Genomic DNA, 57,671 nt, shown 5'->3' on the forward strand with positions numbered 1-57,671 from the left:
CTCATATAATACATTTTTTGTAGAACTAACTGCAAGTGCAAATTTAATAAAATAATAAAGTATTTTTAATAAATTTGAGTATTTATTGTCTATTTTCAAGTTTTAATTAAAAGAAAAATCTAAACCCTTTATTTTTTCTAATTCTTTTAAAAAATTTGAGTTTATATCAATTCCATACTTTTTAGATTCAAAATTTAAAGAGATTTGATTCTCCTTATCATAAAGAAGAATATGAAGTTTTTTATTTCCTTTTTGTTGAGAAAAGAGTTTTTCTATTTCATGAACAACTATGCTATCTAAGTCATTTATATGAATCTTTACTGTCAGTTTCTGAGTCAATTTTTTTAAAACATTTTGTAAACTTTCTATATGTAAAATATTAATTTTATGTTCTTTTTCTTTTTTATCTATAGATAAATACAAGTATAACAAACTATTATTAAATAAAAGATGCTCATACTTTAAATACTCTTTTCCATAAATTCTAAATTCCTTAGAAGAATGATAATCTTCTAATAAAAATATCCCATATTCTTTCCTACTTTTTAGATAGATTTTTTTTTCTATTTTTGACAAAATTCCACATATTTTGATATTTTTTCCTGTGAGTTTGTATTCATTTTTATTTAATTGATCTAAGGAAAGATTAGTAAAATATTTTCTTTCATAATAAAAGGCATCCAAAGGATGTGAAGTGGCATAAATTCCTAATACTTCTTTTTCTTTGGATAATTTATATATATTACTCCATGGTTTTCTCTCTTTTTCTTCTATTATAAAAGTTGGTTTTTCTATTTCAATTTTTTTTTTAAGAGAAATGTCATCTTCATCTTCTTTTTTCATTTTTTTATATTTTGATCCAAATCGAATTATTTTTTCTATAAAATGAAAATATTGTTCTCTTTTGACATGAAATCTATCCAAGGATCCAGACAAAATTAAACTTTCCAAAGTTTTTTTATTGACTATACGTAAGTCAATTCTTTTTACTAGATCAAATATGGAAGTATATGGTCCATTTTTTTCTCTTTCACTAAGAATTGTTTTTACAGCATTTTTTCCAACTCCCTTGATCCCTCTCATTCCAAATCTAATGCTTCTATTATCTTTTACTTTAAAAAAAGAATCACTTTCGTTTATATCTGGCCCTATTACAGATATTTTCATTCTTTTACATTCTTTAATAAAAGAGGTTAGTTGTTTTATATCTTGCATGTTATTACTTAATACAGAAGACATATATTCATGCGGAAAATGAGTTTTAAGATAAGCAGTTTGAAATGCTATATAAGCATAACATGTCGCATGAGATTTATTAAAAGCATAGCAAGAAAAAAATTCCCAGTCTTTCCATATTTTTTCCAATATTTTTTTTGGATATCCTTTTTTAATAGCTTTATAAATAAATTGGCTTTTCATTTTATTTAACACATTTTTTTGTTTTTTTCCCATAGCCTTTCTAAGAAAATCTGCATCCCCTTTGCTAAATCCAGCTATTTTTTGTGAAATCAACATAACCTGTTCTTGATATATTGTTATTCCATAAGTTTCCTTCAAAAATTCTTCCATTTCTGGCAAATCATAGGTAATAGCTTCTTTTCCATGTTTCCTTAAGATAAAATTGGGAATATATTGTAATGGACCAGGTCTATATAATGCCATCATTGCAATTAAATCATCAAACTTATCAGGTTTAAGAAGACGTAAGTATTTTTGCATTCCTGGAGATTCATATTGAAAAACGGCGATGGTTTCTCCTTTCTGAAAAAGAGAATAAGTTTTTTTATCCTCTAGAGGAAATGATAATTCTGTGATATTTTTACGTCTTTTTATAATGTTTAAAGTATCTTTGATGATAGTGAGAGTTTTTAATCCTAAAAAATCCATTTTTAATAATCCAGCATCTTCTACTACATCATTGTCAAATTGTGTTAATAATAAATCAGATTCTTTAGAAATAGAAATAGGAACATATTCTTTAATATCATATGGGCTTATGATAATTCCACAAGCATGAATTCCCGTACTTCTTATGGATCCCTCTAAAATTTTTGCTTGTTGCAGAATTTTTCCTTCTAAAGTTTCTTTTTTTTCTGAAATTTTTCTAATTCTCTTCACATTCTCCATTTTATCTTTACTTATTCTTCCTAGAACTAGAACAGGATTTTCTGATAAAATTTCTTTCAAAGAAAAAAAATTAGGAATCATTTTTGCGATACGATCTGTTTCCGTTAAAGATAAATTTAACACACGAGCCGTATCTCTAATGGCAGATTTTGCTCCCATAGTTGCATATGTTATGATTTGTGCTACTTGATTTTTTCCATATTTTTCTACAACCCATTTAATAATTTTTTCTCGTCCACGATCATCAAAATCTATATCAATATCTGGAAGAGATATTCTATCTGGATTTAAAAATCTTTCAAAAAGAAGACGATATTTTATTGGGTCTATATCCGTTATTCCTATACAATAAGCCACAACAGATCCTGCAACAGAACCTCTTCCAGGTCCTACTGAAATATTCATTTTTTTAGCTTGAGAAATAAAATTATGAACGATAAGGAAATAACCAGGATACCCAATTTTTTCAATTGTTTTCAATTCAAAAGAAATTCTTTCTTTTATTGCTTTTGTTAAATTTTTATAACGCTTTTTAGCCCCTTCATAAGTAATATTCTTTAGAAAATAATTTTCTCCTCTATTTCCTCCATCTATTTTATCCATAGGATCTTGAAAAGATTCTGGAATTTTAAATTTTGGAAGTAATATTTTCTGTGAAATATGATAAGATTCAATCTTATTAATTAATTCATCTAAAAAATCAAAAGCTTCTGGAAGATCAGAAAATATTTTTTTCATATCTTCTTGGCTTTTAAAATAAAATTCTTGATTCGGGAATCCGAACCTATATCCTTTTCCTTTTCCTATGGGAGTCGATTGTTTTTCTCCATTTTTTACGCAAAGTAAAATGTCATGTGCATCTGCCTCTTTTTTATTTAAGTAAAAAGTATTATTCTGTACAATATATTTAACATGATATTTTTCTGAAAATTGAAGAAGAACTTCATTCACATAATCTTCTTCTTCTAATCCATGACGTAATAATTCTATATAAAAATCTTCATTAAAAAGTTCTTTCCACCACAAGAATATATTTTCTGCTTTTCTTTTTCCATGATTGAGAATAGTTTGAGGAATTTCTCCATTGAGATCTCCAGTGAGTGCTATTAGATTTTCTTTGTATTTTTCAATCAAATTTTTTCCTACTCTAGGAATTCCAGAATAAATCCCTTCTGTAAAGCCAAGAGAACAAAGTTTGGATAAATTATGATAACCATTTTTGTTCTTGGATAAAAGAACTTGTTGATATTTTTTATCCGGTTTTTCTTTAGTGAACTTTTTTTGTAAATAATATTCAGAAATAAAAACTTCACATCCAATAATTCCTTTAATGGATTTTTTTAAAGAAGAATATTTTTTATTCGCTGAATGAATTGCATTCAAAAAGTGAAAAGCCCCCATCATATTTCCATAATCCGTTATTCCTACAGCAGGCATATTTAAGGATATAGATTTTTCTATTAAAGATTGAATATTTATAGTAGAACAAAGGATGGAAAAAGAAGTGTGATTATGAATATGAGAATACCTTTTTTTTTTTAATAAAGAAGGAGTTTCTTCTTCTTTTTCTTTTTCTGATGAAAAAGACGTTTTTTTTTCTTCTTTATAAGAAGGATAAGGAGATTCAAAAAAGACCATGGAAGAAGAAATAGGATGACGGAATAATTCTCTGAATTTTACCAAAATATTTTTTTCTATTCCAAGATCATGGAATGATATAACTCCAATACGCATAAGTTCTAAGAAACAACGAGCTGTAGCTTTTACATCATTTGCAGCATTATGAATATTAGAAAAATTAACTCCAAATAGTTTATGATATAGTTCGTTTAATGTAGGCCATTTAAATCTTTTTTTACTAATGCCAACAGGTAATTTGCAATAAGAAACAGAAACTTCTTTAGTATCTAGAAATTTTTTTTTATTTAAATTTATTTCTTTTTTTTTTCTAAAAAACTCACATGAAATAACTTTTATGTCAAATTCTAAGTTATGTCCAATTAAACATTGAGATTTTTCTAAGGATTTTTTAAATTCTTCTAGAACAAAACTTAGATCTTTTCCATATTTTTCTGCTTTATCATTAGTTATTCCATGAATTTTGAAAGAATTAAAAGGAATATCATAATGATCCGGTTTGATGATGAAATTTTTAAATTCTATAAATTTTCCTAAAGAATCATGACATTGCCATGCTATTTGAACAACTCTTGGCCAATGATCTATATTAGTGACTGGAACATTGTAAGATGTGGGCAATCCTGTAGTTTCTGTATCAACAATAAGGTACATGTTATTCTTATTTTTTTTTACAATTTACATTATCAAAAATATTTATCACAGTAATAATTTTTTATCTTTACTTTATTTGTCTGCATATGGATACAACAGTATTTTATGAAATAAAAAATAGTTTTTTGTATCAAGAGGAAAAGTTTATGAAAAATTATTAGTTTTGTATTCTCTAGTTTTTTTCTTGTTTTCATTAAACAAGAGCAAGAGTCTTAGTTGTTAATATCTTAAAAAATTAAGGAAGAAAAAATGAAAATGAATAAGAATATCTATTCCTTTTTGGAGTTGGAGGATAAATTCTTTAATGGAGGTGTGTTGTATGTATGTGTATGTTCTATTTACTAAGAAATATGTGTATGTTCTATTTACTAAGAAATATGTGTATGTTCTATTTACTAAGAAATATGTGTATGTTCTATTTACTAAGAAATATGTGTATGTTCTATTTACTAAGAAATATGTGTATGTTCTATTTACTAAGAAATATGTGTATGTTCTATTTACTAAGAAATATGTGTATGTTCTATTTACTAAGAAATATGTGTATGTTCTATTTACTAAGAAATATGTGTATGTTCTATTTACTAAGAAATATGTGTATGTTCTATTTACTAAGAAATATGTGTATGTTCTATTTACTAAGAAATATGTGTATGTTCTATTTACTAAGAAATATGTGTATGTTCTATTTACTAAGAAATATGTGTATGTTCTATTTACTAAGAAATATGTGTATGTTCTATTTACTAAGAAATATGTGTATGTTCTATTTACTAAGAAATATGTGTATGTTCTATTTACTAAGAAATATGTGTATGTTCTATTTACTAAGAAATATGTGTATGTTCTATTTACTAAGAAATATGTGTATGTTCTATTTACTAAGAAATATGTGTATGTTCTATTTACTAAGAAATATGTGTATGTTCTATTTACTAAGAAATATGTGTATGTTCTATTTACTAAGAAATATGTGTATGTTCTATTTACTAAGAAATATGTGTATGTTCTATTTACTAAGAAATATGTGTATGTTCTATTTACTAAGAATATGTGTATGTTCTATTTACTAAGAAAAAAAAGAAAAAAAAAGAAAAAATAAAATAATATGTCTAATCAAACCGAAGAAACCGAAGAAATTAAAAAGGATGTGACCCATTCATCTTCTGATGGAAGAAAGAGTGAAAATTTCAAATTGAATGATACGGAGACGGAGACGGATGATCAGGAAAAAATGAAAAGTTTCGATTGGACGAAATATGAAACTCATCTAAATAATGAGATCCAAAGAAAAAGAAAAGAGTTTGAAAAAATATATACGAAAACTTTACCATATATACAAGAATTAGAAATTTATAAAGGTGTTGTTACACATATTACAGAAAAAAATGTCATTGTAGATATTGGATTTAAAGCAGAAGGAGTTATTCCTATGAGTGAATTCCATAAAGATAATTTTAATTTAGAAGTAGGAAATCATATGGAAGTCATGGTTGTGAAAATAGATTATAAAGGACAATGCATTCTTTCGTATCAAAAAGCAAAAACATTAAGAAATTGGCAACGTATTAATGAAGCATATGAAAAAGGAGAAATCATTTTAGGTTATGTTGTTGCTCGAACAAAAGGAGGACTCATAGTGGAAATTTTTGAGATTGAATGTTTTCTTCCAGGTTCTCATATCAATGTCAAGCCTGTTAGAGATTATGATGTCTATGTGGGAAAAACTATGGAAGTAAAAGTCGTTAAAATCAATCAAAAAACAAAAAATGTTGTTGTTTCTCATAAAGTTTTAATAGAAAGAGATATTGAAGAACAAAGAAAAGAAATGATTTCCAAACTAGATAAAGGCCAAGTTTTAGAAGGAAAAATAAAAAATATTCTTCCTTATGGAGCTTTTGTAGATCTAGGAGGAGTAGATGCTTTGTTACATATTACAGATATGAGTTGGCCTCATATTAGTCACCCTACAGAAGTTGTTCAATTAGAACAAGAGTTAAAATTTGTAGTTTTAGGGGTAGATAAAGATAAAAATCGTGTGCAATTGGGATTAAAACAATTGCAACCTCATCCTTGGAGTTCTCTGGATAAAAATTTAAAAGTAGGGAGCAAAGTTAAGGGGAAAGTAAGTGTAATAGCTGATTATGGAGCTTTTGTAGAAATCATTCCGGGTGTAGAAGCTTTATTACATATAAGCGAAATGTCTTGGTCTTCTGATTTGTCTTCTCCACAAGATTTTGTACAAATAGGAGATGAGTTAGAAGCAATAATTCTGACTATAGATCGTCAGGAAAGAAAAATGTCATTAAGTGTCAAACAACTAACTACAGATCCTTGGATAGATATCCAAAAAAAGTATCCTGTAGGATCAAAACATGTTGGTGTAGTACGAAAATTTACTAATTTTGGTGTTTTTTTGGAATTGGAAAAAGGAATATCTGGAATTATTTATACAAATGATCTTTCATGGTTGAAAAAGATAAAACATTCTTCTGAATTTTGCAATTTAAACGATAAATTAGAAGTAATTGTTTTATCTTCAGATCCTAAGACAAGAAGATTAAATTTAGGACATAAACAATTGACAGAGAATCCATGGGATAAATATGGAAAAATTTTCCATGTGGGAAGCATTCATAATGGAGTAATAACTAATATTTTTGATAAGGGTGCTACAATTAGACTTTATAATAAAGAAAAAGAACAGGAATTGGAAGCATTTTCTCCATTACGTTTTTTGGAAAAAAAAGATGGAAACATTGTTGAAAAAGGAGAAAAAACTAATTTTAAAATTTTAGAGTTTAATAAAGAAACCAAAAAAATTGTAGTTTCTCATACTTCAGTTTATCGTGATAAAGATCAAAAAAAAGAGCAGCGTATTAGTAGAAACAGAAAATTAGAAAAATCTACTTTGGGAGATATTGCTGGATTAGCTAAGTTAAAAGAACAAATAGAGAAAGAAAAAAAATAAAAGAATTCTCAGTATCAGTTTTAGTTTTAATATGGAAACACACCCTATTGCAGAAAAAGAAGGATGGAAAGTTGGAAAAGATATTCCAATATGGGCCAACAACGAATTGTATTTAACTACTATTAAAGGGGGATATTTATTAGATGGAGAAACTCCTTTTGAAGCGTATAAAAGATTATCTAAAAATGCTTCTAAAATTCTAAAAAAACCAAAAATAGAAAGAGAATTTTTTAATATTTTATGGAAAGGATGGCTTATTCCTTCTACTCCAGTTATGGTGAATTTAGGAACAGAAAAAGGATTGCCTATCAGTTGTTTTTCAGGTAAAATTGGAGATAGTATGTATGAAATATATAGGAAAAATTTAGAAATGGCTATGTTGAGTAAACACGGAGGAGGAACTTCTTATGATTTTAGTCTCGTAAGACCTGTAGGAAGTTTTATAAAAAATGGGGCGTTGGGAACTTCTGATGGAATAATTCCTTTTATTAAATCATATGATAGTGCTATTGTCGCTAGCAAACAAGGAAGAACAAGAAGAGGTGCAGTTGCTATTTATTTAAATATAGAACACGAGGAATATCCAGAGTTTTTAAAAATAAGAGAACCTAAAGGAGATATTAATCGTCAATGTCATAATATTCATCAAGGTGTAATAATTTCTAATTCTTTTATGGAAAAAGTATTGAAAAATAATGGAAAAGAAAGAAAATTGTGGATCAATACCTTGAAAGAACGTGTAAAAACTGGAGAACCTTATCTTTTTTTTAAAGATAATGCCAATAAAAATCTTCCAGAAAACTGGAAAAAACATGGATTAAAAATCTATCATAGTAATCTTTGTTCAGAAATTATGTTGCCAACAGATGAAAATCACACTCTCGTATGTTGTCTTTCCTCATTAAACTTATTCAAATATATGGAATGGAAAAATACAAATACTGTGTTTTATGCTATTTTATTTTTAGATGCTGTTTTACAAGAATTTATAGACAAAGGAAAAAATATACAAGGAATAGAGGATGCTGTTCGTTTTGCGGAAAAAAGTAGAGCATTAGGATTAGGTGCTTTAGGTTGGCATTCCTATTTACAAGAAAAAATGATTCCATTCATATCTGTAGAATCTGAAATATTAACTCACAATATATTTAGATATATACAATTAGAGTCTCAAAAAGCAACTAAATATTTGGCTAAAGAATATGGAGAACCAGAATGGAATAGAGGAACAGGAAGAAGGAATTTGACTTTAATGGCTATGGCTCCGAATAGAAGTTCGGCCAAATTAGCAGGAGGACTTTCACAAGGGATAGAACCTTTAGCTGCAAATATTTATGTAGATGATGATGCAAAAGGAATGCATATTCGAAAAAATCCTCATTTAGAAAAAATTCTTATCCAAAATGGATATAACTTACCAGAAGTTTGGGAACAAATAGCTAATGAAAAAGGGTCTTGTTTGAATTTGACGACTCTTAATGAAAAAGAGAAAAATGTATTTAAATGTTTTAAGGAAATAAATCAATTAGGATTAATAAAACAAGCGAGCATACGACAAAAATATATTGATCAGGGTCAAAGTATCAATTTATCTTTTCATCAAAAGACTCCTGCAAAATTTATAAACAAAGTTCATGTTGAAGCTTGGAAAATAGGATTAAAAAGTCTTTATTATTATAGAAGTGAGAGTATTCTTCGTGCAGATAGTGGTGGTGCAAAAAATAGAGACTTATATTCAGAGTGTTTGTTATAATTCTCTACATTACAAGAAAAAAGGGCGGTGACTTACTCTCCCGGAATAACCAGTACCATCAGCGCTAATGTGTTTAACTTCTCTGTTCGGAATGGAAAGAGGTGGAGCCACATTGCTATAACCACCCATTTATATTTATTTTATATATTTATTTTCTATAGTCTATAAAAAATAGACATAACATACAATTATACACAATTCTTTTCGTTAAAAACGAAATAAAAGCTTATGGGTAATTAGTACTACTTAGCTATTCTCAGTATCAGTTTTAGTTTTAATATGGAAACACACCCTATTGCAGAAAAAGAAGGATGGAAAGTTGGAAAAGATATTCCAATATGGGCCAACAACGAATTGTATTTAACTACTATTAAAGGGGGATATTTATTAGATGGAGAAACTCCTTTTGAAGCGTATAAAAGATTATCTAAAAATGCTTCTAAAATTCTAAAAAAACCAAAAATAGAAAGAGAATTTTTTAATATTTTATGGAAAGGATGGCTTATTCCTTCTACTCCAGTTATGGTGAATTTAGGAACAGAAAAAGGATTGCCTATCAGTTGTTTTTCAGGTAAAATTGGAGATAGTATGTATGAAATATATAGGAAAAATTTAGAAATGGCTATGTTGAGTAAACACGGAGGAGGAACTTCTTATGATTTTAGTCTCGTAAGACCTGTAGGAAGTTTTATAAAAAATGGGGCGTTGGGAACTTCTGATGGAATAATTCCTTTTATTAAATCATATGATAGTGCTATTGTCGCTAGCAAACAAGGAAGAACAAGAAGAGGTGCAGTTGCTATTTATTTAAATATAGAACACGAGGAATATCCAGAGTTTTTAAAAATAAGAGAACCTAAAGGAGATATTAATCGTCAATGTCATAATATTCATCAAGGTGTAATAATTTCTAATTCTTTTATGGAAAAAGTATTGAAAAATAATGGAAAAGAAAGAAAATTGTGGATCAATACCTTGAAAGAACGTGTAAAAACTGGAGAACCTTATCTTTTTTTTAAAGATAATGCCAATAAAAATCTTCCAGAAAACTGGAAAAAACATGGATTAAAAATCTATCATAGTAATCTTTGTTCAGAAATTATGTTGCCAACAGATGAAAATCACACTCTCGTATGTTGTCTTTCCTCATTAAACTTATTCAAATATATGGAATGGAAAAATACAAATACTGTGTTTTATGCTATTTTATTTTTAGATGCTGTTTTACAAGAATTTATAGACAAAGGAAAAAATATACAAGGAATAGAGGATGCTGTTCGTTTTGCGGAAAAAAGTAGAGCATTAGGATTAGGTGCTTTAGGTTGGCATTCCTATTTACAAGAAAAAATGATTCCATTCATATCTGTAGAATCTGAAATATTAACTCACAATATATTTAGATATATACAATTAGAGTCTCAAAAAGCAACTAAATATTTGGCTAAAGAATATGGAGAACCAGAATGGAATAGAGGAACAGGAAGAAGGAATTTGACTTTAATGGCTATGGCTCCGAATAGAAGTTCGGCCAAATTAGCAGGAGGACTTTCACAAGGGATAGAACCTTTAGCTGCAAATATTTATGTAGATGATGATGCAAAAGGAATGCATATTCGAAAAAATCCTCATTTAGAAAAAATTCTTATCCAAAATGGATATAACTTACCAGAAGTTTGGGAACAAATAGCTAATGAAAAAGGGTCTTGTTTGAATTTGACGACTCTTAATGAAAAAGAGAAAAATGTATTTAAATGTTTTAAGGAAATAAATCAATTAGGATTAATAAAACAAGCGAGCATACGACAAAAATATATTGATCAGGGTCAAAGTATCAATTTATCTTTTCATCAAAAGACTCCTGCAAAATTTATAAACAAAGTTCATGTTGAAGCTTGGAAAATAGGATTAAAAAGTCTTTATTATTATAGAAGTGAGAGTATTCTTCGTGCAGATAGTGGTGGTGCAAAAAATAGAGACTTATATTCAGAGTGTTTGTTATAATTCTCTACATTACAAGAAAAAAGGGCGGTGACTTACTCTCCCGGAATAACCAGTACCATCAGCGCTAATGTGTTTAACTTCTCTGTTCGGAATGGAAAGAGGTGGAGCCACATTGCTATAACCACCCATTTATATTTATTTTATATATTTATTTTCTATAGTCTATAAAAAATAGACATAACATACAATTATACACAATTCTTTTCGTTAAAAACGAAATAAAAGCTTATGGGTAATTAGTACTACTTAGCTATGACATTACTGTCTTTACACTTATAGCCTATCAACGTTGTCATCTTCAACGACCCTTAAAAGAAGCCTAATCTTGTGGTGAGTTTCGCACTTATATGCTTTCAGTGCTTATCTCTTCCGAACGTAGCTACTCAGCAATGCACCTGGCGATACAACTGATACACCATAGGTTCGTCCAATTCGGTCCTCTCGTACTAGAATCAGGTCCACTCAAGCTTCTAACGCTCGCAATAGATAGAGACCGAACTGTCTCACGACGTTCTGAACCCAGCTCGCGTGCCACTTTAATGGGCGAACAGCCCAACCCTTGGGACCTTCTCCAGCCCCAGGATGTGACGAGCCGACATCGAGGTGCCGAACCTCCCCGTCGATGTGAGCTCTTGGGGGAGACTAGCCTGTTATCCCCGGAGTACCTTTTATCCTTTGAGCGATGGCCCTTCCATGCGGAACCACCGGATCACTATGCCCTACTTTCGTACCTGATTGACTTGTAAGTCTCACAGTCAAGCACCCTTATGCCATTACACTCTACACACGATTACCAAACGTGTTGAGGGTACCTTTGGGAGCCTCCGTTACCTTTTTGGAGGCGACCACCCCAGTCAAACTACCCACCACGCAATGTCCTTAATAGTTAATTATCAAGTTAGATTTCAACTAAAAAAAGGGTGGTATTTCAAGGATGACTCCATACTACCTGACGATAATACTTCAAGGTCTCCCACCTATCCTACACATTTCTCAATCAAAACCAATACGAAGCTATAGTAAAGGTTCACAGGGTCTTTTCGTCCCATTGCGAGTAATCGGCATCTTCACCGATATTACAATTTCACCGAGCTCACGGCTGAGACAGTTTCCAGATCGTTACACCATTCGTGCAGGTCGGAACTTACCCGACAAGGAATTTCGCTACCTTAGGACCGTTATAGTTACGGCCGCCGTTTACTGGGGCTTCAGTCAAAAGCTTTGCTTAAAAGCTAACCTTTTCCTTTAACCTTCCAGTACTGGGCAGGTGTCAGACCCTATACATCATTTTTCAATTTAGCAGAGTCCTATGTTTTTGATAAACAGTCGCCTGGATATTTTCACTGCGGCCTTCCTATAGGAAGGCAACCTTTCTCCCGAAGTTACAGGTTTATTTTGCCTAGTTCCTTAGCCGTGAATCACTCGAGCACCTTAGGATACTCTCCTCAACTACCTGTGTCGGTTTTGGTACGGATCACTTTTATCTGAAGCTTAGAGGCTTTTCTTGGAAGCTCTTACCTGTGCTATCCACTCCCCCGAAGGTTTGTGGTACTATCATAGATCAGTAAAAACATACGGATTTTCCTATATATTTTATGCCTAACTATTTCAACGTACACTTCCGTCCGTACGCGACAGTTTCATAACTTCGTCCCCCCATCGCAATAAAAGCAAGTACCGGAATATTAACCGGTTTCCCATCGACTACACCTTTCGATTACATCTTAGGCCCCGACTAACCCTCAGTTGATTAACATAGCTGAGGAATCCTTAGTTTTTCGGTGTGCGGATTTCTCATCCGCATTATCGTTACTTATACCTACATTTTCTTTTGCAAAAACTCCACTATATTTCACAATATAGCTTCAACGTTATTGCAATGCTCCCCTACCGATTTTTCAATCCCATAGTTTCGGCGATATATTTATGCCCGATTATTATCCACGCTCAATCACTCGACTAGTGAGCTGTTACGCACTCTTTAAATGAATAGCTGCTTCCAAGCTAACATCCTAGCTGTCTGTGCAATTAAACCTCGTTTTTTCTACAACTTAATATATACTTAGGGGCCTTAACTGATGATCTGGGTTGTTTCCCTCTTGGACATGGACCTTAGCACCCATGCCCTCACTACCGTGAAACATAATAACAGCATTCGGAGTTTGTCAGGAATTAGTAGGCGATGAAACCCCTTCATCCAATCAGTAGCTCTACCTCTGTATTATTTAACACGATGCTGCACCTAAATGCATTTCGGGGAGTACGAGCTATCTCCGAGTTTGATTGGCCTTTCACCCCTACCCACAAGTCATCCGAAGACTTTTCAACGTCAACCGGTTCGGTCCTCCACTATGTGTTACCACAGCTTCAACCTGCTCATGGGTAGATCACTCGGTTTCGCGTCTAATTCTTCCGACTAAACGCCCTATTCAGACTCGCTTTCGCTACGGCTCCATAGCTGAACTACTTAACCTTGCCGAAAAAATTAACTCGTAGGTTCATTATGCAAAAGGCACGTCGTCACCTCACTAAAAGGCTCCGACAGATTGTAAGCATATGGTTTCAGGATCTATTTCACTCTTCTATTCGAAGTACTTTTCACCTTTCCCTCACGGTACTAGTTCACTATCGGTCTCTGAGTAGTATTTAGCCTTACCGGATGGTCCCGGTAGATTCAGACAAGATTTCCCGTGTCCCGTCCTAATCAGGTTCCTACTAGATGATTTCTTACATTTCGCATACAGGATTATCACCTTCTATGATTGGATTTTCCAAACCATTCTGCTATATAAAATATCTATCTTATTGTAGACCTACAACCCCATTGAAGATAAAACGACAATGGTTTAGGCTTTTCCGATTTCGCTCGCCACTACTAACGGAATCACTTTTGTTTTCTTTTCCTCTAGATACTTAGATGTTTCAGTTCTCTAGGTTTGCATTACTTTATTAAAAGTAACATCATACTATTAATATGATAGGTTCCCCCATTCGGACATCTGCGGATCAATTCGTATGTGCCAATTCCCGCAGCTTATCGCAGCTTATCACGTCCTTCTTCGCCTCTCAGAGCCAAGGCATCCACCATACGCCCTTATTTAGCTTTTTTCTTATTTCGTAAATAACGACCTCAATTGTTTCATTGTATGTTATGTCAAAGAACAAATCAAAAATGGAGAATATCGGAGTTGAACCGATGACCTCCTGCGTGCAAAGCAGGCGCTCTAGCCAGCTGAGCTAATTCCCCTAATAACACAAAAATAGTCTCGCGCGGAATTGAACCGCGGACCTCTACATTATCAGTGTAGCGCTCTAACCGTCTGAGCTACGAGACTGATACTGAAAAAAAATAGATATCAATCTCATCTCTACTTCTACTTTATCTTACATCTTCTTATACTTAAAGAAAATATTTATACTTAAATTAAAATTAGAAAAACTTCTAGCCTAATTCCTTGAAATCTTTAATAAGAAGAAAAATCCTCTAAAAAAAGAGATGTTCCAGCCGCACCTTCCGGTACGGCTACCTTGTTACGACTTAGCCCCAGTTATCGATTCTACCTTAAGCAGTTCCTTTTACGGTCACCGATTTCAGGTCTCCCCGACTTCCATGGCTTGACGGGCGGTGTGTACAAGGCCCGGGAACGTATTCACCGCATCATGGCTGATATGCGATTACTAGCGATTCCAACTTCATGGAGTCGAGTTGCAGACTCCAATCCGAACTGAGATCGGCTTTTAGAGATTGGCTTCTGATTACCCAGTAGCAACCCTTTGTACCGACCATTGTAGCACGTGTGTAGCCCAAGGTATAAGAGCCGTGATGATTTGACGTCATCCCCACCTTCCTCTCGACTTACGTCGGCAGTCTTGTTAGAGTCCCCGACTTAACTCGCTGGCAACTAACAATGAGGGTTGCGCTCGTTGAGGGACTTAACCCAACACCTCACGGCACGAGCTGACGACAACCATGCAGCATCTTGTACTCCGTCCGAAGACTAAACTATTTCTAGCTTATTCGTAGTCCATTTAAACCTTGGTAAGGTTCCTCGCGTATCATCGAATTAAACCACATGCTCCACCGCTTGTGCGGGCCCCCGTCAATTCCTTTGAGTTTCAGCCTTGCGGCCGTACTCCCCAGGTGGATCACTTATCACTTTCGCTTGGCCACTGAATATTAAAATCCAACAACTAGTGATCATCGTTTACGGCGTGGACTACCAGGGTATCTAATCCTGTTTGCTCCCCACGCTTTCGTGCCTCAGCGTCAGTATAGACTTAGTAACCTGCTTTCGCGATCGGTGTTCTGTGTGATATCTATGCATTTCACCGCTACACCACACATTCCAGCTACTCCAATCTCACTCAAAGTCTACCAGTATCAATAGCCATTTTAACAGTTAAGCTGCAATATTTCACTACTGACTTAATAAACCGCCTACGCACCCTTTAAACCCAATAAATCCGGATAACGCTTGTGTCCTCCGTATTACCGCGGCTGCTGGCACGGAGTTTGCCGACACTTATTCGTACAGTACATTCACAATCTCTATCTCGTAGAAATCTTTATTCCTATACAAAAGCAGTTTACAACCCATAAGGCATTCTTCCTGCACGCGACGTGGCTGGTTCAGAGTTTCCTCCATTGACCAATATTCCTCACTGCTGCCTCCCGTAGGAGTCTGGTCCGTGTCTCAGTACCAGTGTGGGGGATCACCCTCTCAGGCCCCCTACCGATCATCGTCTTGGTAGGCCTTTACCCTAACCAACTAACTAATCGGACGCACGCCCATCTTTTGCCACATTTCTGTTTTAATAATTTCATCATGCGATAAAATTATATTATAGAATATTAATCCAAGTTTCCTCAGGCTATTTTCTAGCAAAAGGTAGGTTGCATACGTGTTACGCACCCGTTCGCCGGTCGCCATCAAAATCTACATAACATAGATTTCATGTTGCCCCTCGACTTGCATGTGTTAAGCCCGCCGCTAGCGTTCATCCTGAGCCAGGATCAAACTCTTCGTTGTAAAAAAATAATAATATCAAAATACGCAAAAACCTTATTAAAAACCCTTAGAATCAGGTCTAGAAGCGATTTCCATTATACTAAAGAACAATAAATACAAGTATACACTTTTTTAAAAAAAAAAAAAAATTTCACACAAGTAAAAGAACAAATATATATATTTTTTATAAAAAAAAACGGACCTTATATTTGATAATTCAATATTAATAATATTATTTATAACATGAGAACTTCAGATTTTGACTTTATATTTCCATCAAATCTTTTAGCCTACCAACCAACTAGAGAAAGAGATGAATCCAAATTAATGGTTATTCATAGAATAAATAATAAAATTGAACACAAATTATTTAAAGATTTACATCAGTACTTTGAAGAAGGAGATACTTTAATACTTAACAATACAAAAGTTTTTCCAGCAAGATTATTTGGAAATAAAGAAAAAACAGAAGCAAAAATAGAAGTTTTTTTGCTCAGAGAATTAGATTCTCAAGATAGAACTTGGGATGTTTTAGTAGATCCTGCAAGAAAAGTCAGAGTGGGAAACAAATTAAATTTTGGAAATGGATTAACTGGAGAAGTTATAGATAATACAACTTCTAGAGGAAGAATTATACAACTTCATTTTAATGGAAATCATGAAGAACTTATAAAAAAAATAAAAGAATTAGGAAAAACTCCTTTACCTAAATATATTAACAGACCACCAGACAAAAACGATAAAGAAAGATATCAAACTGTTTATGCAAAAAAAGAAGGATCCGTAGCAGCTCCTACGGCAGGACTTCATTTTTCAAAACATTTATTGAAAATATTAGAAATAAAAGGAGTAAACTTAGTTGAAGTGACTTTGCATCTCGGATTGGGAAGCTTCTTACCAGTAGAAGTAGAAGATATATCTAAACACAAAATGGATTCTGAAAAATGTTTTATAAACAAAAACATATGCGATATAGTGAATCAAGCAATATGTAAAAAAAAACGGATATGTGCAGTAGGAACTTCATCTATGCGTGCTATTGAAAGTTCAGTGTCTTCCAGTAAATTTTTAAATCCTTTTTCTGGATGGACCAATAAATTTATATTTCCTCCCTATAATTTTAGTATAGCGAATTCTATGATTACAAATTTTCATATGCCTAAATCAACATTACTTATGATGACAGTAGCTTTTGCAGAATATGATTTAATTATGAAAGCATATCAAACAGCTATACAAGAAAAATATAGATTTTATTCTTATGGAGATGTAATGTTAATTCTGTAATTAAAATTAATCAACTAACATAACTATAAAGTTAAGAATAATAATATTTTAATTCATAAAAATGACAAAAAAAATACTTGAAAAAATAAAAATCTCTATAAAAGAAGAAATGGAAATTTTTGAAAAACAATTCATTTCTATTTTGATAGAAAGTAAAGTTTCTCTTATAAATCAAATGTCTCATTATATTCTTCACAGAAAAGGAAAACAAATTCGTCCTATGTTTGTTTTTTTAATTGCTAAAATGTTAGGAGGAAAAACACAAAAAAAAACATATCATACTGCATCTTTGATAGAACTAATTCACACAGCAACTTTAGTACATGATGATGTTATAGATAATAGTAAACTTAGACGTGGTTTTTTTTCTATCAATGCAATATGGAAAAATAAAATAGCTGTATTATTCGGAGATTATTTACTCTCTCAAAGTCTTTTGATAGCTACAAATAATAATTACCATGACCTTCTTAAAATTATTTGTAAAACCATAAAACACATGAGCGAAGGGGAATTACTACAAATGGAAAAATCTAAAAAATTAGATATAACTGAAAACAGTTACAACAAAATCATTTATCATAAAACTGCTAGTTTAATTGCAGCTTCCTGTGAAGGAGGAGCACGTTCAATTAATGCAGATGAAAATACAGCATTAAAAATGAGGAAATTTGGAGTATTAATTGGAATTGCTTTCCAAATAAAAGATGATTTATTTGATTATACAGAAGATATATCTCAAAAAAATATAATAGGAAAACCTATAGGAATTGATTTAAAAGAAAAAAAAATAACACTTCCACTTATTTATGCCATTAAAAATGCTTCTCAAGAAGAAAAAAAATGGATACTAAATTCCATAAAAAATTATGATGAAAAAAAAAAAATAAAATTATTGCTTATGTTAAAAAATCTGGAGGATTGGAATATGCTTATAAAAAAATGATAAAATTTCGGAACAATGCATTAAAAATATTAGAACTTTATCCAGAAAGCAAAATTAAAAATGCTTTAAAAACAATGGTTAATTTTATTGTTGAAAGAAATAAATAATTTCAAATTCGTTTTGAAAAATGAAAGAAAATTTAGTAATTGTAGAATCCCCTACAAAAGCAAATACTATACAAATATTCTTAGGAAAAAATTTTCACGTAGTTCCTAGTTATGGACATCTTATTGATTTACCAGAAAAAGAAATAGGAATTAACATACTTGAAAATTTTCATCCTAATTATGTTGTACTTCCTAAAAAAAAGAAAATAGTTAGAAATCTTAAATCTTTAATTAAAGATTATAAATTAGTTTGGTTAGCTTCTGATGAAGATCGCGAAGGAGAAGCGATTGCATATCAAATATACAAAATATTAAATATTCCTAATGAAAAATTTAGAAGGATAGTTTTTCACGAAATTACAAAAAAAGCTATTCTTCATGCTATAGAAAATCCTAGATTAATAAATTACAATTTGGTTTATGCTCAACAAGCAAGACGTATTTTAGATAGATTAGTAGGATTCCAATTATCTCCTATTTTATGGAAAAAAATTAATACGGGACTTTCCGCAGGAAGAGTTCAATCTGCAGCAGTCAGACTCATAGTAGAACGTGAACAAAAGATTCAAAATTTTATCCCTACTCCAGTTTACCAAATCCACGGAATTTTTACAGATCTAAAAAAGAAAACAATTTTAAATGCAAAATTAGAAAAAAAGATAGAAAGTAAAGAGGAAATGAAAAATATTCTAATGTCATGTAAAAATGCTTTCTTTTTAGTAAAAAATATTATTACTAAATATGAAAAAAAAACTCCTTCTCCTCCATTTACTACATCTTCTTTACAGCAAGAGGCTAGTCAAAAACTAAACTTTTCTATATCAAAAACCATGTTTCTTGCACAAAAATTGTATGAAAAAGGATATATCACATATATTCGCACTGATAGTACAAATCTATCAAAAGATATTCTATCCAATATTAAAGATTATATCCTTTTATTATATGGAAAACAATATTTAAATTCAAAAGAATTTCCATCTAAAAACAAATTTTCTCAAGAAGCTCACGAAGCTATTCATCCTACAGATATCAAAAGAAATTTTTTAGATACTTTGGATGTTTTTCAAAAACATCTTTATCAACTTATATGGGAAAGAACTATAATAGGACAAATGTCAGATGCACATATAGAAATTAAAAATTTCTATATTCAATCTTCCAATTTCAACTTGAAATATCCTTTTGTGTATTCAGAAAAGAATATAATATTTGATGGGTTTATGAAAATAAAAAAAAAAGATATCAAAAATAAACTCTTTTTATCCTTATCAGAAGGAACTCCATTGCAAAAAAATGAAATCATAGCAAAACAAATTTTTACAAAACATTTGCCTAGATATAATGAAGCTACTTTAGTAAAAAATTTAGAAAAATTAGGAATAGGAAGACCATCCACTTATGTTCCTATTATTTCCACTATTCAAAAAAGAAACTATGTTAGTAAACAAAAAATTCTAAAAAAAACAGAAGTTCGTGAAACTTTTTTACTTAAAAAAAATATTCTAACAGAAAAAAAAGATCAAATTACTGAAATAGAAAAAAATAAGTTTGTTCCTACAGACATGGGAATTTTAACCACTAATTTTTTAAAAGAAAATTTTCAAGTAATTGTAGATTACAGCTTCACAGCAAACTTAGAAAAAGATTTTGATGATATAGCCAGAGGAGAAAAATCTTGGAATAAAATCATTCAAAAATTTTATGATGAATTCCATAAAAAAATAGAATATGTAAAAAAAAATGTAGAAAAAATTCATAAAAAACGTTTTCTTGGAATAGATCCAATATCAAATAAAAAAATTTTTGCAAAAATTGGAAGATTTGGTCCCATTATTCAAATGGGAGAATTTACAGATAAGAAAAAACCAAAATTTTCTCCTTTGTTAAGGAATCAAAAAATTGATACTATTTCTTTGAAAACCGCATTAAAACTTCTTGAATTACCTAAATCACTAGGAACTTTTGAAAATAAAGAAATTTTTTTGAAAATTAACAAATATAATATTTTTATAAAACATAAAAATAAATCAGTTTCAATTGATGAAAATATATTTTTCAATTCTGTTTCTTTTAATAGAGAACAAGCGATTAACATTCTGTTAAAAAATAGAGAAAAAGAAAACAAAAGTGAATAAAGTTTTTTTTGAAATTAACTATCAAAATATCTTTGATTTAAATAAGTTGTAGGATATGCTTGATCATGTCCTGTTCTTCGGATATGATCTAAATATTTAGGAATATATGACAAAGCTTTGACTCTATCAGACAAAGACATTCTATTCCATATATTTTCTGCCATTTTTTTTTTACCTACCTTGTAACTATAATCTGTCCAAAAACGATTAAAAGATAAATCTGCAGGAATTTCTTCTATAGAGAATGAAGATTTTGTATTTTTCATTCTATTGATAATAGACTCACTATAAGGCAAATACTTTCCAATCCATATGTAATGTGATAAAGAAAGACTTTCAGGAAATATTACCTCTCTTAAAAAACCATTCAAATCATATTTAAATATGATATCTCCAGATACTGAACGACTTTTAAATATATATTGTTTACCTTTCATATTTAAATATGATATCTCCAGATACTAAACGACTTCTAAATATATATTGTTTACCTTTCATTCTTTTTTTATTTCATCAGCATTAATTTATTTTCTTTAATACATTTTATAAATCATTTACTTTAAGTATATTTTTTTTCAATTAATAACGCATAATTGAATGATAAAAATCATCTTATTTGAATCTCATTTCGTTTTTTTTTCTTAATATATTAAGACATGAAAGTTATGGAATTTTCTTCTATAAAAAAGACGAGATTTACAATCTATTTTCTTTAGAAAAAAAAAAAAAAAATGTCATTATATATTGTTCCTACTCCTATAGGAAATCTTGAAGATTTCACATTTAGAAGTCTACGAATATTGAAAGAAGTAGATCTTATTTTAGTAGAAAATAACAAATTTTCAAAAAAATTATTAAACTTTTATAATATTAAAACTAATACAAAAACTTATCACATTTACAATGAGCATAGAATAATTCCTTCTATTTTAGAAAAAATAAAAAGAGGAAAAAAAATAGCATTAATTTCCAATGCAGGAACTCCAAATATATCAGATCCAGGGTTTTTACTCATTAAATCCTGTATCAATGCTTCTATAGATATAGAATGTTTACCAGGACCAACTGCTTTTGTTCCAGCATTAGTTTGCTCTGGATTTCCTATTCATGAATTTACATTTATTGGTTTTTTACCCAAAAAAAAAAGAAGGAAAAAATTAGAAAATTTATCCAAAGAAAATAGAACTTTCATATTCTACGAATCTCCTCATAGATTAATCAGAACATTAAATGATTTCAAATTTTTTTTTGGATTGAAAAGAGATATTGTCATATGTAAAGAAATATCAAAAGTTTTTCAAAAAACGCTAAGAGGAAATATTGAAGATATGATTTTGTATTATACAAATAAAAATAATAAAAAAATATTAGGAGAATATACTTTAATTATTAACAAACAAAAAAAATAACTAAACATATTTCTTTTCTATCAATAGTTCCGCAATTTGTATTGTATTGGTTGCTGCTCCTTTTCTTAAATTATCTGCAACGATCCAAAGATTCAATGAATTGATACAAGAATAATCTTTTCGAATGCGTCCAACAAATACTTCATCTTTTCCATGAGAAAAAAATGGCATAGGATAAATATTTTCTTTTGGAGAATCTTGAACAATAACTCCTTTTGTTTTCGAAAGAATTTCATAAATTCTATTGATATCTGGTTCTTTTTTAAATGTTATATTAACACTTTCTGAATGTCCTCCTATCACAGGAACTCTTGCAGAAGTTGCTGTGATAGATATCTTTTTATCATTCATTATTTTTTTTGTTTCTTTCATTAATTTAATTTCTTCTATTGTATAACCATTGTCTAAAAAGGAATCACAATGCGGTAACACATTTTGAAAAATAGGATATGGATATATTTTTTCATATTCATCTTCATAATAAGAAAAACCTTCCTTTTCTTTATTAAATTGATTTAAAGCTTTTTGTCCAGTACCTGTAATCGATTGGTATGTAGATACTACTACACGATCTATACAATATTCTAAATGTAAAGGATACAAAATCATAACTAATTGTATTGTGGAACAATTTGGATTAGCAATAATTTTATCTGTTTTTTTTAAACAAAAACCATTTATTTCAGGAACAATTAATTTTTTATTAGGATCCATTCTCCATGCAGAAGAATTATCAATAACAGTTACTCCCATTTCTGCAAATTTAGGCGCCCATTGTTTTGAAACATCTGATCCAGCTGAAAATAAGACAATATGAAGAGATTTAGACAACAATTCATTTATACTAAGAATAGTATATTTTTTTTTTCTGAAAAAAAACTCTTTCCCTATTGATTTTTCAGATGCAGATAAATACAATTCATCTGATGGAAAGTTTAGATTTTCCAGTTGATCTATCATCACACGTCCAACCATTCCTGTGGCTCCTACTATTCCTAATTTCATAATTATAATTGAATAAAATAAAAAGAGAATTTTAAAAAACATTAAAAAACATATAAATATATATAAAGAAAATAATATTTAATATCTGAGTTTTGAGTTTTATTTATCATCTTTTATTTTATTATGATATGATTTTAAATATATTATTAAACAATAATAATGGAAATAGGAAAAATGATTATTTTATCGGGACCTTCTGGATCCGGAAAAACGACAATTTCTCGTTATCTTCTTTCAAAAATTCCAAAATTAAAATTTTCTGTTTCTTGCACAACACGAACAATACGTAATTATGAAAAATACGGAAAAGACTATTATTTTATTTCTGAAGATAAATTCATTTCAAAAATAAAAAAATATCAATTCGCAGAGTGGGAAGAAGTTTATCCTAAACTATTTTATGGAACTTTAAAAAGTGAAATTTCCAATCTTTGGAAAAAAAATAAACATGTTTTGTTTGATGTAGATGTCAAAGGAGGATTATGTTTAAAAAAACAATATCCAAACAATTCTTTATCTATATTTATAATGGTTCATTTAGAAATTTTAAAGAAAAGACTTTTTGTAAGAAATTATGAAGAATTATCAAAAATAAAAATACGTTTAAACAAAGCAAAAATAGAATATAATTATGCAAAATCATTCGATATTATCTTACCGAATATTAATTTAATTCAAACAAAAAAAAAAGCAATGAAATTAGTCTCTGATTTCATTAAAAATTAATCCGGGGGGACTGGATTTGAACCAGAGACCACACGCCCCCCAGACGTGTACTCTTAACCAATCTGAGCTACCCCCCCGAAAAAAAAACAAGCTCCTCAGGCTGGATTCGAACCAGCGACACCCTGATTAACAGTCAAGTGCTCTAACCAACTGAGCTACTGAGGATTATCATTATTTTTCAATGGAATTTTTTCTATTCTTATTTTATGTCTTCCTCCTTCAAAACCTGTTTTCAAAAACATTTCTACTATTTCTATAACTTTATCTTTATCTATAAAACGTGCTGGAATACTAATTATATTAGCATTATTATGTCTTCTTGCTAAAAAAGCAATCTCTTTTTTCCATACTAATGCAGCACGAATTTTTTGATACTTATTAGCAGTCATAGCAGCACCATTTCCACTTCCACAAATAATAATTCCAAAATCGGCTTTCCCTATTTCTACAAATTTAGCTGTAGGATGAACAAAATCAGGATAATCTACTTGATCTTCATAACGTGAAAATCCAAAATCTTTTATTTGATGTCCTTTACTAATTAAAAAATCAATAATTAAACATTTATAATCTATTCCTGTATGATCAGATCCTATTGCTATTTTAAATTTCATCAAAAAAAAACTAAATCCGACAAAATTACATTAAAAATCTGTATTTTTTTTTAACTTATAAAAAAAAAATTATGTGCTATTATGCCATTATTTGTATTTGTAATGATTTTTTTATAAAAAAATATGATAGAAATCAATAAAAATAAAATAAAAACTGTAAACGATTTTAATTTTAAAAATAAAATAGCTATAGTTAGAGTTGATTTTAATGTCCCCGTTGATCATTCCTCTCTTCAAATCACAGATGACACCAGAATTCAATATAGTCTTCCTACTATTCAAAAAATTATTTCTGATCATGGAAGAGTTGTTCTCCTTTCTCATTTTGGAAGACCAAAAGGAAGACGTTGTAAATATGATTCTCTAAAAATTATAGTTCCTTTATTATCCAATAAATTACAAATTCCTATAAAATTTTATGAAGATTGTATAGGAGAAAATACAAAAAAAAATATTCGTGAACTAAAAAATAAAGAAGTTTTATTATTGGAAAATCTTCGTTTTTACAAAGAAGAAGAAGAAGGAAATGAAAACTTTGCTTCTAAATTAGCGAGTTTAGGAGATATTTATGTTAATGAAGCTTTTAGTGTTTCACATCGTTCACATGCTTCTATAAGTGTTCTTCCAAAATTTTTCAAAGAAAAAAAATGCATTGGATTTTTAATGAAAAAAGAAATCCAATCTTTGGAAAAGATATTGGGGAAAAAAGGAAAAAAACCTATTACTATTTTATTAGGAGGAGCAAAAATATCTTCTAAAATTGACATTATAGAATCAATCATTCGTTTTTCAGATTTTATATTGATAGGTGGAGGAATGGTGTATCCTTTTATCAAAATACAAGGAGGAAAAATAGGGGATTCCCTAATAGAAAATATCAGTGATAATACTAAAAAAATAATCAAAAATATTCTTTGTAAAAATGAAAATAAAAAAAAATTACATTTTCCAAAAAATGTTACTATAGCAAATTCATTTGATAATGATGCTAAAAAGAAAATCGTCCCTATTCACTCTATCCCAGATGGATGGAAAGGTCTAGATATAGCTTCAGAATCTATAAAATATTTTTGTGATATAATTAATAAATCAAATACCATTTTTTGGAATGGACCTGTAGGTGTTTTTGAATTTTATAATTTTTCGTTAGGAACTAGATCCATAGCAAGAGCAATTGTTAATGCAACTGAAAAAGGAGCTTTCTCTTTAGTAGGTGGCGGAGATACTATTGCTTCATTAAAAATGGAAAAATTAGAAAAAAAAATCAGTTATTTATCTACTGGAGGAGGAGCTATGTTAGAAAGTTTAAAAAATGAAATTCTTCCAGGAATAAAAGCTCTAATATTGTAAGATTTGTTTCTTAATCTTTTGTTATATTTATTATATTTGTTTTCAAAATAAAAAACTATGTTATTTAAACTTCCAAAATTATCTTATTCTTATAAGGATTTTGAACCTTATATAGATCGAAAAACTATGGAAATTCATTATACTAAACATCATGCTGGATATACCAACAATTTAAATAAAGCTATTGAAGGAACAGATATGATCAATCTTTCTATTAAAGAAATACTAAGAAGGGCAAATATTGAAACTCCTATCATAAGAAATAATAGCGGTGGATTTTATAATCATAATTTATTTTGGGAAATATTAATTCCTCATTCAGAAAACATTTCTCCAAGTATAGAGCTAAATGAAATTATTGAAAAATATTTCAAATCTTTTGATTCTTTTAAAGAAAAATTCTCTGAAATTGCGGCAAACCATTTTGGTTCTGGATGGGCTTGGCTATGTGTAAAAAATAAAAAAGAATTAACTATTTGTTCTACAAGAAATCAGGATAACCCATTAATGTTAGGAATAGGTTGTAAAGGAATACCAATTTTAGGATTAGATGTTTGGGAACACGCTTACTACCTTCAATATCAAAATCGTAGAATTGATTATATTTCTTCTTTTTGGAAAATTATAAATTGGAAAAAAGTTGAAGAAAATTATAAAATAGCCATAAATATGAATTTATAATTGACTATGCTTCTTCATTCCTTATTCCTTAATTAAGATTAAAAGATAAAAGTGGGAAAAATTATCTTAGAAAACATAAAACTATTTGGTTTTCACGGATGTATGCCTGAGGAAGCATATGTAGGTTCTTACTATACAATAAATCTAGAAATAGAATTAGATTTTTATAAAGCATCTATAAATGATGATTTATCAAAAACCATAAATTATGTAGATTTATATCGTATTATAAAAGAAGAAATGGCTATTAATTCCAAGTTATTAGAACATTTAGCTCAAAGAATAATTCAAAGAATAAAAAAATATAGAACAGACTTGATAAAACACACCAAAATAAAAATTTGTAAAGAAAATCCTCCATTGCAAAGTAGTGTAGACAGAGTCTGTATTTTTTTAGAAGACAAAAATATCATTAATTAATTACTGTAGTATGGCACTGTGGCCGAGTGGAAAGGCAGAGGTCTGCAAAACCTTTTATAGCGGTTCGATTCCGCTCTGTGCCTTTATTTTTTTTCCTTCTTAAATTTGTTTTTATCACAATTTTTTTTATATATTTTCTGTAAATTTGCAAATTTAATAATTATTAATTTTTTTGTTAAAAAAAATCAAAAGATGAAATAAATGATAAAGATAAATAATATTCTCATTTCACATCCTTTAACGGGTTTAGATTCTCCATACTTAAAATTAAGTAAAAATAAAAATGTAAAAATAGATTTTAGATCTTTCATAGAAGTAAAAGGAGCATCATCTAGTGATGTTAGAAAACAAAAAATTAATTTTTCTGATTTTACAGTGGTTCTTTTCATAAGCAAAAATTCCGTAGACCACTATTTCAGACTTGCAAAATCTATGCGTTTCAAGGTTCCTCCTTCTATGAAATACGTATGTCAAACAGAAGCAATAGCTTACTATCTTCAAAAATATATCATCTATAGAAAAAGAAAAATCCATATTGGAAAAAAATCTTTTAAAGACTTGCTTCCCTATATAAAAAAACATTCAAAAGAAAAATTCCTTTTGCCTTCTTCAGACATATTGAAACCAGAAATACCAAATATGTTATTGAAATTAAATATTTCATGGAAAAGAGCTATTTTATACAAAACTTCTTCTAGTGATCTTTCTGATTTGAAACATATTATATATTACGATATATTAGTTTTTTTTAGTCCAGCATGTATCAAATCTTTATTTGAAAATTTTCCAAATTTTGATCAAAATAATATAAAAATTGCAACTTTTGGAAAAAATACTTTGGACGCTGCTGCTAAAGCAGGATTGAAAATTGCTATCAAAGTCCCCACTCCAGAATTCCCTTCTATGTCTATGGCTCTAGAAAAATATATAAAAGAATATAATTAACCTGAATATGATTGATTGATTACTCTACTGTTACGGATTTAGCTAAATTTCTTGGTTGATCTATATTTTCTCCTCTTATAAAAGCTATTTGATATGCCAACAATTGAAGAGGAATTACAGTTACTAATGGACTAAGTTCTTCTGAAATATTTGGAACCTTTATCACATGATCCGCTAACATACTTGCTTGAATATCTCCCTCATTGACTATGGCTATAATTTTCCCCTTTCTTGCTTTAATTTCCTGAATATTTCCTATTATTTTTTCATAACATCCTTTTTTTGTTGCAATAATAACTACTGGCATATTTTCATCTATTAAAGCAATAGGACCATGTTTCATTTCAGCGGCAGGATATCCTTCTGCATGAATATATGAAATTTCTTTTAATTTTAAGGCTCCTTCCAAAGCTACTGGAAAATTGATTCCTCTTCCTAAATAAAGAAAATTATTTACATTGGAATATATTTTAGATATTTCTTTTATAGAATCTTCATCTATTTTCAACGTTTTATTAACTTTTTCTGGAATAGATCTAAGTTCTTGACACAAAGAATTATAACGACTTTCTGTAATAGACAATCTTTCTTTTCCTATTTTCAAGGCTAATAAAACAAGAACTGTTATTTGCGCAGTAAAAGCTTTTGTAGAAGCAACTCCAATCTCTGGTCCTGCATGTGTATAGGCTCCTGCATCTACATTTCTTGCAATAGATGATCCCACAACATTACAAATTCCAAAAACAAAAGCTCCTTTTTTTTTTGCTAAATTCAAAGCGGCCAAAGTATCTGCAGTCTCCCCAGACTGAGAAATAACAATAACAATGTCTTCTTTTTCTAAAATAGGATTTCTATATCTAAATTCAGAAGCATATTCTACTTCCACAGGAATACGTGTAAGTTCTTCCAATAAATATTCCCCAATTAAACTGGCATGCCATGAAGTTCCACATGCAACTATAGTAATACATTTTGCATTAACAAAAATATCTTTGTTAAACTCAATTCCATTAATGCAAATAAATCCATCTGTTATGGATAATCTTCCACGTAAAGTATCCAAAATAGTTCTTGGTTGTTCATAAATTTCTTTTAACATAAAATATTTATATTCTCCTTTTTCAATTTCTTTTAAATTGATTTGAAGTTCTTTAATAATTGGACTAAGTTTATGATTATCCAAAATCTTACGAAGATCTAATTCTTTATTCTTACTAAGAATTGCCATTTCTCCATCTTTTAAATAAAGAACATTTTTTGTGTAATCCAAAAAAGGAATAGGATCAGATGCAATAAAAAATTCTCTTTCATTAATCCCTAATGCAAGAGGACTTCCTAATTTTGCAATAACAATTCTTTCTGGATGAGATTTTTCTACTACAGCAATAGAATATGCTCCAACTATTTCAGTTAAAGAAATTCGAACTGCTTCTTCTAAAGATAACTTATTTTTTTTCTGAATATATTCAATTAAATTGACAAGAACTTCTGTATCTGTTTTACTTTTAAAAGTAAAACCATTTTTTAGTAAAATAATTTTGATTGCATGATAATTTTCTATAATTCCATTGTGAATTAAAATAAGTTCATTAGAATTAGAAACATGAGGATGTGCATTAACATCATCTGGAATTCCATGTGTCGCCCATCTAGTATGTCCTATTCCTGTTGTTCCTTTAATTTTGTGAGGAGAAAAAATTTTTTTCTTCAATTCATTAACTTTTCCCTTCGATTTATATAATCGATATCCATTTTTACAAAAAATGGCTATTCCAGAACTATCATATCCACGATACTCCAATTTTTTTAATCCATTGATCAGAATAGGATATGCTTCTCTATATCCCAAATAACCAATTATACCACACATTCTTCTAACTGATAATTATTAAAAAAAAAAGAAAAAATAAATTTAGAATTGAATATTAATCAATTTTCTCTAAAACAGTTTCTTTATAAAATTGTTGATAAACAGTTTCTATTTTTTCTACAGGATAATATTTTAACACTAACAACTTGTTATTTTTTATATAATCTTCTATTTCTTTTGGAAAAAAAAGATCTCCTTTTATTATAGCATCGGAAAAATCCATACATAATTTAATCAAATTGAAATAATTTGGATTCTCTAATAATTTTATTTTTTTAGATTTAATTCCATCAAATTTAATCTTTTTAATAAGATCTTCATTCAAAGATCCTTTAAAAGGTTTATTGTATATAGATACAACTATTTTTGCATTATGATAAATAGGATCATTTTTGTAAAATTTTTTAATATATAGTGGAATCAAAGAACTAATCCATCCATATATATGAATAATGTCAGGAATCCAATTTAATTTTTTTACAGCTTCTAAAACTCCTTTAGTAAAAAATAAAGCTCTTTCATCATTATCATGAAAAAAAATTCCATTTTCATCTTCATATATTGCCTTTCTTTTAAAATATTCTTCGTTATCTATAAAATAAACTTGCAATTTAGCATCAGGAATAGATGCCACTTTAATCAATAAAGGTTGATCTATATCATTAATAATTAAATTCATTCCTGATAAACGAATCACTTCATGTAGTTGATGTCTTCGTTCGTTTATTACTCCAAATCTTGGCATAAAAATACGTACATCATTTCCAATAGTTTGCATAAACTTGGTTACCTTAAAAACGGATAAAGAAATTGCATTTTCTGAAGAAAAAGGAAATAAATCTGAAGAAACATATAATATACGTTTACCTGTCATCTTAGGGTTATTTTTTTTATATTTTGATATATATATAGCAAAAAAACGGATCGTTGCAAATATAATAAATAATATCCAATACTGTATTGAATAATATATGAGTAAAATGTCTTTATCATTTCTTTTATTTATTATATATAAATTCTTGTATACTAAATATTTTTTTGATATTTGATAATACAAAAAAAAAACGAATCGTTTACTACATTTACTAATTATTGATATGCATTTTTATTAAAAACATGAAATATAAAAAGAAAAAAATTCATAATAATTTCACTACTGGATTTATAAATATAACTAGCTATGGATATGCTTTTGTAAATGTCAATGAATTCCAAAAAGATATTTTTATTCCTAAAAAAAAAACAAATAGAGCTTTAGAAGGAGATTTAGTGAAAATAAAATTCAAAAATCATTTTGGTTATTTTAAAAATAAAAAGAAAAAAAGAATAGAAGGAGAAGTCTTAAAAGTTATCAAAAGAAAAAGAAAAAATTTTATTGGAATATTGAAAATTAAACCATATTCTAAATATGGATCAGTCATAATTTATAATAAAACTATTCACGTCAACATTCATATTCCAAATAATAAATTAAAAGGACATTTTCATAATGAAAAAGTATTAGTGAGAATAGTCTCATGGCCAAAAGATTACAATAATCCTTTGGGAGAAATAATAAAAGTTTTTGGATTCTCAGGAGAACATAAAACAGAACTTGATTCTTTACTAGAAGAACATGAAATTCCAGATAAATTCCCTAAAAAAATAGAAAAAGAAGCAAAAAAAATTCTTTCAACAAAAGATTCAGATTTCAATACAAGAAAAGATATGCGTAATGTCAATACTTTTACTATAGATCCTATTGATGCAAAAGATTTCGATGATGCACTTTCCATTAAAAAATTAGAACCCAATATTTGGGAAATAGGAATCCATATTGCGGATGTATCACATTATGTAAAAGAAGGCAGTTTGTTAGATAAAGAAGCATATACACGTGCTACATCTATTTATTTTGTAGGTGGAGTCATTCCCATGCTTCCAAAAATATTATCCAATGATATTTGTTCTTTACATCCAGAAAAAGAAAAACTCAGTTTTTCATTCATTTTTAACATAAATAGAAAAGGGAAAATATTAAAAAGCTGGATTGGAAAAACAATTATACGATCTAATAGAAGATTTACATATGAAGAAGTACAAAAAATTATAGATAATAAAAAAGGAGATTTTTATGAGGAAATTTCTACTTTATTATTTTTCTCTAAAATTTTTACTAAAAAAAGATTAAATAATGGAGCTATTTTTTTAGATAAAATAGAAATAAAATTCCATCTAGATGAAAAAAAAAATCCAACTAAATTATGTTTAGAAAAAAACAATGAAGCTCATTCTTTAATAGAAGAATTCATGTTGCTAGCTAATAAAAAAATTTCAGAATTCGTCAGTTTAAATTCTGATGGAACCCCTTCTCAAAAAACATATATTTATAGAGTCCACGATAAACCAGACTCTAAAAAAATTTTTCTTCTAAAAAAAATAATAGAGCCTTTAGGCTACATATTAGATGTAAAAAACCTAAAAACGTCTATTAATCATATTTTGAAAAAAATTAAAGAAAAACCAGAAAAAAATATAATTGAAAATTTGATTTTACGTTCCATGAGTAAAGCAAAATACTCCACAAAAAACATAGGACATTATGGTTTATCTTTCCTTTATTACACTCATTTTACTTCGCCTATAAGAAGGTATTCAGATATAATAGCACATCGTCTATTACATTATTATTTAAATAAAAAAAAATGCAAATCAAAATCTGTAGATTTTTATGAAGAGCAATCTAAACATTGTAGTTATAAAGAACGTATAGCAATCGATATTGAAAGAGAATTTTCTAAATTTTTACAAGTAAAATACTTAAAAAAATATCACATAGGTAAAGAATTTTACGGGATTATTACAGGATTTACAGATTGGAGTGTTTATATTGATTTATTATTATTTCAAACTGAAGGGATGGTACGATTGCGTGATATTAAAGAGGATACATATATTCTTAATCAAAAGAATTGTACCATAATAGGTAAAAAAAAAAGGAAAATTTACTCTTTAGGAGATAAAGTGAAAGTCAAACTAATTGATGCAAATATAGAAAAAAAACAAATAACTCTTGATTGGATATAAAAGAAATTTAAATTCTTACGGAAGGAGGAACAAAAACAGTATAATCACCACCATTTCTTATGATATCTCTTACAATACAAGAACTAATATGAGATTTGCTATAAGAAGAAAGAATAAACACTGTTTCAATACAATTCTTTCTCTCTTTCTCTAATTCCCTATTAGCATAATACATATTTTTTTCAAATTCAAAATCTAATTGATTTCTAATTCCTCTTAACAAAAATTTAGCCTGTTTTTTTTTACAAAAAGAAATCATAAGACCTTGACATGTATCTATTTCTATTTTAGAAACTCCTATAAAAGTTTTTTGAATCCATTCTTTTCTTTTTTTAAAAGAAAACATATTTTTTTTTTCATAATTCTTTCCAATAACTATAATTATTTTATCAAATAAATTTAAAGATCTAATAATAATATCATAATGCCCTAAAGTTATAGGATCAAAAGAACCAGGAAAAACAGCAATTTTTTTCTCCATAAAATGAAAATGATCGATTAGACATAATATAAATTATTCTCATAAAATAAGAAGCAGAAGAAAAGTTTTATTTTTGTTTTTGTAAACTCAATAATAATGGAAAAATTATGTTATAGTTGTTTAAAAAAAAATGGATGTAGTGACAAAAAAAATAAAAGGAAACAATGTTTTATAAAATTTGACGTAATGGATTGGTTATCTAATATACAAAGTCCTTTTGGTTTTTTAGATCATAATCATAATCTAGTGGAAGTTCAATTTAAAAATGATAGAAAAGAATTCTTTTATAAGAAACAAAATCTCCTCCTTAGAAAAGGAGATTTTGTTACTGTAGAATCTAAATTTGGTGGATATGATGTTGGAGTGGTAACCATAACTGGAGAATTGGTAAAATTACAAATACGTAATAAAAATATTTCTTTAAATTCCTTAAAAAAAAAAATATATAGAAAATCAACAGATAAAGAAATAGATATATGGAATTTTTACAAAAAAAAAGAGTTAAAAAGTCTTTTTCAGGCTAGAAAAATTGCAAAAAATTTAAATCTTTCTATGAAAATTTGTGATGTCGAGTATCAAGGGGATGGAAAAAAAGTTACATTTTATTATACAGCAGAAAACAGAATTGATTTCAGAAAATTGATTAAAAAATTCGCTTCAACATTTCGTATACGTATAGAAATGCGTCAGATAGGATATAGACAAGAAGCAGCGAAAATTGGAGAAATAGGATCTTGCGGTCGTGAACTTTGCTGTTCTACTTGGTTGAAAACTTTTAAAAGTGTCAATACTAATTCAGCAAGATATCAACAACTTTCAATCAATATGGAAAAATTAACTGGACAATGTAACAAATTAAAATGTTGTCTTAACTATGAATTGGATGTCTATTTATCCGAAATAAAAGATTTTCCAGATATTAACGAAAAAATATACACAGAAAAAGGGATAGCACAATGTATGAAAATTGATGTTTTCAAAAAAAAAATGTGGTACTCTTACATTAAAAATCCAAATACCTGGTTTAAAATAGAAAAAAAAAAAATAAAGGATATTTTAAAAAAAAATAAAAACAATCAAATAGCTCCTTCATTGGAGAAATTATCAACAATTAATGATTCTATTCATCAAACAGAATTAACATATTATAACAACATATAAATATAACTTTATTATTTGATAAATAAATATGCAAAATAAAATATAAATAATTTTTATACGTGTATAAAAAAAATCCAAAAATCAGTTTTTATTTTCGTATGCTTCTTTTTTATTTTTGGTTATTCTTCTTTTTAGGGATTAGTATCCTTTTTACAATTTTTTATGCTGCATCTAAAGGATACTTAGGTTCTTTGCCCAGTACTAAAGATATAGAAAAACCTACAATGGCAGTGGGATCAGAAGTCTATGATACCAATGGGCTCTTACTTGGAAAATTTTTCTCGGAAAATAGAACATTAATTACTTATAAACAACTTCCAAAAGATCTTGTTAATGCTCTTATAGCAAAAGAAGATATTCGTTTCAAATCTCATTCTGGAATAGATGTAAAGTCAATTCTTAGAGCTATTATTTCTTTTGGAAAAAGAGGAGGAGGAAGTACCATATCTCAACAATTAGCAAAACTTCTTTTTACAAGAACATCTGCAAAAAATAAATTGCAAAGAATCCATCAAAAACTTTTAGAATGGGTCATGGCAGTTGAATTAGAAAAACGTTATACAAAAGAAGAGATTATTACTATGTATTGTAATAAATTTGATTTTTTATATAATGCCAAAGGGATTGAAACCGCAGCTCATACTTATTTTAATAAAACTACTTCTGAATTAAACTTAGGAGAATGCGCCACATTAGTTGGAATGTTAGAAAATCCTTCTTTGTATAATCCGAAAATGTATCCTAATAGAGCTAAAAAACAAAGAAACTTGGTTTTGCATCAAATGAATAAATATGATTTTTTAAACATGTATAGATACAAAAAAGAGTTAAAAAAACCTATAAAAATAAATTTTAAAATACAAAAAAAAGATTTTGAGTTATTGACTTATTATGGAGATTTTTTGAAAAAGGAAATTCAAGATGCATTAGATGACTATGAAAAAAAAACTGGAAAAAAACTAGATCTTTATTCTAGTGGATTAAAAATATATACATCTATTGATGCAAAAATGCAAGATTATGCAGAAAAAGCTGTTAAAAAACATCTTAGTCAACTACAAATTTTATTTAATAGTTTTCAAAAAAAAAATAAAAATGCTCCATTTTTAAATATTTCTCCAGAAAAAACAAAAAGAATTCTTACATCTGCTATGCATAGAACACAATTTTATCAAGATCTCAAACAAAAAGGAATAACGGAAGAAAAAATTAGAGAAGAATTTAAAAAAAAAAAATATATAAAACTGTTTACTTGGAATGGAGAAAAAAAAGTTTTAATGTCTACATGGGATTTCATCCGTTATCAAAAAAGTATTATTCAAGCTGGTTTGTTGTCTATAGAATCTTCCACTGGTTATATTAAAGCATGGGTCGGGGGAATAGATTTTAATTATTTTCAATATGATCATGTTGCAAAAACGCAACGTCAAATTGGTTCTGTTTTCAAACCTATTTTGTATGCTACAGCTATTAATGAATTACATTATACTCCTTGTACAAAAATTTCAAATGAAAAATTCCATTTAGGAAAATGGTGTCCTAGAAATTCAAATGGAAAATATGGAGGATTTCTCACATTAAAAGATGGATTAGCACAATCTGTCAATACTATTTCTGCTAGACTTATATCACAAATGACACCTGTGCCAGTTATTAGGTTAGCACGAAAAATGGGAATAGAATCTATGATCCCTAAAAATCCATCAATTGCTCTTGGATCTGCAGATTTAACATTATATGAAATGACAGGAGCTTTTAATACATTTACCAATTATGGAGTTTACGTAAAACCTAGTATTTTAGTTAAAATAGAAGATGGATACGGAAAATTGATAAAAGATCATATAGATATTAGTAGAAGACAAGTCTTTAGTGAAGAAGTTGCATATATAATGTTAAAATTAATGCAAGGAGTAGTACAATATGGAACCGCTAGAAGATTATTAAATAAATATAATCTTTTTGGAGTGGATATAGCGGGAAAAACTGGAACAAGTAATGATAATTCAGATGGATGGTTTATAGGAATGATTCCTAATTTAACTACAGGAATTTGGGTTGGATGGGAAGATAGATTTGCTCATTTTGAGAGTATTAAACTCGGACAAGGAGCGAATATGGCATTACCTATATGGGCCTATTATATGAAAAGCTTATATAAAAATAAGAGTTTCATTTATCATGAAAAATTATTTTTTCATAAACCAAAAAATTATCAATATCATTGGGATCATTGCAATGAAAATTTTTCTGATGAAAAAGAAAATGAAAAAGAAAATGAAAAAGAAAATGAAAAAGAAAATGAAAAAGAAAATGAAAAAGAAAATGAAAAAGAAAATGAAAAAGAAGAAATTATAAATTTTGATGAAAATTTAAATACTGAAAAAAATAAAGATTACGATAAATAAAATCTCTATTTAATTAGATTATATTGTTCTTATGATAAAAAGAATATTGATTTTAGACAAAAATCATCCTTTTATTGTCTCTAAACTAAGGAAGGAAGAATTTATTTGTGATGAAAACTATTATGATCCTATAGAAAAAATTATGAATAATATCTATTTATATGATGGGATTATTTTAAGAAGTCGTTTAATAATAGATAATAAATTTATTGAAAAAGCTATAAATTTAAAATTTATAGCTAGAGTTGGATCCGGGATAGAAAACATAGATAAAGATTATGCTTTAAAAAAAGGAATCACATTAATTTCATCTCCAGAAGGAAACAAAGATTCTGTAGCAGAACATGCTATAGCCATGCTTTTATGTCTAATGAATAATGTTATTCGTTCTAATCAAGAAATTAGAATGGGAAAATGGAATAGAGAATCTAATATAGGAAAAGAGATAATGGGAAAAACAATAGGAATTATTGGATATGGAAATACGGGAAAAGCTTTTGCTAAAAAACTTTCAGGATTTGAAACTATAACTTTATGTTACGATATTCTTCCAAAAGTAGGAGATGGTTATGCAAAGCAAGTAGATATGAAAACAATTTTTACAAAATCTGATATAATTAGTCTACATGTTCCTTATACAAGGAAGACAAAGGGAATGATAAACAAAAATTTTATAAAAAATTTTTGTAAGCCTTTTTATTTTGTGAACACTTCTCGTGGAGGATGTGTTCTTACTGATCATTTAATTAGTGCATTAAAAAATGGAAAAATATATGGAGCATGTTTAGATGTATTAGAATATGAAAAATCTTCTTTTGAAGATTTTTTTAGAGATAGAAAACTTCCTAAAAATTTTTTACAACTTATTCTTTCTGAAAAAGTGATATTAACACCACACATTGCTGGATGGACAAAAGAATCAAAATATAAAATAGCTAAGAATATTGTTGATAAAATTCTTTTTATTCAAAAAAAATTCAATTGAATTTTTTTTGAATAAAATTTCAATATACATCTTTTAAATAACGTCCATCTTTTTTAATTTTTTTTATAAATACTTTTGAATCAAATTCTCCTAATTTTTCTTTTGTTATACGGAATAGTGTTTTTTCTACATCAATACTCATAGGATTTTTTTTTCCACAAATATATATATATGCACCATTTTTTATCCATGAAAATAATTTTTCACGATTTTCCCATATTTTATCTTGCACATAAACTTTTGTCTCTTGATCTCTTGAAAAAGAAAGATTCACATAATTGAGTACTCCATTTTTTTTCCAATTTTGAATTTCTTTTTTATAAAGAAAATCAGTTTCAAAATGTTGATTTCCAAAAAAAAGCCAATTTTTTCCAGAATTTTTATGAACTTCTCTTTCATATAAAAAAGAACGAAAAGGAGCGATCCCTGTTCCAGAACAAATGAGGATTATATCCTTATTTGATTCTTTTGGTAATTTAAATACGCGATTGTTGCAAACAAAAAAAGATAATGGATCTCCTTTTTTTAGTTTAGAAAGAAAATTGGAACAAAATCCATATTTTCTTTTTCCATTTTTTTGAAAAAAACGATGACGTAACACTGTAATATGTATTTCATCATTGTGAACAATAGGAGAGGAAGAAATAGAATACAATCTAGGTTTTATAGGATCCATAATTTGAATCAAATCTCTCAAATGAATTTTTTTTTTGATAGGAAATTTTTTTAAAAGATCAATAAGATTCCATTTTCTATTTCTATCGTCATTATTAAGAGGAACAACAATTTTTTCTGATAAAAAAGAATATTTTTTCAGCATGTTTAGAGATAGAGAAACTATATTCAATTGTTTTTGAAATAAATTCAACATCACATCTTTTTCATTTTTTTCAAAAAAAAAATTTTTTTTTTGAAAAAAATCCATAAGATCAAAAACTTCATCTAAAGAATTTTCAGCAATTATTGCTATAGAATCTCCCGGAGAATAATCCAATTTTTTATCCATTGATATTTCAATATGATGGTATTCTTTAGAATATTTTTTTCTCTTTTCTTTTTCTTTATTTAAAAGAATATTATTTAAAATTATTCCATTTACTTTTTCACTATTTTTTTCTTTTCCCTTGTAAAAAAACATTTTTTATTTATTCTAAACTTCAAAAAGATTTTCCACTGATAAATACCTTTCTCCAGTATCATAATTAAATGTAAGAATTATAGAATTATTAGAAATATTAGGAAGTTGTTTTTCTATAGCGGAAAGAGAAGCTCCTGTAGAAATTCCTACAAAAATTCCTTCCTTTATCGCTATTTTTCTCACAAAATTAAATGCTTCTTCTTTAGATACTAAAAGAGATCCATCTAAAATTTTAACATTTAGAATAGAAGGAATAAATCCAGCTCCTAACCCTTGTAAAGAATGAGTTCCACTTTTTCCTCCAAATATAACTGGAGATTCCACTGGTTCTACAGAAAAAATTTTTATAGTTGGAAATTTTTTTTTCAATACTTCTGCTACTCCAGTTATATGTCCTCCAGTTCCGACTCCCGTAATCAAATAATCTATTCCTTCTGGAAAAGAATTAATAATTTCCTTCGCAGTTGTATCCTTATGAATATTTGGATTAGAAATATTGTCAAACTGTCTTGGCATCCAAGAATTAGGAATAGAGTTGATCAACTCTTCTGCTTTTTTAATAGCTCCTCTCATTCCTTCTTCTCTCGGAGTAAGAACAAATTTTGCTCCAAAAATAGAAAAAAGTTTTCTTCTTTCAAGACTCATAGACTCCGGCATCACTAAAATAAGACGATAACCTTTCACAGCAGAGACCATCGCTAATCCCACTCCTGTATTTCCAGAAGTAGGTTCTATGATAAGATCTCCTTTTCTAATAATTCCTTTATTTTCTGCATCTTCAATCATAGATAATGCAATTCTATCTTTAATGCTCCCTCCAGGATTATTTTTTTCCAATTTTATCCATACCTTATGAGTAGGAAATAAACGATGAAGATGGACATGAGGTGTATTCCCAATAGTTTTTAATATGCTTTCTACTCTCATTTTTATTTTTTTATATCATAAAATTAATAGGATCAGGAAAAGGACTATTATTCCTCATTTTTATTTCACTTTTTTGATATACTATGGAAAAAGGAGGAATACTTCGCGTAACCCATACATTTCCTCCAAGAACACTATCATGACCAATAACGGTTTCTCCTCCTAAAATTGTTGCTCCAGCATAAATAGTTACTTTATCTTCTATAGTAGGATGACGTTTTTGATTTGCTAATTTTTTATCTACATATATAGCTCCTAAAGTAACTCCTTGATATATTTTCACTTTATTTCCTATTTTCGTACTGGATCCAATTACAATTCCAGTTCCATGATCTATGACAAAAGCTTTTCCTATTTTTGCAGAAGCATGAATGTCCACTCCTGTTTTACTATGAGCATATTCTGTTATTATTCTAGGTAAAATAGGAATTTTTTGAATCCAAAATTGATGAGCAATTCTATATAATGCTGTAGCAAAAAACCCAGGATAAGATAAAAATATTTCTTCTATAACAGTTGCGGCAGGATCAAATTCTAATATTGCATTAGCATCCATAATCAATGTTTGATAAATATGTGGAATTTCTTTGAAAAAGATTTTCGAAAGTTTTTCAGCATTTTTTTCTTCAAAATTTAATTCTAAAAAAATAGAACCTAATTTCTTTTGTAAAATTTTGTATTTTTCTTTAAAAAAAGAAACATTTTCTAAAAGATTTTTATCAGGTGTAAAAAGAATATGAAATAAGTCTTCTACAAACTTTTCGGATATTTTTTTTTTGGGAAAAAAAAATTTTCCTTTTTTATTATTTTCAAATAATTTTGTTGCAAAATTTTTATTTGACATTGACATTTTTACTTAACTAATTTTTGACAAAAAATCACTTTTCATGTTGTGATAAATTAAAAAAAACAAATTATATCACATTTCCTTTCCTATTAATAGTGAAAACGTATTTTTTTTTCAAAAAAACAAATATAAGAATTTATTCACTTAATATTTTAAAAAAAAACATGTAATATTAATAGATTATTTTTATTATTTGTAATGATGAAAAAAATAAAGGTAAATAGTCCTATAGTGGAAATAGATGGAGATGAAATGGCTAAAGTTATATGGAAATATATAAAAAAATATTTCATATTTCCTTATTTAGATATAAAAATTATCTACTTTGATCTAGGAATAAAAAATAGAGATTTGACAAATGATCAAGTCACTATAGATGCTGCTCATGCAATAAAAAAATATAATGTAGGAATAAAATGTGCGACTATTACCCCTGATAAAGAAAGAATGAAAGAATTTCATCTAAAAAAAATATGGAAATCTCCAAATGGAACTATTCGAAACATGATAGATGGAACTCTATTTAGAGAACCTATCATTGTAAAAAATATTCCTCGTTTGATTCCAAATTGGATAAAACCTATATGCATAGCACGTCATGCACATGCGGATCAATATAATGCAATAGATTTTCTTGTTAAAGAAAAAGGAAAATTGTATATCTCTTTTGTTCCAGATAACAAAAAAAATAAAATTCAAAAATATGAAATACACCGTTTTTTAGGACCAGGAATAGCCATGGGAATATACAATACGGAAAAGTCTATCTGTGAATTTGCTCGTTCTTGTTTTAACTATTCTATTTATAAAAAATGGCCTCTATTTCTTTCCACAAAGAATACTATTCTAAAAACATATGACGGAAGATATAAAGATATTTTTCAATATTTGTATGAAAAAGAATTTCAATCAAAATTTAAAGATCTTAAAATTACTTATGAACATCGTTTAATTGACGATATGGTAGCAAATGTAATTAAATCAAATGGAGGATTTGTATGGGCATGCAAAAATTATGATGGGGATGTACAATCGGATGCAATCGCTCAAGGATTTGGTTCATTAGGAATGATGACTTCAACATTATTAGCTACAGATGGAAAAACATTAGAAACAGAAGCGGCTCATGGAACTATAACAAAACATTACAGATTGTATAAAAAAGGAGAAAAAACATCAACAAATCCTATAGCTTCTATTTTTTCTTGGACACGAGGATTGAAACATCGTGCGTTTTTAGATAAAAATCAAAATTTAAAAATTTTTTCTGAAAAAATAGAACAAACATGTATAGAAGTGATAGAATCTGGAAAAATGACTAAAGATTTATTTAAACTTGTTCATAAAAGAATTTCCAACGACATTAAGAAAGAAAAAGAAAATAATTTTTTAGATACAAAATCTTTTCTTCATTTATTAAAATTTCATTTCGAAAAAAAAATCAAAAAAATTTAAATTTCTTTTTTTTTATGAATTAGTTCATTTATTATTTTCTTTCTATCAAATTTATCAAATGAATTTTCTGAAAATTTTTTTACGAAAAAGATATGTTTTGGCTTAAAAAATTTTTTTTTACCTATAAAAAGATATTTTGGAATCTGAATAGAAAAAGGAAAGCTTTCAATAACTAATACAATTCTTTCCCCTAGTTTCTTATCAGGAATTGAAGAGACAAAAAATCTTTTATAATAAGGAATTAATGGAAAAAGATCTTTTTCTATTAATTCAGGAAAAACTTTTATTCCTCCACTATTAATAATATTATCATATCTCCCAATCCAATTGAATTTATGTTTAGATATTATATGAACAATATCATTTGTTTGAATAAAAGAATCCATACAATATGGAGAAAATATTTTTAAACAGTTTCTTTTATCTATACTAATAGAAATATCTTTGAATGCTTGATAACAATTAGATTTATCTAATCCATTAATTTTTTTTAAAGCAATATGACCTAATGTCTCTGTCATTCCATAAGTAGAATAACAAACAGTTGAAATATTTTGTAATTTTTTTTCTAAATCGATAGAAACAGGTCCTCCCCCTATTAAAAGAATCTTTATTTTTTCTATTTTTAATTTTGTTAAAGATGAATAAACTTGTATTGGAACCATTGAGGAAATATCAAAAGATTCTTCAATATTTTTTAACGGATTAGATGATGGAGGAATACAATACACATTCCACTTAAATATCAGTGAACGGACTAAGAACATTTTTGCTGCTATATAATCTAAAGACAAACATAATAATCCTTTAATTTTATTTTTTTTTAAATCTAAAAAATCTACTGTTGCTTTTGCACATTCTACCATATATTTTTTTCTTAAAAAAATTTTCTTAGGAATTCCTGTTGTTCCAGAAGTAAATCCAATTAAGACTGGATTACAGTCATACCAATTTTTTAAAAAAGAAAGAATTGATTTTTGAAAAAAAAACAAAGGATGATTACTAGAAACCAAATGGGGGAACATGTTTCTTGAAGAAAAATCAATCCATATTCCTCCTAAATCATCTGAATAAGATTTTTTATCTTCCATTTTCGCAAAGGATCATACCAAATATATCCTTTTTCCACTTTTAAAGGAGAATCAAAATTATTAATATAAAAATATCCTGTATTTAATCCATGAACAATGGAATAATGATTTTTTTTTCTAAAAAAAATATTAAAGGTCCATTGAGAAATAGCATTGATTCCTATATTACTTTCCAAAGAAGAACTAATACAGTAACCTATTTTTCTTTTTTCAGCTTCTGATATCCATTCTTTTGTCCCTACAAAACCTCCACATATATTTGGCTTTATAACAATATAATGAGGACGAATAATATCTAATAACTTTTTTTTTAATTCTAAATTAAAAACTGTTACTAATTCTTCATCTAATGCCACAGGCAATTTTGAATTCTTACATAAAAAAGACATCTCATTCCAATTTCCAGATAAAATAGGTTGCTCTATATAATGAACGATATCTAAATCGAATAATTTATTGATACAATATAAAGCATTTTCTTTACTTATAAAAGTACCATTTGCATCTACACGTATTTTTACATTTGGATATTTTTTTTTTATCTCCTTTAAAAGAGAATATTTATGATCAAAAGATTTTGAATCTATTTTCATTTTAATAAACGAAAATCCTTTAAAAATTTCTTTTTCAATTTTTTTGAATAAAAGTTTAGTTTCTGATTCTTTTGAAGAATCTAACCAAATTAAACTATTTATAGGAAGTCCTAATTTACCATTAGTAAAATCAGAATTATATAAAATTGGAAATTTATTTTTTAAACTTAAAAAAACTTGTTCTAATCCGAAAAAAATAGATGAATATGAAATAAATTGAGAATAATAATAAGACTCTGTTTTTTTTAAAAAATTTATCTTTTCAGAAAGAAACTGCAATTCTTTTTCGTAATTTCTTAAGTCATAAAACGCAAATTGATCCAATAATGGATTACATTCTCCAATTCCTATTTTATTTTCTTTTTTTACAACTAAAAACCAAATAACGTTATATTCAAAAATTCTACTTGAATTTTTGACTTTTCTTTTAAAAAAAAATTTACATTTTTTTAATGTAGATTTTATATGCATATGGTTTCTCCCATATTTAATAAAAATAGTTCTTTTTTAGTCTCAAAAAATTTATTTTTTGCTATTTTTTTATCTATTTGAATTGTTTCAAAAGTATTATAATGAACTCCTAAAATCTTATTACATTGCAAAAAATCAGAAGCGATTATGGCTTCTTCTACATCCATTGTATAAACTCCTCCTATGGGGAGGACAGAAATTTTCAAATTTCCAAAACTAGGAATAAGTTTCATTTCATATGTAAGAGAAGTATCTCCTGATAAATAAACATTTCCTTGATCCGTATGTAAAAGAAAACCTCCAGGATTTCCTCCATAAGTTCCATCATTGAAAACACTAGAATGAGATGCCCAAACATATTTTAATTTTCCAAATGGAAAAGAAATAAAAGATCCGTAATTGATTCCATACGTTTTTAATCCTTTATTATCAAAAAAATTAGATATTTCATAATTTGAAATGACTAAAGATTCAAATTTTTTAGCGAAAAATTCTGTATCACAAACATGATCATAATGAGCATGTGTTAATAAAATATAATCTATTTTTTTAAAAAAATTTATCCATTTATTACAATTAATATTATGTTTCTTAAACATAGGATTTTCGGAAAAAAAAGGATCTACTAATAAAAAAATTCCATGTATTTCTAATAAATATGTACTATGAGTAAAAAAAGTTATTTTCATGTTTCCTTTGTATTTTAAATAAATAATTTATAATTAATAAGAAAGAATTCCAAACCCTATACTCATAGAGTAAAATAAAATTATTATAACTAATTTTTTTAATTCTAAATTAAAATCTTTCGAATTTGAAATACAAATAACTTTATTAATATGTTTTATAAAAAAAGGAAAAATAGAGATAAAATAAATCCATTGAAAACAACTTTTATAATTTAAATAAGTAAAACATCCTCCAAAAAATAAAGAAATTAAAATAGAAAAAATATGGTATTTTTTTGCATATTTAATTCCCAATACTCCTGCTATTGTATATTTTCCATTTTCACAATCATTATCTATATCTCTCATGTTGTTAATATTTAATACAGCAACACTTAATAATCCTATAGATAAAGATAGAAATAAGATATCTATATTATGCAAAGTCAAAGTATGAGTATATAAAAAATAACTTCCCATTACAGAAACAATTCCAAAAAATATTAAAACAAACAAATCTCCCATTCCTACTATATATCCATAAGGATTTTTACCAAGAGAATATTTTAATGAACTATATATACAAATTAAAATTCCTATTAAATAAAACAAAAAAACGAAAATATTAATTTTATTAATGGCCTGAAAAATTAACAATATACCAGAAAGAAAAGATAAAATCGAAAAAAAACTTACTGCTTTTTTCATCTCTAATAATGAAATAAAACCACTTTGAATTGTATGAATTGGACCTATTCTTTTACAATTATCAACACCTTTTATAAAATCTCCATAATCATTTGAAATATTTGCTAATATTTGTAAAAATAATGCAGTTATAACACACAAAAAATAAGTTAAAAAACTACTTGTATATCCTCTAGATATAGAAATTAAAAAACTTAAAGTTATTCCAGAAAAAGATAAAGGTAAAGTATGAATACGAGCCGCTTGACACCAGTGTTTTAATTTCATAACTATAACTTTTTTTTTTCTAAAAGTTTAGAAAATTTTTTGAAATTCGGATTTCTTTTTTCTAAAAATGCATTTTTTCCTTCTTGAGATTCATCCATTAAATAAAACATAAAAGTAGCATCTCCTGCTAATTGCATCAATCCATGTTGTCCATCTAATTCTGCATTTAAACAACGTTTAATCATTCTTAAAGACATAGGACTTCTTTTTTGTATTATCTGACACCATTCTATGGTAACTTTTTCTAATTGTTTTTTAGGAACAACTTTATTTATCAACCCCATATTTAATGCTTCTTTAGCAGAATATTCTTTACATAAAAACCACATTTCTCTTGTTTTTTTTTGACCAATATGACGTGCTAAATAAGAACATCCAAACCCACCATCAAAAGATCCAACTTTAGGACCAACTTGACTAAAAATTGAATTTTCTGATGCAATAGTCAAATCACAAACTACATGTAAAACATGTCCTCCTCCTACAGCAAAACCATTTACCATAGCAATAACAGGTTTTGGTAACTCTCGTATTCTTTTATAGAAATCTAAAATATTTAATCTTGGAATCCCATCTTTTCCTAAATAACCTCCTAATCCTCTTGTTTTTTGATCTCCTCCAGAACAAAAAGATTTCTCTCCAGATCCTGTTATAATCAACACATCAATATCTCTTCTATCACGACATATATCTATAGCATCAATCATTTCTTTAACTGTTTCTACACGAAAAGCATTATGACAATGAGGTCTATTTATTTCTATTTTGGAAATTCCTTTCCAAAATAGAAATAAAATATCTTCATATTCTTTAATCGGAATCCAATTTACTGTACAATAATGCATAACTTGACAAATTATTAATTGAAATTAAAATTCATAACAAAGTAACAAAAAAAATACTTTTTTTAATCATGTAATGTTCAGAAACATATTTTCAGTATTCATAGGAATAATAGTCAGCATAACTGAAATTATTATTGCTACTAAATTAGTAAAAAAATGGTTTATAAATAATATCCAATTGATTCCATTAAAAAACTTGCAAGATGTTTTTATTCATGCACCAACTAAATTTTTTATAATTCTAATTTTTTTCTATACATTAAGTCCTTTTTTAGGAGGAATAATAACAGCTTTTTTTGTACGGAAAGCTAAGAAAGCTTATGCAGTATTAAATGGATTTATTTTGTTTTTTATTGTATTAATTCATATTTATTTTTGTTCATTTCCATTTTGGTTTAAAATTATTATTTTTCCCATTTTTTTACCCCTTTCATATCTAGGAGGAGAATTGATAGAAAATTTTTATAAAAAAAAGTTTTTTACTAATAAGAAAAAAAATCCTGATAAATAACCTATCAAAGCTAACCAACTAATTTTTTTTAGATACCATAAAAAATCTATTTTTTCCATTCCCATAGCTGCAACTCCAGAAGCAGATCCTATAATAAAAAGACTTCCTCCCGCTCCAGAAACATATGCGATAAAATGCCAAAATTCATGATCAATAGGGTAAGAAAACATAGCTATAGTCGCTGCTACCAATGGAACGTTATCTATAATAGAAGAAATAAAACCAAATATAAATGTTGTTAATTTCCATGTAAAAACTATTTTTTTAATCCATTGAGATAAATTATATAAAACTCCTAAAGATTCCAATGCTGAAACGGAAAGCAATATTCCTAAAAAAAATAAAACACTAGATATGTCTATTTTTCTAAAAACTTCATCTATAGAAAAACCTTTATTCAGAATAGTTATTACTATACAAAATATTCCAAGAGAAAACATCATTCCCATATATGGTGGAACTCCTGTTATAGTTTTAAAAAGAGGAACCAATAACATTAGTAGCAAACCTATATTTAACATAAGAAAACCTTTCTTCAAATCTGATTTAGATAAATCAGATTTTTTCACTTGAACAAATCCATTAAAAATAGACATTTGAGAACCTATTATAGTAGAGGAAAACATACATAAAAAAGATGGAATAAATATTTCTTTGATAAGTCTTACAGTAGTAACTTTATTAGAAATCCACAACATTGTTGTAGTGATATCTCCAATAGGAGACCATACTCCTCCTGCATTAGCAGATATAATAACAAAACCCAAATAATATAAACGATCTTTATAATCAGAAATAATTTTTCGTAAAAGAGAAACCATTACAATGGTTGCTGTAAGATTATCTATTATTGCAGATAATACAAAGGATAAAAAAGTCATTATCCACAAAAATTTTCTTTTTGTATTATTTGAAAATAATTCTTTCAAAGATTCAAATCCAGAAAAAACATCTATTATAGAAATAATAGACATTGCTCCAATAAGAAAAAAAATAATTTCAGATGCTTTTCCTAAATGAAGTAATAATAAATGATTTTTAGAATTGTTCCAAGGAATCAAATTTTTATGGTTCAATTCAAAAACAGGAAGATTACAAAACATGATTAAAGACCAACAAACAGAAGCCATAATAAGAGATGGAACAACCTTATTTAAGAATAAGATATTCTCAAGAGTAATAAATAAATATCCAATGATAAAAACTAATATTAACATTATTTCATTGGTTCCTTGTAACAAAATTTATCCTCCATTTTTTTTATAAAAAATGTCAATTAATAATTAAATAAATTTCAATTTTTTTTTCATGGAAAAATCCATCCTGGATAATAAGAATTATTTCCAAGCATTTCTTCAATACGAAATAGTTGATTATATTTTGAAGTACGTTCAGAACGGCTGATAGAACCTGTTTTAATTTGTCCAGTATTAAAAGCTACTGAAAGATCTGCTATAAAAGGGTCTTCTGTCTCACCTGAACGGTGAGAAATAATGCTGTTATATTTATTTTTTTTAGCTAAGTTTATAGTATTTATTGTTTCTGTAAGCGTTCCTACTTGATTTACTTTTATCAGAATTGAATTTGCAATCTTTTCTTTTATTCCTCTATTTAATTTTTCTACTTGTGTTACAAAAAGATCATCTCCTACTAATTGAATTTCTTTTCCAATTTCATGAGTTAATAATTTCCATCCTTCCCAATCATTTTGATCCATTCCATCTTCAATAGATAGAATTGGATATCTTTTGATTAAATATGATAAGTAATTTACATGCTCTTCCTTAGATTTCTTTATTTTCCTTTCTTTTTTTTTTTCAAATTTGGAATAATTGTACTGGTTATCTTGATAGAATTCAGAAGCTGCACAATCTAAAGCTAATCCTATATGATCATATGGTTCATAGCCTGATTTATGTATAGCCTCTAAAATATTGTCTAAAATATCTTCTATCTTACTAAAATTTGGAGAAAATCCTCCTTCATCACCAAGATTCGTAGATAATCCTTTTTTATACAAAATGTCCTTTAAAGAATAAAAAACTTTATGACTCATTTGAATAGCTTCAAAAAAATTTTTTGCTTTTATAGGAATAATCATAAATTCTTGAAAAGGAATAGAAGAGTCCGAATGTTTTCCTCCATTTATAATATTTATTAAAGGAACTGGTAAAATATTTGAAGAAATTCCTCCCATATATTTGTAAAGGGGAAGTTTTAATTCTTCTGAAGCTGCTTTTGTTACAGCTAAAGAGATTCCTAAAAGAGCATTAGCTCCTAATCTTTTTTTATTTTTAGTCCCATCCAAATCTAACATTAGACGATCAATATCTTCTTGGTTTAGAACAGATTTTCCAATTAATTCAGGTGCAATAATTTTATTAACATTTTGAACAGCTTTAAAAACTCCTTTTCCTAAAAAAAAAGACTCTCCTTCATCACGTAATTCAACTGCCTCTTCTTTTCCTTTTGAAATACCAGATGGAACAGACGCACGTCCCAATATATTATTATGAGTAATAACATCGACTTCTACAGTAGGATTTCCTCTTGAATCTAATATTTGTCTCGCTTTAATACTTTTAATTTTGCTCATGATTATTTTTATTCTTCTTATTATTTTTTTTATTTCTACTACGTCTTACAGATTTTATTATATTTTTTTTATCATTATCACGATAAAAATTATTAAAATCTACTAATTCAATCATAGAATATTTAGACATATCTCCCAAACGAAATCCAACTTTTATAATTCTTGTATATCCACCAGAACGTGCTCGTACTTTTTCAAAAGTATTTTTAAAAAGTTCCGATACAGCTATTTTATCTCTTAATAATGAAAAGATATTTCTTTTTGAATGAGTTGTATTTATTTTAGATTTAGTGATAATTGGTTCTATATATTTTCTTAATGCTTTAGCTTTGGCTAAAGTTGTAAAAATTCTTTTCTTTTTAATTAAAGAAGAAGACATATTAGAAAGCATAGATTTTCTATGTCCAAACTTTCTACTTAAATGATTATTTCTTTTTTTATGATTCATTGTTATCGAATTAATTGGACAACAAATACAATCTATTTTTTTAATTTAAAATTAGATATATCCATTCCAAATGATAATCCTTTTTCTTTCATTTGAGTTTCTAACTCTTCTAATGATTTTTTTCCAAAATTCCTCATTTTTAACATATTACTTCTTGTACAACGAACCAAATCAGCTATAGTTTTTATAGAGGCAGATTTTAAACAATTTTTTGTACGAACAGATAAATTCATTTCACTCAATTTGGATTTTAATAAAGTACGCATTCTCAAATATTCCTCATCATATTTCTTTTCTTTATGAATTTTTTCATTTTCTTTTTTTCCGATTTTTTCGTAAGAAAAAATAGAGAAATACTGTATTAATATTTTAGAAGCTTCCATTAAAGCATATTTAGGACAAATAGATCCATCTGTTTTTATTTCCAATAAAAGATTTTCAAAATCCGTTTTTTGACCTACACGACAATTTTCTATTGTATATTTTACATTTTTAATAGGAGTATAAATAGAATCTATAGGAATAGTATCAATTAAATCATTATTTTTTTTGTTTTCTTCTGCGGGAACATATCCTCTTCCTTCTTCTATAGTAAAACTTATTTCTAATGGAATATTATTATTTTTATTACAAATTATTAAATCAGTATTCAAAATTTGAAAACTAGAAATAAATTCGTTTAGCATTTTTCCAGTTACTTGTTCACAAAAACTATCAATATTCGCGTTAACTATTTCTTTAGAAATACCAGAAACTTTTCGTTTCAAACGAATTTTTTTAAAATTTAAAACAATTTCAGTAACGTCTTCAACGACTCCTTCTATAGTAGTAAATTCATATTTCACTCCTTTGATCCTAATAGAAGTAACTGCTAATCCTTTTAAGGAACCTAAAAGGACTCTTCTTAATGCATTTCCTAATGTGAGTCCGTAACCAGGCTCTAAAGGTTTTAAGTGAAAAATACCTTTATAATCAGAAAATTCGGATGTTGTAATCCGATCAGGTTTAACAAAATCTAGAATAGCCATAAAAATTTATATTATTTTGAATACAATTCAACAATTAGCTGTTCTTTGATATTTTCTGGAATTTGAGATCTTTTTGGAATCATTCTAAATATTCCAAACAGATTTTTCTCATCTAAAACTAACCATTCTACTAACGTTCCTTCCACCTTTTTTTTTATTGATTCTAATATAACGGGATGTTTTTTCGACTTTTCTGAAATTTCAATTTTATCTCCAGGTTTTAATCTAAAAGATGGAATATTAACAATTTTTCCATTTACCATAACATGTCTATGAGAGATGATTTGACGTGCAGAAGATCTAGAAGGAGCAAATTTCAATCTGAAAAAAACATTATCAAGACGAGATTCACATGCTTGTAACAATAATTCCCCTGTGACTCCTTTTTTTCTTGAAGCTTCTAAAAATAATTTTTCAAACTGACGTTCTAATATTCCATAAGTATATTTTGCTTTTTGTTTTTCTAATAATTGTATAAAATATTCAGAACGTTTTCCTCTTCTTCTATTATTTCCATGTTCACCAGATGGATATTTTCTCCTTTCAAAATATTTGTCTTCTCCATATATACATTCTCCAAATTTTCTGGATATTTTAGTTTTTGGTCCTATATATCTTGCCATAAAGAAATAAAAAAAAATTGAATTAAACTCTTCTCCTTTTAGGAGGACGACATCCATTATGGGGTAATGGAGTAATATCTTTTATTAATGTTACTACAAGACCAGAATTACTTAATGCCCTTATTGCCGCATCTCTACCAGATCCTGGCCCTTTAACTTTAACTTCTACTTTCTTTATTCCAGCATTTAGTCCTTCCTTTGCTACATTTTCTGCTGCCATTTGAGCTGCATAAGGAGTATTTTTTTTGGATCCTTTAAAATTCATTTTTCCAGCAGAAGACCAAGTAATAACATCACCTTTTTTGTTTGTTAAAGTAATAATAATATTATTAAATGTAGATTGGATATGAGCTTCTCCAAATGAATCTACTACAACTGATTTCTTTTTTTTTACAAATGATGATGATTTTCCCATTAAAAATTATTTTACTGATTTCTTTTTATTAGCTACAGTTTTTCTTTTTCCTTTTCTAGTTCTACAATTATTTTTAGTTTTTTGACCTCTTAAGGGTAAACACTTTCTATGTCTAATTCCTATATAACATCCAATATCTGTTAATCTTTTAATATTTAACTGAGTTTCTGACCTTAATTCTCCTTCAATTGTGATATTAGTTGATATATATTTTCTAAGATTACTAATCTCTTCATCCGACCAATCCATTACTTTTTTATTTTCATCAATTCCAACATGAGACAGTATTTTTTTTGATAAACTCCTCCCTATTCCATATAAATAGGTAAGACCTATAACACCTCTTTTGTATTTTGGAATATCTACACCAGAAATTCTAGCCATAGGAAAAAACTATGTTAAAATATTTTTTAAATCATAAAACATAAAATCCTTTCAATTTTCAAATAAAAAATAAAAATTATATTTCTACTTTACTTATTATCCTTGTTTTTGTTTAAATCTTGGATTTTTTTTATTGATAATACGCAAACGTCCTTTACGAAGAATAATTTTACAATTATCAGTTCTTTTTTTTAAAGAAGCTCTTACTTTCATAATTATTTTTTTTTATATTGATTTAATATCTATATGTAATTCTTCCTCTTTCTAAATCATAGGAAGACATTTCCAATCTTACTTTATCTCCTGGCAATATTTTAATATAATGCATTCTCATTTTTCCAGAAATATGAGCTTTTACAATACATCCATTTTCTAATTCAACACGAAACATTGCATTTGGTGATGATTCAATAATAGTTCCATCCACTTCAATATGCTTCTGTTTAGCCATAAACAAAAAAGTTTTTGAATTTTTTTTCTATCAAACAATAAATATAAAAAAAAAACAAATAAAAATTAACAATTTTTAATTATTTTTATTTTATATTATATAGATATTAGTAGTATGATTATTACTGCTATTTATTATATATAAATTTATTGTTGTTTCTATTTTTAATTCTCATCATCATCAGTCCATCATAATAATAATTCAATAAATATATATCAACTTGTTGTATAAGATCTAAAATAACTCCTACTACAATTAGTAATGAAGTTCCTCCATAAAATAATGCAAAACTTTGAGTAATTCCTATACTACGATAAGCTATCGATGGTAATATTGCAATAATGGCTAAAAGAACAGATCCAGGAATGGTTATATTAGATAAAACATGATCTATATATTCTGCAGTTTCTTTTCCAGGTTTTATTTTTGGAATATGTCCTCCATTTCTTTTTAAATCATCCGCCATTTGATTTACTGGAATAGTAATAGCTGTATAAAAAAAAGTGAAAATTATTACTAATAAAAAAAAAGCTAAGTTATACCAAAATCCATAAATATCTTTAAAAAGATGAAAAAAATTTCTTATTTTTTCATTTTGAAAATAATCAGAAAAAGTTAATGGAAAAAGAATAATTGCCTGAGAAAATATTATAGGCATAACTCCTGCAGCAGTCATTTTTAATGGAATATACTGATGTCTTTTTTGAATAGAATTAGAAAAACTAGAACTAAAAGATTTATAATGTGAAACATATTGTACAGGAATTTTTCTAATTGCTTGTATAATAAGAATAGAAAAAAGAATAACCAATAACCATAATAAAAACTCAAAAAACAAAATAACAAATCCTCTATTTCCAATTTTTACTTTAGAAAGTATTTCTTTGGAAATAGCATCTGGAAAACGAGCTACAATTCCAGACATAATAATTAAAGAAACTCCATTTCCTATTCCTTTATCTGTGATTTTATCACCTAGCCACATAGTAAATAAAGTTCCAGATGTTAATACTATAATTCCAATTGACCAAAATAAAGTTTTTCCATAAAAAGTACTTATGTTAATAAGATAAGTATTTAATAAAACAGAATATGAAAATGGAATAAATTGTTGTGTTAGAGAAATAAGATAAACAGGAGCTTGTATTAAACATAAACCTAAAGTTAACCATCTTGTCATAAGACCAATCTGTTTTCTCCCACTTTCTCCATCTTTTTGTAACCTTTGTAAATAAGGAATTACAATACACATTAGTTGAATGATAATAGAAGCTGATATATAAGGCATAATTCCAAGTGATAAAACAGAAGCACGATTGAAAGCTCCTCCAGTAAAAGAAGAAAGAATTTGCATAAGACCTTTAGATCCTGAATTAAAATTTTTTAAAAAATCACTAATTCCTAAAGGATTAATTCCAGGAATAGGAATATATGCTCCAAAACGATATATTAATAGAAAACTTAAAGTTATTATTATTTTTTTACGTAATTCTTTTGCATTCCAAATATTATAAAACGTAATTAAAAAATTGTTCATATTTTATTTTTACTTGCATAGTAAAACATCTCCACCTACTTTCTTTATAGAAAGAATAGCTTTCTTACTAAATTTAGACGCGCGAATTTTTAGTGGAGATAACAACTTTCCTTTTCCTAAAATTTTCAGAGATTCATTCTTACGAAGAAAATTCTTTTTTACTAAAATTTCTTTATCTATAATATTTTTTTCAGATATTTTTTTTCTATCTACCAAATTTTGCAACGTTTCCAAATTAATACAAGAATATTTTTTTTTCTTTTTCTTTTTATTAAATCCGTATTTAGGAATACGTCTTTGTAGAGGCATCTGACCTCCTTCAAATCCAAATTTTCTAGAATAACCAGAACGAGATTTTGCTCCTTTATGTCCCCTTCCACAAGTTCCTCCTTTTCCAGATCCTTGTCCTCTTCCTAATCTTAACTTCTTTTTCTTTGATTTTTTATTTGGTTTTAAAGAATTTAACATCATAAAAAAATAAAATTTTATCCATTATATACTTTTTTAATAGAAATTCCTCTTTGCTTTGCAATTGTTTGTACATTTCTTATAAGACTTAACGCTTTAATTGTTGCTTTAATAACATTATGAGGATTAGACGATCCCTTAGATTTTGATAAAATATTTTTTATCCCTGCAGCTTCAAGAACAGCTCTTAAAGTCCCTCCTGCAATAATTCCAGTTCCATCAGAAGCTGGTTTTATCAATATATGTGCCCCTCCATATTTGGCTTCTTGTTCATGAGAAATAGTTCCATTTGATACACAAACCTTACATAAACTTTTTCTTGCTTTTTCTCCTGCTTTATGAATAGCATCAGGAGCTTCTTTAGATTTTCCAAATCCGTATCCAACCATTCCTTTTTCATTTCCTTTAATTACAATAGCACTAAAACTAAAATACCTTCTTCCTTTTGTTACTTTACAAACTCTAGTAACTCCCACTAATTTTTCTCTTAATTCTGCTGCTATATTTTTTATTTTTTTTTTCCTTTCCATAAATAAAATAAAAAAAATAATATTTTTTTTAAAACTTTAATCCCATTTTTCTAATTCCTTCTGCTAAAGATTTGATTCTTCCATGATAAAAATATCTTCCTCTGTCAAAAACAGCTTTTCTTATATTTAAGATTTTTGCTTTTTCCCCTAAAAGTTTTCCTACTTCATAAGATAATTCCATTTTTGTTTTTTTTTCTTTTTGAAAAATTTTTTCTTTTGAAGAAGATGAAACTAAAGTTTTTCCATAGTTATCATCTATCATTTGCACATATATAGATTTATTACTTCTAAAAACGGATATTCTAGGAATATTAGAATTCCCAAAAACCTTTCTGAATTTTTTTTCCTTAATTTTTTTATTTTTTTTCATCAGAATATAAATATGATTATTAAATTCATAAAATTTAAGCAGATTTCCCTGTTTTTCTACGAATATCTTCTTTTAAATATCGAACTCCTTTTCCTTTATAAGGTTCTGGTTTTCTAAATGATTTAATTTTAGCCGCAATCATTCCTAAAAGTTGTTTATCATAAGATTTTAAAATAAGAATAGGGTTTTTTCCTTTTTCTATTTTTGTTTCTATAAGAATTTCTTTAGGAATCTTCATCATAATGTTATGAGAAAATCCTAAATTTAATTCTAATATTCCTCCATTACTAGAAACTCTATATCCAATTCCTACTAATTCTAATTCTTTTTTAAATCCTTTAGAAACACCTATTACCATATTATTAATTAATACACGATATAAACCATGTAAAGATTTAGATTTTTTATCTTCTTTTTTTCTAGTTAAAACTAATTTTCTATTTTTCTCATGAAAAACTAATTTGATTTTATCAGAAATTTTTAAATCTAAAGATCCTAATTTTCCTTTAATAAAAATTTCATTATTTAAAATTTTTATTTCTACATTTTCAGGAAAATGTATTGGATTATTTCCAATTCTAGACATATATTTTTTTTTATCATTTCAATATACATAACACAATACTTCTCCTCCTAATTTTTTTATTCTTGCTTGTTTATCCGTCATTATTCCATAAGATGTAGAAATAATGGCTATTCCCAACCCATTTAATACACGAGGAAAATTTTTGCATTTAGAATATTTTCTTAATCCTGGTTTGCTTATTCTAATTATTTGTTGTATAACAGACACTTTTTTTTGGTAATATTTTAAAGCGATCTTTATAAACTCTCTATTTTTTTTTGTTTCTAATTTATAATCCAATATATATCCATTTTCAAATAAAACTTTAGTAATTTCCTTTTTCAATTTAGAAGATGGACTTTCTAAAAGCTTATGTTTTGCAAAACAAGCATTTCTAATGCTAGTTAAAAAATCAGAAACAGGATCTCTATTCATAGAAAAAAAATTCTAATAATTATCATAAATCACCAACTTGCTTTTTTTACTCCAGGAATAAGCCCTTGAGAAACCATATCCCTAAAAACAATTCTAGATATTCCAAACTGACGCATGTACCCTCTACATCTTCCCGTAATAGAACATCTGTTTCTTAGACGTACTGGAGATGCATCCCTAGGTAACTTTTGAAGAAGTTCATAATTTTTGGAATCCTTTAGAAACTTACGTTTATTTGCATATTTCAAAACTATTTTTTCTCTTTTTTTTTGTCTTGCTTTTACAGATTCTTTAGCCATTTTATTTATGTTTTTTTTATAAACGGTATTCCAAAATAAGATAAAAGATATTTAGCTTCCATATCACTTTTGGCAGATGTTACAAATGTAATATTCATCCCCATATTTTTTTTTATTTGATCAATATCAATTTCAGGAAAAATCACTTGTTCATAAATTCCCATGTTATAATTTCCATATCCATCAAAACTACTTATTTTCACTCCAATAAAATCTCTTACTCTAGGTAAAGAAATGTTAATCAACCTT

49 protein-coding genes, 5 tRNA genes, 4 rRNA genes and 1 pseudogene (1 of these 59 only partly in view) are annotated in these 57,671 nt (G+C 27.5%); 19 read left to right on the forward strand and 40 right to left on the reverse strand.

All coding sequences use genetic code 11. From position 1 onward, the window contains the following. Nucleotides 1-102 precede the first annotated feature (102 nt). The gene (gene dnaE / locus H0H77_RS01610) at nucleotides 103-4,419 is read right to left on the reverse strand and encodes a DNA polymerase III subunit alpha (RefSeq protein ID WP_185851350.1); all 4,317 of its coding nucleotides are present in this window, start codon (nucleotides 4,417-4,419) and stop codon (nucleotides 103-105) included. A 1,108-nt stretch (nucleotides 4,420-5,527) separates the two neighbouring features. On the opposite strand from dnaE, the gene rpsA reads away from it, so the two are divergent. Both rpsA and H0H77_RS01620 read left to right on the forward strand, forming a co-directional pair. Further along, complete coding sequence (rpsA, locus tag H0H77_RS01615; protein WP_185851351.1) at nucleotides 5,528-7,390, forward strand: 30S ribosomal protein S1; 1,863 nt, start codon at nucleotides 5,528-5,530, stop codon at nucleotides 7,388-7,390. Between the two features lie 31 nt (nucleotides 7,391-7,421). Next, a complete protein-coding gene (locus tag H0H77_RS01620) occupies nucleotides 7,422-9,143 on the forward strand; it encodes a ribonucleoside-diphosphate reductase subunit alpha (protein WP_185851352.1) in 1,722 nt (573 codons plus the stop codon). A gap of 19 nt (nucleotides 9,144-9,162) precedes the next feature. On the opposite strand, the gene rrf (H0H77_RS01625) is transcribed toward H0H77_RS01620, so the two are convergent. Continuing rightward, nucleotides 9,163-9,272: ribosomal RNA gene (gene rrf / locus H0H77_RS01625) — 5S ribosomal RNA — on the reverse strand. 150 nt (nucleotides 9,273-9,422) lie between these two features. Between rrf (H0H77_RS01625) and H0H77_RS01630 the strand changes: the two genes are divergently transcribed. Then, complete coding sequence (locus H0H77_RS01630; RefSeq protein ID WP_185851352.1) at nucleotides 9,423-11,144, forward strand: ribonucleoside-diphosphate reductase subunit alpha; 1,722 nt, start codon at nucleotides 9,423-9,425, stop codon at nucleotides 11,142-11,144. Between the two features lie 19 nt (nucleotides 11,145-11,163). Here H0H77_RS01630 and rrf (H0H77_RS01635) read toward each other — a convergent pair. The 5 genes from rrf (H0H77_RS01635) to H0H77_RS01655 all read right to left on the reverse strand — a co-directional run bounded on the left by rrf (H0H77_RS01635) (nucleotide 11,164) and on the right by H0H77_RS01655 (nucleotide 16,174). Beyond that, nucleotides 11,164-11,273, reverse strand: a 5S ribosomal RNA gene (gene rrf / locus H0H77_RS01635). Between the two features lie 87 nt (nucleotides 11,274-11,360). Then, nucleotides 11,361-14,253: ribosomal RNA gene (locus H0H77_RS01640) — 23S ribosomal RNA — on the reverse strand. 64 nt (nucleotides 14,254-14,317) lie between these two features. Further along, nucleotides 14,318-14,391, reverse strand: a tRNA-Ala gene (locus H0H77_RS01645). A gap of 14 nt (nucleotides 14,392-14,405) precedes the next feature. Beyond that, nucleotides 14,406-14,479 (reverse strand) — tRNA-Ile (locus tag H0H77_RS01650). Nucleotides 14,480-14,633: 154 nt separating this feature from the next. Then, a 16S ribosomal RNA gene (locus tag H0H77_RS01655) occupies nucleotides 14,634-16,174 on the reverse strand. Together the 16S, 23S and 5S rRNA genes with 2 tRNA genes alongside form the textbook arrangement of a ribosomal RNA operon. A gap of 222 nt (nucleotides 16,175-16,396) precedes the next feature. Here H0H77_RS01655 and queA point away from each other — a divergent pair. The 3 genes and pseudogenes from queA (at nucleotide 16,397) to topA (ending at nucleotide 20,631) form a co-directional block, all read left to right on the forward strand. Next, nucleotides 16,397-17,440, forward strand: a complete 1,044-nt coding sequence (queA, locus tag H0H77_RS01660; protein ID WP_185851353.1) for a tRNA preQ1(34) S-adenosylmethionine ribosyltransferase-isomerase QueA — start codon at nucleotides 16,397-16,399, stop codon at nucleotides 17,438-17,440. 61 nt (nucleotides 17,441-17,501) lie between these two features. Further along, a pseudogene (locus H0H77_RS01665) lies at nucleotides 17,502-18,493 on the forward strand (polyprenyl synthetase family protein). A gap of 20 nt (nucleotides 18,494-18,513) precedes the next feature. Then, nucleotides 18,514-20,631, forward strand: a complete 2,118-nt coding sequence (gene topA / locus H0H77_RS01670) for a type I DNA topoisomerase (protein ID WP_185851354.1) — start codon at nucleotides 18,514-18,516, stop codon at nucleotides 20,629-20,631. Between the two features lie 14 nt (nucleotides 20,632-20,645). On the opposite strand, the gene H0H77_RS01675 is transcribed toward topA, so the two are convergent. Next, nucleotides 20,646-21,068 (reverse strand): hypothetical protein, encoded by a 423-nt coding sequence (locus H0H77_RS01675; protein ID WP_185851355.1) that lies wholly within the window; start codon nucleotides 21,066-21,068, stop codon nucleotides 20,646-20,648. A 294-nt stretch (nucleotides 21,069-21,362) separates the two neighbouring features. Here H0H77_RS01675 and rsmI point away from each other — a divergent pair, with 294 nt between their 5' ends. Beyond that, nucleotides 21,363-22,040, forward strand: coding sequence for a 16S rRNA (cytidine(1402)-2'-O)-methyltransferase (gene rsmI / locus H0H77_RS01680; RefSeq protein ID WP_185851356.1), 678 nt, complete (start codon nucleotides 21,363-21,365; stop codon nucleotides 22,038-22,040). On the opposite strand, the gene H0H77_RS01685 is transcribed toward rsmI, so the two are convergent. Then, the gene (locus tag H0H77_RS01685) at nucleotides 22,041-23,045 is read right to left on the reverse strand and encodes an aspartate-semialdehyde dehydrogenase (protein ID WP_185851357.1); all 1,005 of its coding nucleotides are present in this window, start codon (nucleotides 23,043-23,045) and stop codon (nucleotides 22,041-22,043) included. A 159-nt stretch (nucleotides 23,046-23,204) separates the two neighbouring features. Between H0H77_RS01685 and gmk the strand changes: the two genes are divergently transcribed. Next, a complete protein-coding gene (gene gmk / locus H0H77_RS01690; RefSeq protein ID WP_185851358.1) occupies nucleotides 23,205-23,771 on the forward strand; it encodes a guanylate kinase in 567 nt (188 codons plus the stop codon). Nucleotide 23,772: 1 nt separating this feature from the next. Here gmk and H0H77_RS01695 read toward each other — a convergent pair. From H0H77_RS01695 to H0H77_RS01705, 3 genes are all read right to left on the reverse strand, one after another. Next, a tRNA-Pro gene (locus H0H77_RS01695) sits at nucleotides 23,773-23,848 on the reverse strand. 14 nt (nucleotides 23,849-23,862) lie between these two features. Further along, nucleotides 23,863-23,936, reverse strand: a tRNA-Asn gene (locus H0H77_RS01700). Further along, nucleotides 23,927-24,385 (reverse strand): RpiB/LacA/LacB family sugar-phosphate isomerase, encoded by a 459-nt coding sequence (locus H0H77_RS01705; RefSeq protein WP_185851359.1) that lies wholly within the window; start codon nucleotides 24,383-24,385, stop codon nucleotides 23,927-23,929. Before H0H77_RS01705 ends, H0H77_RS01700 begins: the two co-directional genes overlap by 10 nt. Nucleotides 24,386-24,508: 123 nt before the next feature. On the opposite strand from H0H77_RS01705, the gene H0H77_RS01710 reads away from it, so the two are divergent. The 5 genes from H0H77_RS01710 to H0H77_RS01730 all read left to right on the forward strand — a co-directional run bounded on the left by H0H77_RS01710 (nucleotide 24,509) and on the right by H0H77_RS01730 (nucleotide 27,781). Then, nucleotides 24,509-25,735 carry a phosphoglycerate kinase gene (locus tag H0H77_RS01710; protein WP_185851360.1) on the forward strand — a complete coding sequence of 409 codons (1,227 nt, stop codon included), beginning with the start codon at nucleotides 24,509-24,511 and terminating at the stop codon, nucleotides 25,733-25,735. A gap of 57 nt (nucleotides 25,736-25,792) precedes the next feature. After that, nucleotides 25,793-26,416, forward strand: a complete 624-nt coding sequence (locus H0H77_RS01715; protein ID WP_185851361.1) for a superoxide dismutase — start codon at nucleotides 25,793-25,795, stop codon at nucleotides 26,414-26,416. Between the two features lie 51 nt (nucleotides 26,417-26,467). After that, entirely contained in the window at nucleotides 26,468-26,836 is a 369-nt protein-coding gene (gene folB / locus H0H77_RS01720; RefSeq protein WP_185851362.1) for a dihydroneopterin aldolase, read from the forward strand. Nucleotides 26,837-26,848: 12 nt separating this feature from the next. Continuing rightward, a tRNA-Cys gene (locus H0H77_RS01725) sits at nucleotides 26,849-26,919 on the forward strand. Nucleotides 26,920-27,040: 121 nt separating this feature from the next. Continuing rightward, nucleotides 27,041-27,781 (forward strand): uroporphyrinogen-III synthase, encoded by a 741-nt coding sequence (locus H0H77_RS01730; protein ID WP_185851859.1) that lies wholly within the window; start codon nucleotides 27,041-27,043, stop codon nucleotides 27,779-27,781. Nucleotides 27,782-27,800: 19 nt separating this feature from the next. Here H0H77_RS01730 and glmS read toward each other — a convergent pair whose 3' ends face one another. Together glmS and H0H77_RS01740 are read right to left on the reverse strand one after the other, a co-directional pair. Next, nucleotides 27,801-29,651: a glutamine--fructose-6-phosphate transaminase (isomerizing) gene (gene glmS, locus H0H77_RS01735; protein ID WP_185851363.1), complete on the reverse strand. Its 1,851-nt coding sequence runs from the start codon at nucleotides 29,649-29,651 to the stop codon at nucleotides 27,801-27,803. Between the two features lie 55 nt (nucleotides 29,652-29,706). Next, on the reverse strand, nucleotides 29,707-30,525 hold the full coding sequence (locus H0H77_RS01740) for a glycogen/starch synthase (protein WP_185851364.1): 819 nt from the start codon (nucleotides 30,523-30,525) through the stop codon (nucleotides 29,707-29,709). A 242-nt stretch (nucleotides 30,526-30,767) separates the two neighbouring features. On the opposite strand from H0H77_RS01740, the gene rnr reads away from it, so the two are divergent. After that, complete coding sequence (gene rnr / locus H0H77_RS01745) at nucleotides 30,768-32,717, forward strand: ribonuclease R (RefSeq protein ID WP_185851365.1); 1,950 nt, start codon at nucleotides 30,768-30,770, stop codon at nucleotides 32,715-32,717. Nucleotides 32,718-32,724: 7 nt separating this feature from the next. On the opposite strand, the gene coaD is transcribed toward rnr, so the two are convergent. Beyond that, the gene (coaD, locus tag H0H77_RS01750) at nucleotides 32,725-33,198 is read right to left on the reverse strand and encodes a pantetheine-phosphate adenylyltransferase (RefSeq protein WP_185851366.1); all 474 of its coding nucleotides are present in this window, start codon (nucleotides 33,196-33,198) and stop codon (nucleotides 32,725-32,727) included. A 96-nt stretch (nucleotides 33,199-33,294) separates the two neighbouring features. On the opposite strand from coaD, the gene H0H77_RS01755 reads away from it, so the two are divergent. The 3 genes from H0H77_RS01755 (at nucleotide 33,295) to H0H77_RS01765 (ending at nucleotide 37,752) form a co-directional block, all read left to right on the forward strand. After that, the gene (locus H0H77_RS01755) at nucleotides 33,295-34,359 is read left to right on the forward strand and encodes a PSP1 domain-containing protein (protein ID WP_185851367.1); all 1,065 of its coding nucleotides are present in this window, start codon (nucleotides 33,295-33,297) and stop codon (nucleotides 34,357-34,359) included. Nucleotides 34,360-34,457: 98 nt separating this feature from the next. Then, the gene (locus H0H77_RS01760; protein ID WP_185851368.1) at nucleotides 34,458-36,767 is read left to right on the forward strand and encodes a transglycosylase domain-containing protein; all 2,310 of its coding nucleotides are present in this window, start codon (nucleotides 34,458-34,460) and stop codon (nucleotides 36,765-36,767) included. 31 nt (nucleotides 36,768-36,798) lie between these two features. After that, nucleotides 36,799-37,752: a 2-hydroxyacid dehydrogenase gene (locus H0H77_RS01765; protein WP_185851369.1), complete on the forward strand. Its 954-nt coding sequence runs from the start codon at nucleotides 36,799-36,801 to the stop codon at nucleotides 37,750-37,752. A 19-nt stretch (nucleotides 37,753-37,771) separates the two neighbouring features. On the opposite strand, the gene H0H77_RS01770 is transcribed toward H0H77_RS01765, so the two are convergent. The 3 genes from H0H77_RS01770 to H0H77_RS01780 are packed head-to-tail and all read right to left on the reverse strand — an operon-like array spanning nucleotide 37,772 to nucleotide 40,661. Continuing rightward, the gene (locus tag H0H77_RS01770; protein ID WP_185851370.1) at nucleotides 37,772-38,890 is read right to left on the reverse strand and encodes a flavodoxin domain-containing protein; all 1,119 of its coding nucleotides are present in this window, start codon (nucleotides 38,888-38,890) and stop codon (nucleotides 37,772-37,774) included. A gap of 12 nt (nucleotides 38,891-38,902) precedes the next feature. Then, nucleotides 38,903-39,817, reverse strand: a complete 915-nt coding sequence (gene cysK / locus H0H77_RS01775; RefSeq protein ID WP_185851371.1) for a cysteine synthase A — start codon at nucleotides 39,815-39,817, stop codon at nucleotides 38,903-38,905. Nucleotides 39,818-39,827: 10 nt separating this feature from the next. Next, nucleotides 39,828-40,661 (reverse strand): serine O-acetyltransferase, encoded by an 834-nt coding sequence (locus tag H0H77_RS01780; RefSeq protein ID WP_185851372.1) that lies wholly within the window; start codon nucleotides 40,659-40,661, stop codon nucleotides 39,828-39,830. 204 nt (nucleotides 40,662-40,865) lie between these two features. Between H0H77_RS01780 and H0H77_RS01785 the strand changes: the two genes are divergently transcribed. Beyond that, complete coding sequence (locus H0H77_RS01785; protein ID WP_185851373.1) at nucleotides 40,866-42,119, forward strand: NADP-dependent isocitrate dehydrogenase; 1,254 nt, start codon at nucleotides 40,866-40,868, stop codon at nucleotides 42,117-42,119. On the opposite strand, the gene H0H77_RS01790 is transcribed toward H0H77_RS01785, so the two are convergent. Genes H0H77_RS01790 through menB form a run of 5 tightly spaced genes read right to left on the reverse strand, consistent with a single transcriptional unit; the run spans nucleotide 42,116 to nucleotide 46,762 of the window. After that, nucleotides 42,116-43,210 carry an AMP-binding protein gene (locus tag H0H77_RS01790; RefSeq protein WP_185851374.1) on the reverse strand — a complete coding sequence of 365 codons (1,095 nt, stop codon included), beginning with the start codon at nucleotides 43,208-43,210 and terminating at the stop codon, nucleotides 42,116-42,118. The genes H0H77_RS01785 and H0H77_RS01790 overlap by 4 nt on opposite strands. Continuing rightward, nucleotides 43,177-44,274, reverse strand: a complete 1,098-nt coding sequence (locus tag H0H77_RS01795) for an enolase C-terminal domain-like protein (RefSeq protein WP_185851375.1) — start codon at nucleotides 44,272-44,274, stop codon at nucleotides 43,177-43,179. The genes H0H77_RS01790 and H0H77_RS01795 overlap by 34 nt, the downstream gene beginning before the upstream one ends. Beyond that, nucleotides 44,265-44,963 carry a metal-dependent hydrolase gene (locus H0H77_RS01800; RefSeq protein ID WP_185851376.1) on the reverse strand — a complete coding sequence of 233 codons (699 nt, stop codon included), beginning with the start codon at nucleotides 44,961-44,963 and terminating at the stop codon, nucleotides 44,265-44,267. Before H0H77_RS01800 ends, H0H77_RS01795 begins: the two co-directional genes overlap by 10 nt. 33 nt (nucleotides 44,964-44,996) lie before the next feature. Beyond that, nucleotides 44,997-45,917, reverse strand: a complete 921-nt coding sequence (menA, locus tag H0H77_RS01805; RefSeq protein ID WP_185851377.1) for a 1,4-dihydroxy-2-naphthoate octaprenyltransferase — start codon at nucleotides 45,915-45,917, stop codon at nucleotides 44,997-44,999. 2 nt (nucleotides 45,918-45,919) lie between these two features. Then, nucleotides 45,920-46,762 carry a 1,4-dihydroxy-2-naphthoyl-CoA synthase gene (gene menB, locus H0H77_RS01810; RefSeq protein ID WP_185851378.1) on the reverse strand — a complete coding sequence of 281 codons (843 nt, stop codon included), beginning with the start codon at nucleotides 46,760-46,762 and terminating at the stop codon, nucleotides 45,920-45,922. 73 nt (nucleotides 46,763-46,835) lie between these two features. Here menB and H0H77_RS01815 point away from each other — a divergent pair, with 73 nt between their 5' ends. After that, nucleotides 46,836-47,273, forward strand: a complete 438-nt coding sequence (locus H0H77_RS01815; protein ID WP_185851379.1) for a hypothetical protein — start codon at nucleotides 46,836-46,838, stop codon at nucleotides 47,271-47,273. Here the strand turns inward: H0H77_RS01815 and nhaD are convergent. From nhaD to rplE, 17 genes are all read right to left on the reverse strand, one after another. Then, nucleotides 47,225-48,490 (reverse strand): sodium:proton antiporter NhaD, encoded by a 1,266-nt coding sequence (gene nhaD, locus H0H77_RS01820; RefSeq protein WP_185851860.1) that lies wholly within the window; start codon nucleotides 48,488-48,490, stop codon nucleotides 47,225-47,227. The genes H0H77_RS01815 and nhaD overlap by 49 nt on opposite strands. 89 nt (nucleotides 48,491-48,579) lie before the next feature. Further along, nucleotides 48,580-49,869, reverse strand: a complete 1,290-nt coding sequence (gene eno, locus H0H77_RS01825) for a phosphopyruvate hydratase (protein WP_185851380.1) — start codon at nucleotides 49,867-49,869, stop codon at nucleotides 48,580-48,582. Continuing rightward, the gene (gene rplQ / locus H0H77_RS01830) at nucleotides 49,856-50,317 is read right to left on the reverse strand and encodes a 50S ribosomal protein L17 (RefSeq protein ID WP_185851381.1); all 462 of its coding nucleotides are present in this window, start codon (nucleotides 50,315-50,317) and stop codon (nucleotides 49,856-49,858) included. The genes eno and rplQ overlap by 14 nt, the downstream gene beginning before the upstream one ends. Before the next feature lie 32 nt (nucleotides 50,318-50,349). Continuing rightward, nucleotides 50,350-51,345: a DNA-directed RNA polymerase subunit alpha gene (locus tag H0H77_RS01835; RefSeq protein WP_185851382.1), complete on the reverse strand. Its 996-nt coding sequence runs from the start codon at nucleotides 51,343-51,345 to the stop codon at nucleotides 50,350-50,352. 11 nt (nucleotides 51,346-51,356) lie between these two features. After that, the gene (gene rpsD / locus H0H77_RS01840) at nucleotides 51,357-51,968 is read right to left on the reverse strand and encodes a 30S ribosomal protein S4 (protein WP_185851383.1); all 612 of its coding nucleotides are present in this window, start codon (nucleotides 51,966-51,968) and stop codon (nucleotides 51,357-51,359) included. A gap of 22 nt (nucleotides 51,969-51,990) precedes the next feature. Further along, on the reverse strand, nucleotides 51,991-52,383 hold the full coding sequence (gene rpsK / locus H0H77_RS01845) for a 30S ribosomal protein S11 (protein WP_185851384.1): 393 nt from the start codon (nucleotides 52,381-52,383) through the stop codon (nucleotides 51,991-51,993). Nucleotides 52,384-52,389: 6 nt separating this feature from the next. Beyond that, nucleotides 52,390-52,767, reverse strand: coding sequence for a 30S ribosomal protein S13 (gene rpsM / locus H0H77_RS01850; RefSeq protein WP_185851385.1), 378 nt, complete (start codon nucleotides 52,765-52,767; stop codon nucleotides 52,390-52,392). 96 nt (nucleotides 52,768-52,863) lie between these two features. Then, a complete protein-coding gene (rpmJ, locus tag H0H77_RS01855) occupies nucleotides 52,864-52,980 on the reverse strand; it encodes a 50S ribosomal protein L36 (RefSeq protein ID WP_185851386.1) in 117 nt (38 codons plus the stop codon). A 22-nt stretch (nucleotides 52,981-53,002) separates the two neighbouring features. Continuing rightward, a complete protein-coding gene (gene infA / locus H0H77_RS01860) occupies nucleotides 53,003-53,218 on the reverse strand; it encodes a translation initiation factor IF-1 (RefSeq protein WP_014726678.1) in 216 nt (71 codons plus the stop codon). A gap of 127 nt (nucleotides 53,219-53,345) precedes the next feature. After that, nucleotides 53,346-54,755 carry a preprotein translocase subunit SecY gene (gene secY / locus H0H77_RS01865; protein WP_185851387.1) on the reverse strand — a complete coding sequence of 470 codons (1,410 nt, stop codon included), beginning with the start codon at nucleotides 54,753-54,755 and terminating at the stop codon, nucleotides 53,346-53,348. A gap of 9 nt (nucleotides 54,756-54,764) precedes the next feature. Beyond that, nucleotides 54,765-55,226 (reverse strand): 50S ribosomal protein L15, encoded by a 462-nt coding sequence (rplO, locus tag H0H77_RS01870; protein ID WP_185851388.1) that lies wholly within the window; start codon nucleotides 55,224-55,226, stop codon nucleotides 54,765-54,767. 14 nt (nucleotides 55,227-55,240) lie between these two features. Then, a complete protein-coding gene (gene rpsE, locus H0H77_RS01875; protein WP_185851389.1) occupies nucleotides 55,241-55,753 on the reverse strand; it encodes a 30S ribosomal protein S5 in 513 nt (170 codons plus the stop codon). Between the two features lie 28 nt (nucleotides 55,754-55,781). Further along, a complete protein-coding gene (rplR, locus tag H0H77_RS01880) occupies nucleotides 55,782-56,123 on the reverse strand; it encodes a 50S ribosomal protein L18 (RefSeq protein WP_185851390.1) in 342 nt (113 codons plus the stop codon). A gap of 34 nt (nucleotides 56,124-56,157) precedes the next feature. Continuing rightward, nucleotides 56,158-56,709 carry a 50S ribosomal protein L6 gene (rplF, locus tag H0H77_RS01885; RefSeq protein WP_185851391.1) on the reverse strand — a complete coding sequence of 184 codons (552 nt, stop codon included), beginning with the start codon at nucleotides 56,707-56,709 and terminating at the stop codon, nucleotides 56,158-56,160. Between the two features lie 18 nt (nucleotides 56,710-56,727). Then, nucleotides 56,728-57,123, reverse strand: a complete 396-nt coding sequence (rpsH, locus tag H0H77_RS01890) for a 30S ribosomal protein S8 (RefSeq protein WP_185851392.1) — start codon at nucleotides 57,121-57,123, stop codon at nucleotides 56,728-56,730. Nucleotides 57,124-57,152: 29 nt separating this feature from the next. After that, complete coding sequence (gene rpsN / locus H0H77_RS01895; RefSeq protein ID WP_185851393.1) at nucleotides 57,153-57,422, reverse strand: 30S ribosomal protein S14; 270 nt, start codon at nucleotides 57,420-57,422, stop codon at nucleotides 57,153-57,155. Nucleotides 57,423-57,427: 5 nt separating this feature from the next. After that, on the reverse strand, nucleotides 57,428-57,671 hold the 3' portion of the coding sequence (gene rplE / locus H0H77_RS01900; RefSeq protein WP_185851394.1) for a 50S ribosomal protein L5. It continues 314 nt past the right edge of the window; the window shows 244 of its 558 coding nt (coding positions 315-558); the start codon falls outside the window, past its right edge — the gene reads right to left on this strand; the stop codon is at nucleotides 57,428-57,430.

The organism is Blattabacterium cuenoti (genome assembly GCF_014251255.1).
GTDB classification, from domain to species: domain Bacteria; phylum Bacteroidota; class Bacteroidia; order Flavobacteriales; family Blattabacteriaceae; genus Blattabacterium; species Blattabacterium cuenoti_W.

Excerpts from the sequence above, each read along its gene's own strand:
- infA (WP_014726678.1), bottom strand. The coding sequence starts at position 53,218 with ATGGCTAAACAGAAGCATATTGAAGTGGATGGAACTATTATTGAATCA.
- rpsD (WP_185851383.1), bottom strand. The coding sequence starts at position 51,968 with ATGGCAAGATATATAGGACCAAAAACTAAAATATCCAGAAAATTTGGA.
- H0H77_RS01675 (WP_185851355.1), bottom strand. The coding sequence starts at position 21,068 with ATGAAAGGTAAACAATATATATTTAAAAGTCGTTCAGTATCTGGAGAT.
- menB (WP_185851378.1), bottom strand. The coding sequence starts at position 46,762 with ATGCATTATTGTACAGTAAATTGGATTCCGATTAAAGAATATGAAGAT.
- H0H77_RS01620 (WP_185851352.1), top strand. The coding sequence starts at position 7,422 with ATGGAAACACACCCTATTGCAGAAAAAGAAGGATGGAAAGTTGGAAAA.
- rpsA (WP_185851351.1), top strand. The coding sequence starts at position 5,528 with ATGTCTAATCAAACCGAAGAAACCGAAGAAATTAAAAAGGATGTGACC.
- H0H77_RS01800 (WP_185851376.1), bottom strand. The coding sequence starts at position 44,963 with ATGAAAATAACTTTTTTTACTCATAGTACATATTTATTAGAAATACAT.
- H0H77_RS01740 (WP_185851364.1), bottom strand. The coding sequence starts at position 30,525 with ATGACAGGTAAACGTATATTATATGTTTCTTCAGATTTATTTCCTTTT.
- eno (WP_185851380.1), bottom strand. The coding sequence starts at position 49,869 with ATGAGCAAAATTAAAAGTATTAAAGCGAGACAAATATTAGATTCAAGA.
- topA (WP_185851354.1), top strand. The coding sequence starts at position 18,514 with ATGAAAGAAAATTTAGTAATTGTAGAATCCCCTACAAAAGCAAATACT.
- H0H77_RS01630 (WP_185851352.1), top strand. The coding sequence starts at position 9,423 with ATGGAAACACACCCTATTGCAGAAAAAGAAGGATGGAAAGTTGGAAAA.
- rsmI (WP_185851356.1), top strand. The coding sequence starts at position 21,363 with ATGTCATTATATATTGTTCCTACTCCTATAGGAAATCTTGAAGATTTC.
- queA (WP_185851353.1), top strand. The coding sequence starts at position 16,397 with ATGAGAACTTCAGATTTTGACTTTATATTTCCATCAAATCTTTTAGCC.
- rplF (WP_185851391.1), bottom strand. The coding sequence starts at position 56,709 with ATGTCTAGAATTGGAAATAATCCAATACATTTTCCTGAAAATGTAGAA.
- rplO (WP_185851388.1), bottom strand. The coding sequence starts at position 55,226 with ATGATGTTAAATTCTTTAAAACCAAATAAAAAATCAAAGAAAAAGAAG.
- rpsN (WP_185851393.1), bottom strand. The coding sequence starts at position 57,422 with ATGGCTAAAGAATCTGTAAAAGCAAGACAAAAAAAAAGAGAAAAAATA.
- dnaE (WP_185851350.1), bottom strand. The coding sequence starts at position 4,419 with ATGTACCTTATTGTTGATACAGAAACTACAGGATTGCCCACATCTTAC.
- H0H77_RS01710 (WP_185851360.1), top strand. The coding sequence starts at position 24,509 with ATGATAGAAATCAATAAAAATAAAATAAAAACTGTAAACGATTTTAAT.
- glmS (WP_185851363.1), bottom strand. The coding sequence starts at position 29,651 with ATGTGTGGTATAATTGGTTATTTGGGATATAGAGAAGCATATCCTATT.
- H0H77_RS01760 (WP_185851368.1), top strand. The coding sequence starts at position 34,458 with ATGCTTCTTTTTTATTTTTGGTTATTCTTCTTTTTAGGGATTAGTATC.
- rpsM (WP_185851385.1), bottom strand. The coding sequence starts at position 52,767 with ATGGCTAGAATTTCTGGTGTAGATATTCCAAAATACAAAAGAGGTGTT.
- coaD (WP_185851366.1), bottom strand. The coding sequence starts at position 33,198 with ATGGAGAAAAAAATTGCTGTTTTTCCTGGTTCTTTTGATCCTATAACT.
- H0H77_RS01795 (WP_185851375.1), bottom strand. The coding sequence starts at position 44,274 with ATGCATATAAAATCTACATTAAAAAAATGTAAATTTTTTTTTAAAAGA.
- rpsK (WP_185851384.1), bottom strand. The coding sequence starts at position 52,383 with ATGGGAAAATCATCATCATTTGTAAAAAAAAAGAAATCAGTTGTAGTA.
- secY (WP_185851387.1), bottom strand. The coding sequence starts at position 54,755 with ATGAACAATTTTTTAATTACGTTTTATAATATTTGGAATGCAAAAGAA.
- cysK (WP_185851371.1), bottom strand. The coding sequence starts at position 39,817 with ATGAGAGTAGAAAGCATATTAAAAACTATTGGGAATACACCTCATGTC.
- H0H77_RS01785 (WP_185851373.1), top strand. The coding sequence starts at position 40,866 with ATGAAAAAAATAAAGGTAAATAGTCCTATAGTGGAAATAGATGGAGAT.
- H0H77_RS01705 (WP_185851359.1), bottom strand. The coding sequence starts at position 24,385 with ATGAAATTTAAAATAGCAATAGGATCTGATCATACAGGAATAGATTAT.
- rpsE (WP_185851389.1), bottom strand. The coding sequence starts at position 55,753 with ATGGAAAGGAAAAAAAAAATAAAAAATATAGCAGCAGAATTAAGAGAA.
- H0H77_RS01685 (WP_185851357.1), bottom strand. The coding sequence starts at position 23,045 with ATGAAATTAGGAATAGTAGGAGCCACAGGAATGGTTGGACGTGTGATG.
- H0H77_RS01815 (WP_185851379.1), top strand. The coding sequence starts at position 46,836 with ATGTTCAGAAACATATTTTCAGTATTCATAGGAATAATAGTCAGCATA.
- H0H77_RS01790 (WP_185851374.1), bottom strand. The coding sequence starts at position 43,210 with ATGGAAGATAAAAAATCTTATTCAGATGATTTAGGAGGAATATGGATT.
- rplR (WP_185851390.1), bottom strand. The coding sequence starts at position 56,123 with ATGAAAAAAAATAAAAAAATTAAGGAAAAAAAATTCAGAAAGGTTTTT.
- H0H77_RS01835 (WP_185851382.1), bottom strand. The coding sequence starts at position 51,345 with ATGGCTATTCTAGATTTTGTTAAACCTGATCGGATTACAACATCCGAA.
- H0H77_RS01780 (WP_185851372.1), bottom strand. The coding sequence starts at position 40,661 with ATGTCAAATAAAAATTTTGCAACAAAATTATTTGAAAATAATAAAAAA.
- rplQ (WP_185851381.1), bottom strand. The coding sequence starts at position 50,317 with ATGAATCATAAAAAAAGAAATAATCATTTAAGTAGAAAGTTTGGACAT.
- H0H77_RS01770 (WP_185851370.1), bottom strand. The coding sequence starts at position 38,890 with ATGTTTTTTTACAAGGGAAAAGAAAAAAATAGTGAAAAAGTAAATGGA.
- gmk (WP_185851358.1), top strand. The coding sequence starts at position 23,205 with ATGGAAATAGGAAAAATGATTATTTTATCGGGACCTTCTGGATCCGGA.
- rnr (WP_185851365.1), top strand. The coding sequence starts at position 30,768 with ATGAAATATAAAAAGAAAAAAATTCATAATAATTTCACTACTGGATTT.
- rpmJ (WP_185851386.1), bottom strand. The coding sequence starts at position 52,980 with ATGAAAGTAAGAGCTTCTTTAAAAAAAAGAACTGATAATTGTAAAATT.
- rpsH (WP_185851392.1), bottom strand. The coding sequence starts at position 57,123 with ATGAATAGAGATCCTGTTTCTGATTTTTTAACTAGCATTAGAAATGCT.
- nhaD (WP_185851860.1), bottom strand. The coding sequence starts at position 48,490 with ATGTTAATATTAGTTTTTATCATTGGATATTTATTTATTACTCTTGAG.
- menA (WP_185851377.1), bottom strand. The coding sequence starts at position 45,917 with ATGAAATTAAAACACTGGTGTCAAGCGGCTCGTATTCATACTTTACCT.
- H0H77_RS01715 (WP_185851361.1), top strand. The coding sequence starts at position 25,793 with ATGTTATTTAAACTTCCAAAATTATCTTATTCTTATAAGGATTTTGAA.
- H0H77_RS01765 (WP_185851369.1), top strand. The coding sequence starts at position 36,799 with ATGATAAAAAGAATATTGATTTTAGACAAAAATCATCCTTTTATTGTC.
- H0H77_RS01755 (WP_185851367.1), top strand. The coding sequence starts at position 33,295 with ATGGAAAAATTATGTTATAGTTGTTTAAAAAAAAATGGATGTAGTGAC.